The organism is Acidovorax sp. LjRoot118, from assembly GCF_964253575.1.
In the GTDB taxonomy this organism is placed as follows: domain Bacteria; phylum Pseudomonadota; class Gammaproteobacteria; order Burkholderiales; family Burkholderiaceae_C; genus Acidovorax.
The window spans coordinates 2,311,464-2,364,135 of the sequence record NZ_CAXURB020000001.1 but is presented as its reverse complement, the minus strand read 5'-3'; the positions used below and the strand labels follow the sequence as shown (position 1 = coordinate 2,364,135).

The 52,672-nt window shown below is 66.4% G+C and carries 61 protein-coding genes and 2 tRNA genes (2 of these 63 only partly in view); 27 read left to right on the top strand and 36 right to left on the bottom strand.

Annotated features, from left to right (window positions below; all coding sequences use genetic code 11):
- Positions 1-495 carry the 3' portion of an MBL fold metallo-hydrolase gene (locus ACSQ9E_RS11180; protein ID WP_436217794.1) on the top strand. Its footprint begins 477 nt before the window's first position, so only the last 495 of its 972 coding nucleotides appear in the window; its start codon lies off the left edge, out of view; the stop codon is at positions 493-495.
- A gap of 49 nt (positions 496-544) precedes the next feature.
- On the opposite strand, the gene ACSQ9E_RS11175 is transcribed toward ACSQ9E_RS11180, so the two are convergent.
- The 11 genes from ACSQ9E_RS11175 to uvrB all read right to left on the bottom strand — a co-directional run bounded on the left by ACSQ9E_RS11175 (position 545) and on the right by uvrB (position 9,448).
- Positions 545-619 (bottom strand) — tRNA-Val (locus ACSQ9E_RS11175).
- 54 nt (positions 620-673) lie between these two features.
- Positions 674-748, bottom strand: a tRNA-Val gene (locus ACSQ9E_RS11170).
- A gap of 39 nt (positions 749-787) precedes the next feature.
- Positions 788-1,501, bottom strand: coding sequence for a DNA polymerase III subunit epsilon (gene dnaQ, locus ACSQ9E_RS11165; protein ID WP_436217793.1), 714 nt, complete (start codon positions 1,499-1,501; stop codon positions 788-790).
- Between the two features lies 1 nt (position 1,502).
- A complete protein-coding gene (gene fdx, locus ACSQ9E_RS11160; protein WP_057203111.1) occupies positions 1,503-1,841 on the bottom strand; it encodes an ISC system 2Fe-2S type ferredoxin in 339 nt (112 codons plus the stop codon).
- Positions 1,842-1,880: 39 nt separating this feature from the next.
- On the bottom strand, positions 1,881-3,749 hold the full coding sequence (gene hscA, locus ACSQ9E_RS11155; protein WP_436217792.1) for a Fe-S protein assembly chaperone HscA: 1,869 nt from the start codon (positions 3,747-3,749) through the stop codon (positions 1,881-1,883).
- Between the two features lie 83 nt (positions 3,750-3,832).
- Positions 3,833-4,351: a Fe-S protein assembly co-chaperone HscB gene (hscB, locus tag ACSQ9E_RS11150; protein WP_436178555.1), complete on the bottom strand. Its 519-nt coding sequence runs from the start codon at positions 4,349-4,351 to the stop codon at positions 3,833-3,835.
- A 92-nt stretch (positions 4,352-4,443) separates the two neighbouring features.
- Complete coding sequence (gene iscA, locus ACSQ9E_RS11145; protein ID WP_057203114.1) at positions 4,444-4,767, bottom strand: iron-sulfur cluster assembly protein IscA; 324 nt, start codon at positions 4,765-4,767, stop codon at positions 4,444-4,446.
- 6 nt (positions 4,768-4,773) lie between these two features.
- Positions 4,774-5,172 (bottom strand): Fe-S cluster assembly scaffold IscU, encoded by a 399-nt coding sequence (gene iscU / locus ACSQ9E_RS11140; RefSeq protein WP_057203115.1) that lies wholly within the window; start codon positions 5,170-5,172, stop codon positions 4,774-4,776.
- A gap of 37 nt (positions 5,173-5,209) precedes the next feature.
- The gene (locus ACSQ9E_RS11135; RefSeq protein WP_057267691.1) at positions 5,210-6,424 is read right to left on the bottom strand and encodes an IscS subfamily cysteine desulfurase; all 1,215 of its coding nucleotides are present in this window, start codon (positions 6,422-6,424) and stop codon (positions 5,210-5,212) included.
- Between the two features lie 108 nt (positions 6,425-6,532).
- A complete protein-coding gene (gene iscR, locus ACSQ9E_RS11130) occupies positions 6,533-7,069 on the bottom strand; it encodes a Fe-S cluster assembly transcriptional regulator IscR (RefSeq protein ID WP_057203117.1) in 537 nt (178 codons plus the stop codon).
- A gap of 288 nt (positions 7,070-7,357) precedes the next feature.
- Positions 7,358-9,448: an excinuclease ABC subunit UvrB gene (uvrB, locus tag ACSQ9E_RS11125; RefSeq protein WP_436178556.1), complete on the bottom strand. Its 2,091-nt coding sequence runs from the start codon at positions 9,446-9,448 to the stop codon at positions 7,358-7,360.
- A 105-nt stretch (positions 9,449-9,553) separates the two neighbouring features.
- On the opposite strand from uvrB, the gene ACSQ9E_RS11120 reads away from it, so the two are divergent.
- Both ACSQ9E_RS11120 and ACSQ9E_RS11115 read left to right on the top strand, forming a co-directional pair.
- Entirely contained in the window at positions 9,554-10,750 is a 1,197-nt protein-coding gene (locus ACSQ9E_RS11120; RefSeq protein ID WP_057203119.1) for an amino acid aminotransferase, read from the top strand.
- 1 nt (position 10,751) lies between these two features.
- Positions 10,752-11,360: a nucleotidyltransferase family protein gene (locus ACSQ9E_RS11115; RefSeq protein ID WP_369819468.1), complete on the top strand. Its 609-nt coding sequence runs from the start codon at positions 10,752-10,754 to the stop codon at positions 11,358-11,360.
- On the opposite strand, the gene ygiD is transcribed toward ACSQ9E_RS11115, so the two are convergent.
- Positions 11,329-12,231 (bottom strand): 4,5-DOPA dioxygenase extradiol, encoded by a 903-nt coding sequence (gene ygiD, locus ACSQ9E_RS11110; RefSeq protein WP_436220209.1) that lies wholly within the window; start codon positions 12,229-12,231, stop codon positions 11,329-11,331. The genes ACSQ9E_RS11115 and ygiD overlap by 32 nt on opposite strands.
- Positions 12,232-12,363: 132 nt before the next feature.
- Between ygiD and ACSQ9E_RS11105 the strand changes: the two genes are divergently transcribed.
- The 4 genes from ACSQ9E_RS11105 to ACSQ9E_RS11090 all read left to right on the top strand — a co-directional run bounded on the left by ACSQ9E_RS11105 (position 12,364) and on the right by ACSQ9E_RS11090 (position 17,248).
- Complete coding sequence (locus ACSQ9E_RS11105) at positions 12,364-13,257, top strand: CoA transferase (RefSeq protein ID WP_436217791.1); 894 nt, start codon at positions 12,364-12,366, stop codon at positions 13,255-13,257.
- A gap of 12 nt (positions 13,258-13,269) precedes the next feature.
- Positions 13,270-13,962, top strand: a complete 693-nt coding sequence (locus ACSQ9E_RS11100) for a DUF1294 domain-containing protein (RefSeq protein ID WP_057203122.1) — start codon at positions 13,270-13,272, stop codon at positions 13,960-13,962.
- 110 nt (positions 13,963-14,072) lie between these two features.
- Positions 14,073-14,537 carry a hypothetical protein gene (locus ACSQ9E_RS11095; RefSeq protein ID WP_057203123.1) on the top strand — a complete coding sequence of 155 codons (465 nt, stop codon included), beginning with the start codon at positions 14,073-14,075 and terminating at the stop codon, positions 14,535-14,537.
- Positions 14,538-14,830: 293 nt separating this feature from the next.
- Positions 14,831-17,248 carry an EAL domain-containing protein gene (locus ACSQ9E_RS11090; protein WP_436217790.1) on the top strand — a complete coding sequence of 806 codons (2,418 nt, stop codon included), beginning with the start codon at positions 14,831-14,833 and terminating at the stop codon, positions 17,246-17,248.
- Here the strand turns inward: ACSQ9E_RS11090 and ACSQ9E_RS11085 are convergent.
- The 3 genes from ACSQ9E_RS11085 to ACSQ9E_RS11075 are packed head-to-tail and all read right to left on the bottom strand — an operon-like array spanning position 17,197 to position 21,384.
- Entirely contained in the window at positions 17,197-18,156 is a 960-nt protein-coding gene (locus ACSQ9E_RS11085) for a DMT family transporter (RefSeq protein WP_436217789.1), read from the bottom strand. The genes ACSQ9E_RS11090 and ACSQ9E_RS11085 overlap by 52 nt on opposite strands.
- A 56-nt stretch (positions 18,157-18,212) precedes the next feature.
- Positions 18,213-18,983 (bottom strand): helix-turn-helix transcriptional regulator, encoded by a 771-nt coding sequence (locus tag ACSQ9E_RS11080; protein WP_436217788.1) that lies wholly within the window; start codon positions 18,981-18,983, stop codon positions 18,213-18,215.
- A 13-nt stretch (positions 18,984-18,996) separates the two neighbouring features.
- Complete coding sequence (locus tag ACSQ9E_RS11075) at positions 18,997-21,384, bottom strand: YgiQ family radical SAM protein (RefSeq protein ID WP_057267708.1); 2,388 nt, start codon at positions 21,382-21,384, stop codon at positions 18,997-18,999.
- Between the two features lie 171 nt (positions 21,385-21,555).
- Between ACSQ9E_RS11075 and ACSQ9E_RS11070 the strand changes: the two genes are divergently transcribed.
- Complete coding sequence (locus tag ACSQ9E_RS11070) at positions 21,556-22,500, top strand: bifunctional helix-turn-helix transcriptional regulator/GNAT family N-acetyltransferase (RefSeq protein ID WP_436217787.1); 945 nt, start codon at positions 21,556-21,558, stop codon at positions 22,498-22,500.
- The gene (locus ACSQ9E_RS11065) at positions 22,497-23,027 is read left to right on the top strand and encodes a GNAT family N-acetyltransferase (RefSeq protein ID WP_436217786.1); all 531 of its coding nucleotides are present in this window, start codon (positions 22,497-22,499) and stop codon (positions 23,025-23,027) included. Before ACSQ9E_RS11070 ends, ACSQ9E_RS11065 begins: the two co-directional genes overlap by 4 nt.
- A 29-nt stretch (positions 23,028-23,056) precedes the next feature.
- Here ACSQ9E_RS11065 and ACSQ9E_RS11060 read toward each other — a convergent pair whose 3' ends face one another.
- Positions 23,057-23,263, bottom strand: a complete 207-nt coding sequence (locus tag ACSQ9E_RS11060; protein ID WP_057203129.1) for a hypothetical protein — start codon at positions 23,261-23,263, stop codon at positions 23,057-23,059.
- A 296-nt stretch (positions 23,264-23,559) separates the two neighbouring features.
- Here ACSQ9E_RS11060 and ACSQ9E_RS11055 point away from each other — a divergent pair, with 296 nt between their 5' ends.
- The 4 genes from ACSQ9E_RS11055 (at position 23,560) to ACSQ9E_RS11040 (ending at position 27,051) form a co-directional block, all read left to right on the top strand.
- Positions 23,560-24,153 (top strand): IMPACT family protein, encoded by a 594-nt coding sequence (locus ACSQ9E_RS11055; RefSeq protein WP_057203130.1) that lies wholly within the window; start codon positions 23,560-23,562, stop codon positions 24,151-24,153.
- Between the two features lie 83 nt (positions 24,154-24,236).
- A complete protein-coding gene (locus ACSQ9E_RS11050; RefSeq protein ID WP_057267717.1) occupies positions 24,237-25,652 on the top strand; it encodes a dihydrolipoyl dehydrogenase in 1,416 nt (471 codons plus the stop codon).
- Positions 25,653-25,748: 96 nt separating this feature from the next.
- A complete protein-coding gene (locus ACSQ9E_RS11045; RefSeq protein WP_057203132.1) occupies positions 25,749-25,952 on the top strand; it encodes a YjfB family protein in 204 nt (67 codons plus the stop codon).
- Between the two features lie 340 nt (positions 25,953-26,292).
- Complete coding sequence (locus ACSQ9E_RS11040; RefSeq protein ID WP_200961127.1) at positions 26,293-27,051, top strand: DUF2628 domain-containing protein; 759 nt, start codon at positions 26,293-26,295, stop codon at positions 27,049-27,051.
- Between the two features lie 28 nt (positions 27,052-27,079).
- Here ACSQ9E_RS11040 and ACSQ9E_RS11035 read toward each other — a convergent pair whose 3' ends face one another.
- Entirely contained in the window at positions 27,080-28,096 is a 1,017-nt protein-coding gene (locus tag ACSQ9E_RS11035) for a GlxA family transcriptional regulator (protein WP_057267718.1), read from the bottom strand.
- 105 nt (positions 28,097-28,201) lie between these two features.
- Between ACSQ9E_RS11035 and ACSQ9E_RS11030 the strand changes: the two genes are divergently transcribed.
- The 5 genes from ACSQ9E_RS11030 (at position 28,202) to ACSQ9E_RS11010 (ending at position 32,198) form a co-directional block, all read left to right on the top strand.
- On the top strand, positions 28,202-28,882 hold the full coding sequence (locus ACSQ9E_RS11030) for a DJ-1/PfpI family protein (protein ID WP_436217785.1): 681 nt from the start codon (positions 28,202-28,204) through the stop codon (positions 28,880-28,882).
- Between the two features lie 25 nt (positions 28,883-28,907).
- Positions 28,908-29,900 carry a tripartite tricarboxylate transporter substrate-binding protein gene (locus ACSQ9E_RS11025; RefSeq protein ID WP_436217784.1) on the top strand — a complete coding sequence of 331 codons (993 nt, stop codon included), beginning with the start codon at positions 28,908-28,910 and terminating at the stop codon, positions 29,898-29,900.
- Between the two features lie 93 nt (positions 29,901-29,993).
- Positions 29,994-31,034 (top strand): phytanoyl-CoA dioxygenase family protein, encoded by a 1,041-nt coding sequence (locus tag ACSQ9E_RS11020; protein WP_082604225.1) that lies wholly within the window; start codon positions 29,994-29,996, stop codon positions 31,032-31,034.
- A gap of 17 nt (positions 31,035-31,051) precedes the next feature.
- Positions 31,052-31,459, top strand: a complete 408-nt coding sequence (locus ACSQ9E_RS11015; protein ID WP_436217783.1) for a cupin domain-containing protein — start codon at positions 31,052-31,054, stop codon at positions 31,457-31,459.
- Positions 31,460-31,556: 97 nt separating this feature from the next.
- Positions 31,557-32,198 carry a hypothetical protein gene (locus ACSQ9E_RS11010; RefSeq protein ID WP_436217782.1) on the top strand — a complete coding sequence of 214 codons (642 nt, stop codon included), beginning with the start codon at positions 31,557-31,559 and terminating at the stop codon, positions 32,196-32,198.
- Between the two features lie 8 nt (positions 32,199-32,206).
- Here ACSQ9E_RS11010 and ACSQ9E_RS11005 read toward each other — a convergent pair whose 3' ends face one another.
- The gene (locus tag ACSQ9E_RS11005; RefSeq protein WP_436217781.1) at positions 32,207-33,574 is read right to left on the bottom strand and encodes a PQQ-dependent sugar dehydrogenase; all 1,368 of its coding nucleotides are present in this window, start codon (positions 33,572-33,574) and stop codon (positions 32,207-32,209) included.
- A gap of 154 nt (positions 33,575-33,728) precedes the next feature.
- Between ACSQ9E_RS11005 and ACSQ9E_RS11000 the strand changes: the two genes are divergently transcribed.
- The gene (locus ACSQ9E_RS11000; RefSeq protein WP_436217780.1) at positions 33,729-34,346 is read left to right on the top strand and encodes a hypothetical protein; all 618 of its coding nucleotides are present in this window, start codon (positions 33,729-33,731) and stop codon (positions 34,344-34,346) included.
- 174 nt (positions 34,347-34,520) lie between these two features.
- Entirely contained in the window at positions 34,521-34,805 is a 285-nt protein-coding gene (locus ACSQ9E_RS10995; RefSeq protein ID WP_057203270.1) for a DUF6150 family protein, read from the top strand.
- A gap of 90 nt (positions 34,806-34,895) precedes the next feature.
- Here ACSQ9E_RS10995 and ACSQ9E_RS10990 read toward each other — a convergent pair whose 3' ends face one another.
- From ACSQ9E_RS10990 to ACSQ9E_RS10975, 4 genes are all read right to left on the bottom strand, one after another.
- Positions 34,896-35,828 carry a M48 family metalloprotease gene (locus ACSQ9E_RS10990; RefSeq protein WP_436217779.1) on the bottom strand — a complete coding sequence of 311 codons (933 nt, stop codon included), beginning with the start codon at positions 35,826-35,828 and terminating at the stop codon, positions 34,896-34,898.
- Entirely contained in the window at positions 35,825-36,319 is a 495-nt protein-coding gene (locus tag ACSQ9E_RS10985) for an SH3 domain-containing protein (RefSeq protein ID WP_235516152.1), read from the bottom strand. Before ACSQ9E_RS10985 ends, ACSQ9E_RS10990 begins: the two co-directional genes overlap by 4 nt.
- Positions 36,320-36,359: 40 nt before the next feature.
- Entirely contained in the window at positions 36,360-38,246 is a 1,887-nt protein-coding gene (locus tag ACSQ9E_RS10980) for a CHASE2 domain-containing protein (protein WP_436217778.1), read from the bottom strand.
- Positions 38,247-38,362: 116 nt separating this feature from the next.
- Entirely contained in the window at positions 38,363-39,208 is an 846-nt protein-coding gene (locus ACSQ9E_RS10975) for a fumarylacetoacetate hydrolase family protein (protein ID WP_436217777.1), read from the bottom strand.
- Positions 39,209-39,337: 129 nt separating this feature from the next.
- On the opposite strand from ACSQ9E_RS10975, the gene ACSQ9E_RS10970 reads away from it, so the two are divergent.
- Positions 39,338-39,940, top strand: coding sequence for a chromate transporter (locus tag ACSQ9E_RS10970; protein WP_057203143.1), 603 nt, complete (start codon positions 39,338-39,340; stop codon positions 39,938-39,940).
- Complete coding sequence (locus ACSQ9E_RS10965) at positions 39,937-40,536, top strand: chromate transporter (protein ID WP_057203144.1); 600 nt, start codon at positions 39,937-39,939, stop codon at positions 40,534-40,536. Before ACSQ9E_RS10970 ends, ACSQ9E_RS10965 begins: the two co-directional genes overlap by 4 nt.
- Here ACSQ9E_RS10965 and ACSQ9E_RS10960 read toward each other — a convergent pair.
- Positions 40,524-41,540 (bottom strand): hypothetical protein, encoded by a 1,017-nt coding sequence (locus ACSQ9E_RS10960; protein ID WP_157412540.1) that lies wholly within the window; start codon positions 41,538-41,540, stop codon positions 40,524-40,526. The two genes, ACSQ9E_RS10965 and ACSQ9E_RS10960, sit on opposite strands and share 13 nt — an antisense overlap.
- A gap of 307 nt (positions 41,541-41,847) precedes the next feature.
- Here ACSQ9E_RS10960 and ACSQ9E_RS10955 point away from each other — a divergent pair, with 307 nt between their 5' ends.
- Both ACSQ9E_RS10955 and ACSQ9E_RS10950 read left to right on the top strand, forming a co-directional pair.
- Positions 41,848-42,801 (top strand): aldo/keto reductase, encoded by a 954-nt coding sequence (locus ACSQ9E_RS10955; RefSeq protein WP_436217776.1) that lies wholly within the window; start codon positions 41,848-41,850, stop codon positions 42,799-42,801.
- 321 nt (positions 42,802-43,122) lie between these two features.
- Positions 43,123-43,371: a hypothetical protein gene (locus ACSQ9E_RS10950; RefSeq protein WP_436217775.1), complete on the top strand. Its 249-nt coding sequence runs from the start codon at positions 43,123-43,125 to the stop codon at positions 43,369-43,371.
- A gap of 17 nt (positions 43,372-43,388) precedes the next feature.
- Here ACSQ9E_RS10950 and ACSQ9E_RS10945 read toward each other — a convergent pair whose 3' ends face one another.
- Complete coding sequence (locus tag ACSQ9E_RS10945; RefSeq protein WP_436217774.1) at positions 43,389-44,087, bottom strand: SOS response-associated peptidase; 699 nt, start codon at positions 44,085-44,087, stop codon at positions 43,389-43,391.
- 40 nt (positions 44,088-44,127) lie between these two features.
- On the opposite strand from ACSQ9E_RS10945, the gene ACSQ9E_RS10940 reads away from it, so the two are divergent.
- The 3 genes from ACSQ9E_RS10940 (at position 44,128) to ACSQ9E_RS10930 (ending at position 46,638) form a co-directional block, all read left to right on the top strand.
- Positions 44,128-44,580: a LexA family protein gene (locus tag ACSQ9E_RS10940; RefSeq protein ID WP_436217773.1), complete on the top strand. Its 453-nt coding sequence runs from the start codon at positions 44,128-44,130 to the stop codon at positions 44,578-44,580.
- 22 nt (positions 44,581-44,602) lie between these two features.
- Positions 44,603-45,901 (top strand): Y-family DNA polymerase, encoded by a 1,299-nt coding sequence (locus ACSQ9E_RS10935; RefSeq protein WP_436217772.1) that lies wholly within the window; start codon positions 44,603-44,605, stop codon positions 45,899-45,901.
- 488 nt (positions 45,902-46,389) lie between these two features.
- Positions 46,390-46,638 carry a hypothetical protein gene (locus tag ACSQ9E_RS10930; protein WP_436217771.1) on the top strand — a complete coding sequence of 83 codons (249 nt, stop codon included), beginning with the start codon at positions 46,390-46,392 and terminating at the stop codon, positions 46,636-46,638.
- A gap of 47 nt (positions 46,639-46,685) precedes the next feature.
- Here ACSQ9E_RS10930 and ACSQ9E_RS10925 read toward each other — a convergent pair whose 3' ends face one another.
- The 12 genes in view from ACSQ9E_RS10925 to ACSQ9E_RS10870 are tightly spaced (at most 33 nt apart) and all read right to left on the bottom strand, a layout consistent with a single transcriptional unit that may run on beyond the window.
- Complete coding sequence (locus ACSQ9E_RS10925; protein ID WP_436217770.1) at positions 46,686-46,820, bottom strand: hypothetical protein; 135 nt, start codon at positions 46,818-46,820, stop codon at positions 46,686-46,688.
- Positions 46,817-47,167, bottom strand: coding sequence for a DUF6527 family protein (locus tag ACSQ9E_RS10920; protein ID WP_436217769.1), 351 nt, complete (start codon positions 47,165-47,167; stop codon positions 46,817-46,819). Before ACSQ9E_RS10920 ends, ACSQ9E_RS10925 begins: the two co-directional genes overlap by 4 nt.
- Entirely contained in the window at positions 47,164-47,598 is a 435-nt protein-coding gene (locus ACSQ9E_RS10915) for a DUF1353 domain-containing protein (RefSeq protein WP_436217768.1), read from the bottom strand. Before ACSQ9E_RS10915 ends, ACSQ9E_RS10920 begins: the two co-directional genes overlap by 4 nt.
- A complete protein-coding gene (locus ACSQ9E_RS10910) occupies positions 47,598-48,080 on the bottom strand; it encodes a glycoside hydrolase family 108 protein (RefSeq protein WP_436217767.1) in 483 nt (160 codons plus the stop codon). Before ACSQ9E_RS10910 ends, ACSQ9E_RS10915 begins: the two co-directional genes overlap by 1 nt.
- A gap of 1 nt (position 48,081) precedes the next feature.
- Positions 48,082-48,363: a hypothetical protein gene (locus ACSQ9E_RS10905; RefSeq protein ID WP_436217766.1), complete on the bottom strand. Its 282-nt coding sequence runs from the start codon at positions 48,361-48,363 to the stop codon at positions 48,082-48,084.
- On the bottom strand, positions 48,360-48,785 hold the full coding sequence (locus ACSQ9E_RS10900) for a hypothetical protein (protein ID WP_436217765.1): 426 nt from the start codon (positions 48,783-48,785) through the stop codon (positions 48,360-48,362). Before ACSQ9E_RS10900 ends, ACSQ9E_RS10905 begins: the two co-directional genes overlap by 4 nt.
- A 12-nt stretch (positions 48,786-48,797) precedes the next feature.
- The gene (locus ACSQ9E_RS10895) at positions 48,798-49,118 is read right to left on the bottom strand and encodes a hypothetical protein (RefSeq protein ID WP_436217764.1); all 321 of its coding nucleotides are present in this window, start codon (positions 49,116-49,118) and stop codon (positions 48,798-48,800) included.
- A 33-nt stretch (positions 49,119-49,151) separates the two neighbouring features.
- Complete coding sequence (locus tag ACSQ9E_RS10890) at positions 49,152-49,376, bottom strand: hypothetical protein (RefSeq protein ID WP_436217763.1); 225 nt, start codon at positions 49,374-49,376, stop codon at positions 49,152-49,154.
- A gap of 15 nt (positions 49,377-49,391) precedes the next feature.
- Complete coding sequence (locus ACSQ9E_RS10885; protein WP_436217762.1) at positions 49,392-51,062, bottom strand: hypothetical protein; 1,671 nt, start codon at positions 51,060-51,062, stop codon at positions 49,392-49,394.
- Positions 51,059-51,727 carry a hypothetical protein gene (locus ACSQ9E_RS10880; protein WP_436217761.1) on the bottom strand — a complete coding sequence of 223 codons (669 nt, stop codon included), beginning with the start codon at positions 51,725-51,727 and terminating at the stop codon, positions 51,059-51,061. Before ACSQ9E_RS10880 ends, ACSQ9E_RS10885 begins: the two co-directional genes overlap by 4 nt.
- Complete coding sequence (locus ACSQ9E_RS10875) at positions 51,724-52,488, bottom strand: hypothetical protein (protein WP_436217760.1); 765 nt, start codon at positions 52,486-52,488, stop codon at positions 51,724-51,726. Before ACSQ9E_RS10875 ends, ACSQ9E_RS10880 begins: the two co-directional genes overlap by 4 nt.
- Position 52,489: 1 nt before the next feature.
- Positions 52,490-52,672 carry the final stretch of a hypothetical protein gene (locus ACSQ9E_RS10870; RefSeq protein ID WP_436217759.1) on the bottom strand. The gene runs 228 nt beyond the window's last position, so only the last 183 of its 411 coding nucleotides appear in the window; its start codon lies beyond the right edge, outside the window; it ends in the stop codon at positions 52,490-52,492.

Genomic DNA, 52,672 nt, shown 5'->3' with positions numbered 1-52,672 from the left:
GGCGTGCGCATCGCCACGGTGACGGCAATGCACAGCAACGGCGTGGACCCGGACTACATCGGCGGCCAGTTGGGCGATGCGATGAAGGCGGCGGGCATTGCCGGTGACGTCGGCCTTGCAACCGGCTATGTGCTGACCTTCAGCAACGGGCTGGTGGCCTACCTGTCGGGCGACACGGGCATCACCGCCGATCAGGAGCGCGTGGTGCGCGATTACTACAAAGCGAAGCTGGCGGTGATGAACATCGGCGACGGCTTCAGCACCGGCCCTGCCGAGGCCGCCTACGTGATCAATGAGCTGGTCAAGCCAGCGTCCGTGATCGCCTCCCACGTCAACGAGGTCGGCACGGTGGATGGCATGGTGCGGCCGGGCAGCAAGACCGAGGCCTTCATCAAGGCCTCGCGCGTCCCGGTCATCGTGCCGCTGTCTGGCCGAACCATGGAGTTCACGGCGGCCGGCAACTGCGCGACGGGCTGCGGCAAGACGAGTAACTGAACCGAAACGAAAAAACCCTTGCAGACCGCAATCTGCAAGGGTTTCGAATTGGTGGGAGATGCAAGTTTCGAACTTGCGACCCCTGCAGTGTGAATGCAGTGCTCTACCCCTGAGCTAATCTCCCGCAGCGCCATCCTTCGTGCTAAGGATTTTGCCGTGGCCTGTCTGCGAGCGTGGGTGGTGGGAGATGCAAGTTTCGAACTTGCGACCCCTGCAGTGTGAATGCAGTGCTCTACCCCTGAGCTAATCTCCCTTTGTCGCTGCGACAAGCCTTCGATTATAGCCCAACTTTTCAGGCCGTCTGGAATTTTCGCCAGATTGTCTTGCCGCTGCTGGCCTTGTCGATCTGCGTTAGCACCTCGGCGTGCGATACCACCTCCTGCTCGCTGGCGGGCAGCACGGGCAGCACCAGGGCGCTCAAGTCGATGGCAGCCACGCTGATGCCGCCAGCACTGTCGTCCGTGTCGTCGATGACCAGCAGCGCATCCTGCCCGCGCGTCATGTTGATATACACGTCGGCCAGCAGCTCGGCATCGAGCAAGGCGCCGTGCAGCGTGCGGCCCGAGTTGTCCACCTCCAGCCGGTCGCACAGCGCGTCCAGCGAGTTGCGCTTGCCGGGGAACATCTCCTTGGCCATGGCCAGGGTGTCTGTCACGCTGCCGACATAGGTCTTGAGCGGCGGGCGGCCCGTGAGCTCAAGCTCCTTGTTCAAAAAGCCCACGTCGAAGGCCGCGTTGTGGATGATGACCTCGGCGTCCTTCAGGTACTCGAGGATGTCGGGCGCCAGCTCGGCGAACTTGGGCTTGTCGCGCAGGAACTCGTTGCTGATGCCGTGGACCTTGAGCGCGTCCTCGTGGCTTTCGCGCCCCGGGTTGAAGTAGAAATGCAGGTTGTTGCCGGTGAGCTTGCGGTTGAACAGCTCCACGCAACCGAGTTCGATGATGCGGTCGCCACCTTCGGCCGAGAGGCCGGTGGTTTCGGTATCGAGAACGATCTGCCGTGTCATGTCAGTGATTCTCTTTAGCGTGGTTGATCGTGTACTTGGGGATTTCCACGGTCACATCGGTTTGCGCCAGGATGGCCTGGCAGGACAGGCGCGATTGGGGTTCCAGGCCCCAGGCGCGGTCCAGCAGGTCTTCCTCTTCTTCTTCGGCATCGTTGAGCGAGGACAGGCCCTGGCGCACGATGACGTGGCAGGTGGTGCAGGCGCAGCTCATGTCGCAGGCGTGCTCGATGTCGATGTGGTTGTCCAGCATGGCCTCGCAGATCGAGGTGCCGGCGGGCGCCGTGATTTCGGCGCCGGCAGGACAGTATTCCGGGTGGGGCAGGATTCGGATGACGGGCATGGCGGGCGTCTTGTTCTTGTAAGGGATAGAAAGGGGCGGTCAGAAGGACTGCACGTTGCGGCCGGCCAGCGCCTGCTGGATGCCGCGGTTCATGCGCTGCGCGGCAAAGGCTTCCGTGCCCTTGGCCAGGGCCTCGGTGGCGGCTTCGATCACGGCGGCATCCTCCGATTCGCGCTGCTGGCGCAGGGCCTGCATCAGGGCGTCGATACCGGTGCGCTCTGCTGCCGAGAGCACGTCGCCGTCGGCGTCGAGTGCGCTCTGGGTGGCCAGCAGCATGCGGTCGGCGTCCACGCGGGCCTCGACCACCGCGCGGGCGCGCATGTCCTGCGCGGCGGTGGCAAAGCCATCCTGCAACATGCGGGCGATCTCGTCGTCCGAGAGGCCGTAGGAGGGCTTCACGTCGATGCGTGCTTCCACCCCGCTGCCCTGCTCCTTGGCGCTCACGCTCAAGAGGCCGTCGGCATCGACGGTGAAGGTCACGCGGATGCGCGCCGCGCCGGCCGCCATGGGCGGAATGCCGCGCAACTCGAAGCGCGCGAGGCTCCGGCAGTCCTGCACCAGGTCACGCTCGCCTTGCAGCACGTGGATGGCCAGGGCGGTCTGGCCGTCCTTGTAGGTGGTGAAGTCCTGCGCCTTGGCGGTGGGAATGGTCTCGTTGCGCGCCACGATGCGCTCCACCAGGCCACCCATGGTCTCGATGCCCAGCGACAGCGGGATCACATCCAGCAGCAGCAGGTCGCCCGCCGTGTTGTTGCCGGCCAGCTGGTTGGCCTGGATCGAGGCGCCCAGGGCCACCACCTCGTCGGGGTTGAGGTTGGTCAGCGGTGTGGTGCCGAAGAAGTCGGCCACGGCCTGCTGCACCTGCGGCATGCGGGTGGAGCCACCGACCATGACCACGCCCTGCACTTCCTCGCGGGTGAGGTGTGCATCGCGCAGCGCACGGCGCACTGCCACCATGGAGCGCGCCGTGAGCGGCGCCGTGGCGGCCTCGAAGTCCGCGCGCGCCACTGCGTGCTGCACGCCCTCGCCTGCCAGCTGTGCGGTGAAGGTGGCGCTGTCGGCGGCGCTCAGCGCCTCCTTGCAGGCCCGGGCCGCCATGCGGGCCGCGACCTTGTCGCAGGGCGACTCGACCGTGCGGCCCAACTGCTGCAGCACCCAATCCGCCAGGGCGGCATCGTAGTCGTCGCCGCCCAGGGCCGAATCGCCGCCCGTGGCGATGACCTCGAACACCCCCTGCGTGAGGCGCAGGATGGAGATATCGAAGGTGCCGCCACCGAGGTCGTACACGGCGTAGACGCCCTCGCTGCCATTGTCCAGCCCGTAGGCGATGGCTGCGGCCGTGGGCTCGTTGATCAGGCGCAGCAGGTGGATGCCGGCCAGTTGGGCCGCGTCCTTGGTGGCCTGGCGCTGGGCGTCGTCGAAGTACGCGGGCACGGTGATCACCGCGCCGTACAGGTCGTCGTTGAAGGTGTCTTCGGCGCGGTAGCGCAGCGTGGCCAGGATCTCGGCGCTCACCTCCACGGGCGACTTCACGCCGCCCACGGTGGCCAGACTCACCATGCCCAGGGCGCTGTCGGCCGGGGGCACGAAGTCGTAGGGCAGCTTGCCGGCATCGGCCACGTCTGCCAGGCCCCGGCCCATGAAACGCTTGACCGAGGCAATGGTGTTGCGCGGGTCCTCCACCTGCGCGGCCACGGCGTCGTGCCCGATCTGGCGGCCGCCCTCCTCCAGGTAGCGCACCACCGAGGGCAGCAGCACCCGGCCCTGGTCGTCGGGCAGGCATTCGGCCACGCCGTTGCGCACGGCCGCCACCAGGGAATGCGTGGTCCCGAGGTCGATGCCCACGGCAAAGCGCCGCTGGTGCGGGTCGGGGGACTGGCCGGGTTCGGATATCTGCAAAAGCGCCATGGAGTGATTCTTGTCGTCGTGTTCTGCGTTGTCTGCGAGCACGCCGGGCGGCCCGCAGGAAAGGGGGCAAGCCCCGCTAACCTCTATTGTCCCAGTTGATCCCGGCGGCGTTCGATGTCGTCGGCAAATCGCGCAATGAACATGAGGGCTCTGACCTCGCGCGCCGCGCCTGCGGCATCGCCCTCGTCGTCCAGCAACTGGCCGCAGCGGGCCAGCGCTGCGCGCCGCGCCTGCTGCACCTCGTCGTCCAGCGCCTCCAGAGCGGCCTCGTCCTCTGCGTCTTCGAGCGCTTCGCGCCATTCCATCTGCTGCATCAGAAAGGCCGCCGGCATGGCCGTGTTGTCCTCGGCGCGGATCGGCGCATCGCGCAGCTCACACAGGTAGGCGGCACGGCGCAGCGGGTCTTTGAGGCGCTGGTAGGCCTCGTTGATGCGCACCGACCACTGCATGGCCACGCGCTGGGCCGCAGCACCCTGGGCGGCGAACTTGTCGGGGTGGGCTTCGCGCTGCAGCTCCTTCCAGCGCGCATCAATGGCGCTGCGCTCCTGCGCAAAGCGCTGCGCCAGGCCGAACAGCTCGAAATCGTCGGATTGCAGGTTCATGGAGGGGAAAGGGTCAAGAAAAAACCGCCAGCACGGGGGTGCGATGGCGGTTTGGCTGGGCGCTCAACACAGGCACAGGGGCCCGCAAATGATCAGACGCGGAAGCTCTCACCGCAACCGCAGCGGTCGCGCTCGTTGGGGTTGTTGAACTTGAAGCCTTCGTTCAGGCCCTCGCGCACGAAGTCGAGTTCGGTGCCGTCGATGTAGGCCAGGCTCTTGGGGTCGATCAGCAACTTCACGCCGTGGTTTTCGAACACCACGTCTTCAGGCGCGCTGTCGTCCACGTACTCGAGCTGGTAGGCCAGGCCCGAGCAGCCCGTGGTCTTGACGCCCAGGCGCACGCCCAGCCCCTTGCCCCGGCGGGACAGGTAGCGGGTCACGTGCCGCGCAGCGGCTTCGGTCAGCGTGATGGCCATGGTCGATCAGGCAGCCACTGCGGCAGCGTGCTTGGTCTTGTAGTCGAGCACTGCGGCCTTGATGGCGTCTTCCGCGAGGATGGAGCAGTGGATCTTGACGGGCGGCAGGGCCAGCTCTTCGGCGATCACGCTGTTCTTCAATGCAGCCGCTTCGTCCAGCGTCTTGCCCTTGACCCATTCGGTCACGAGCGAGGACGAGGCGATGGCCGAGCCGCAGCCATAGGTCTTGAAGCGTGCGTCTTCGATCACGCCGGTTTCGGGGTTCACCTTGATCTGCAGCTTCATCACGTCGCCGCAGGCGGGCGCGCCCACCATGCCGGTGCCCACCGAATCGTCACCCTTGTCGAACGAGCCCACGTTGCGGGGGTTCTCGTAATGGTCAACCACTTTGTCTGAATAAGCCATGATGTGTACCTCTTCAATTCTTCAAAATGCAATTCGGTCAGTGCGCAGCCCACTGGATGGTGCTGATGTCGATGCCGTCCTGGTACATCTCCCACAGCGGGCTCAGCTCGCGCAGGCGGGCGACGTTCTCGCGGATGGTGCCAATGGCGTAGTCGATCTCTTCCTCGGTCGTGAAACGGCCGATGGTCATGCGCAGGCTGCTGTGGGCCAGCTCGTCGCTGCGGCCCAGGGCTCGCAGCACGTAGCTGGGCTCCAGGCTGGCAGAGGTGCAGGCAGAGCCCGACGACACGGCCAGGCCCTTGATGCCCATGATGAGCGATTCGCCTTCGACGAAGTTGAAGCTCATGTTCAGGTTCTGTGGCACGCGGCGTTCCATGCTGCCGTTGATGAACACCTGTTCGATGTCCTTCAGGCCATTGAGCAGGCGCTGCTGCAGAGCAAGCGCCTTGGCATTGGACTCGGCCATTTCTTCCTTGGCGATGCGGAAGGCCTCGCCCATGCCCACGATCTGGTGCGTGGGCAAGGTGCCCGAACGCATGCCGCGCTCATGGCCGCCACCGTGCATCTGCGCTTCCAGGCGCACGCGGGGCTTGCGGCGCACGTACAGGGCGCCCACGCCCTTGGGGCCGTAGGTCTTGTGCGCGGTCATGCTCATCAGGTCGATGGGCAGGGTATTCATGTCGATCTCGACGCGGCCGGTGGCCTGCGCGGCATCCACATGCAGCAGCACGCCCTTTTCACGGCACAGTGCGCCGATGGCCGGGATGTCCTGGATCACGCCGATCTCGTTGTTCACGAACAGGATGCTCACGAGCACCGTGTCGGGGCGGATGGCGGCCTTCAGGGCCTCCAGGTCCACCAGGCCGTCTTCCTTGACGTCGAGGTAGGTGGCTTCAAAGCCCTGGCGTTCGAGCTCGCGCACGGTGTCCAGCACGGCCTTGTGCTCGGTCTTGAGCGTGATCAGGTGCTTGCCCTTGCCCTTATAGAACTGGGCCGCGCCCTTCAGGGCCAGGTTGATCGATTCCGTGGCGCCGCTGGTCCAGACGATCTCGCGCGGGTCGGCGTTGATCAACTCGGCCACCTGCACACGCGCCTTTTCCACGGCCTCTTCCGCTTCCCAGCCCCAGGCATGGCTGCGCGATGCCGGGTTGCCGAAGTGCTCGCGCAACCAGGGGATCATGGCGTCCACCACGCGGGGGTCCACCGGCGTGGTCGCGCCGTAGTCGAGATAGATGGGAAAGTGTGGAGTCATGGCGTGGCTGGCTCAGGAAGGTTGCTGGCTTGCAAACAACAAGGGGCAGTACAGTAAAAAACGTTCAGGGCGGTGCCGACCCCAGGGCCGGCATGATCGACCTGGAGGTCAGGACTTGGCGAACACGTTGCCGAGTGCGAACACCGAATTCGGTGCATTCACACGGATCGGCTTGACCACCGGGGTGGTCGAGATGGCGCGGCGCACGATCGGCTTGTCTTCGATCTGCACACCCTTGGCCAGTTGCTCTTCCACCAGCTTTTGCAGCGTGACGGAGTCGAGGAACTCGACCATGCGCTGGTTCAGCGAGGCCCACAGCTCGTGCGTCATGCAACGGCCGGCTTCGCCCAGGCAGTTTTCCTTGCCGCCGCACTGGGTGGCGTCAATGGGTTCGTCCACGGATACGATGATGTCGGCCACCGTGATGTCGCCCGCCTTGCGGGCCAGGGTGTAGCCGCCGCCGGGGCCACGGGTGGATTCCACCAGTTCATGGCGGCGCAACTTGCCGAACAGCTGTTCCAGGTAGGACAGCGAAATCTGCTGGCGCTGGCTGATGGCAGCCAGGGTGACGGGTCCGTTGTTCTGGCGCAGGGCCAGGTCAATCATGGCGGTGACCGCAAAACGGCCTTTGGTAGTGAGACGCATCGCAAGCTCCTTGTGCTAAGGCTTGTTCGTTGTAGAAACTGCCGACTGCTGACTGTTGGCCAGCAACGACACCGTCTCCGCCCCTTACTCCGCACCGTTGTCCGCTGCGGAGCCCTTCATCGCTGGGCTTTGTTCTTGAGTAGTTTGTAGGAGTATAGCACAAATCCCTATCGAATCAGTCGGGATAAGAAACCAGCGGGTCACTATTTCCCCATACGCGTTTTTACGGACCGCCCAATTCGCCAGGAATGCACTTCCCCGTCTTCATGTCGGGGTGCAAACTCGCTTTCACAAGGCCACGGAATCATTGCCATGCGCACCGAAGGCCTGGTCCTTGAGGCGCGTGAGCTGGTCCCGCACACGGGCCGCCTGCTCGAACTCGAGGTTGCGCGCATGGTCGAGCATGGCCTTCTCCAGCCGCTTGATCTCGCGCGCCACATCCTTCTCGGACATGTCCTCCACCTTGGCGCGCTGCATCGTTTCCTGCTCCAGGCGCTCGGCATCCTTGCCCGCTTTCTCGCTATAGACGCCGTCAATCAGGTCTCTTACCCTCTTGACAATGCTGCGCGGCGTGATTCCGTGGGCCTCATTGTGTGCGATCTGTTTGATGCGCCGGCGTTCCGTCTCTCCCATGGCTTTTTTCATGGAGTCGGTGATGCGGTCGGCATACAGGATGGCGTGGCCATTCAGGTTGCGCGCCGCACGGCCTATGGTCTGGATCAGGCTGCGCTCGGCCCGCAGGAAGCCCTCCTTGTCGGCGTCCAGAATGGCCACCAGCGACACCTCGGGGATATCGAGCCCTTCGCGCAGCAGGTTGATGCCCACCAGCACATCGAAGGCGCCCAGGCGCAGGTCGCGGATGATCTCCACGCGCTCCACCGTGTCCACGTCGCTGTGCAGGTAGCGCACCTTGACGCCGTTGTCCGTGAGGTAGTCAGTGAGCTGCTCGGCCATGCGCTTGGTCAGCGTGGTGATGAGCACGCGCTCGCGCTTCTCGGCGCGGATGCGGATCTCCTGCAGCACATCATCCACCTGGTGGGTGGCGGGGCGCACCTCCACAATAGGGTCCACCAGGCCCGTGGGGCGCACCACCTGGTCCACCACCTGGCCGGCATGGGTTTTTTCGTAGTCGGCCGGCGTGGCCGAGACGAACACCACCTGGCGCATGCGCTGCTCGAACTCCTCGAACTTCAGCGGCCGGTTGTCCAGCGCCGACGGCAGGCGAAAGCCATACTCGACCAGCGTGGTCTTGCGCGAGCGGTCGCCGCTGTACATGGCGTTGAGCTGGCCGATCATCTGGTGGCTCTCGTCCAGGAACATCAGCGCGTTCTTGGGCATGTAGTCGGTCAGCGTGCTCGGCGGGTCGCCCGGCGCGGCACCCGAAAGGTGGCGCGTGTAGTTCTCGATGCCCTTGCAGTGCCCTACTTCGCTGAGCATCTCCAGATCGAAGCGGGTGCGCTGCTCCAGGCGCTGGGCCTCCACCAGCTTGCCGTCGTCCAGCAACTGTTTCAGGCGCTCGGCCAGCTCGATCTTGATGGTCTCCACAGCCGCCAGCACCTTGTCGCGCGGCGTCACATAGTGGCTGCTGGGGTAGACCGTGAAGCGCGGGATCTTCTGCTTGACGCGGCCGGTGAGCGGGTCGAACAGCTGCAGGCTCTCGATCTCGTCGTCGAACAGCTCGATACGGATGGCCAGCTCCGAGTGCTCGGCCGGGAAGACGTCGATGGTGTCGCCGCGCACGCGGAACTTGCCGCGCGAGAAATCGGCCTCGTTGCGCTGGTACTGCATGCGGATGAGTTGGGCGATCACGTCGCGCTGGCCCAGCTTGTCGCCGGTGCGCAAGGTCATCACCATGCGGTGGTAGCTCTCGGGCTCGCCAATGCCGTAGATGGCCGACACGGTGGCGACGATGACCACGTCGGTGCGCTCCATCAGGCTCTTGGTGCATGACAGGCGCATCTGCTCGATGTGCTCGTTGATCGCGCTGTCCTTCTCGATGAACAGGTCGCGCTGGGGCACATAGGCCTCGGGCTGGTAGTAGTCGTAATAGCTCACGAAGTACTCCACGGCGTTCTTCGGAAAGAACTCGCGGAACTCGCTGTACAGCTGCGCCGCCAGGGTCTTGTTGGGCGCGAACACGATGGCCGGACGACCCATGCGGGCGATCACGTTGGCCATGGTGAAGGTCTTGCCCGAGCCGGTCACCCCGAGCAGGGTCTGGAAGGCTTCGCCGTCGTTCAGCCCCTCGACGAGCTTTTGGATGGCCTCGGGCTGGTCGCCCGCAGGAGGGTACGGTTGGAACAGCTCGAACGGCGAATCGGGGAAGCGCACGAACTCGCCGTCTTGCTGATCCGGTATGACTTCTGATATTTCCAGCATGGGGTAGGTCAACGGTTGGTGGGGGCTAGCCGTTAAAATCGGCGGAACCTGGCACGTTACACCACGCCCGGATTCTTCGCTACTGACAACCTTTCAAGGATTTTCATGTCTCTGTTCACCGCCGTCGAAATGGCACCCCGCGACCCCATCCTGGGCCTCAACGAGCAATTTGCTGCCGACACCAACCCCAACAAGGTCAATCTGGGTGTGGGCGTGTATTTCGACGACAACGGCAAGCTGCCCCTGCTGCAATGCGTGCAGGCCGCTGAAAAGACCATGATGTCGACCCCCACGGCCCGCGGCTACCTGCCCATCGACGGCATCGTGGCCTACGACAATGCCGTCAAGGGCCTGGTCTTCGGCGCCGACAGCGAGCCCGTGACCTCCGGCCGCGTGGCCACCGTGCAGGCCATCGGCGGCACCGGCGGCCTGAAGATCGGCGCTGACTTCCTCAAGAAGGTGAGCCCGAACGCCAAGGTGCTGATCTCCGACCCGAGCTGGGAAAACCACCGCGCGCTGTTCACCAACGCGGGCTTCGAAGTCGACAGCTACGCCTACTACGACGCCGAAAAGCGCGGCGTGAACTTCGAAGGCTTCCTGGCCAGCCTGAACGCGGCCGTGGCCGGCACCATCGTCGTGCTGCACGCCTGCTGCCACAACCCCACCGGCTACGACATCACCGCCGACCAATGGGACCAGGTGATCGCCGCCGTCAAGGCGAAGAACCTCACCCCCTTCCTGGACATGGCCTACCAGGGCTTTGGCCATGGCATCGCCGAAGACGGCGCCGTGATCGGCAAGTTCGTGGCCGCCGGCCTGAATTTCTTCGTCTCCACCTCGTTCAGCAAGAGCTTCAGCCTGTACGGCGAGCGCGTGGGCGGCCTGTCGGTGCTGTGCGCCAACAAGGAAGAAGCCAGCCGCGTGCTGAGCCAGCTCAAGATCGTGATCCGCACGAACTACTCCAACCCACCCATCCACGGCGGCGCCGTGGTGGCCGCCGTGCTGGGCAACCCCGAGCTGCGCGCCCTGTGGGAGAAGGAACTGGCCGAAATGCGCGTGCGCATCAAGGCCATGCGCCAGAAGCTGGTCGACGGCCTGAAGGCCGCCGGCGTGAAGCAGGACATGTCCTTCATCACCACCCAGATCGGCATGTTCAGCTACTCCGGCCTCTCCAAGGACCAGATGGTGCGCCTGCGCACCGAGTTCGGCGTGTACGGCACCGACACCGGCCGCATGTGCGTCGCCGCCCTGAACAGCAAGAACATCGACTACGTCTGCCAATCCATCGCAAAGGTTGTCTGAGTTGAATGATGAAGCGGCGCTGCGGCGCCGCTTCGTGAGCCAGGCGCTCCAGAACCCGCACAACGCGGCCATTCTGGGGCGTTTGCCGCTGCTGGGCCTGCCCGATGCCTGGCTGGTCGCGGGCTGCCTGTTCCAGACGGTGTGGAACCTGCACGCTGGCCACACGCCCGAGGCGCGCATCAAGGACTACGACCTGTTCTACTTCGACGCGGGCGACCTGTCGGCCGCCGCCGAAGAGGCCGTGCAGGCGCGTGCTGCAGCCCTGTTCGCCGACCTGCCCATCACCGTGGAAGCCAAGAACCAGGCGCGCGTGCACCTGTGGTACGAGGGCTGGTTCGGCTACCCCTACACCGCCCTCACCTCGGCGCGCGAGGGCATTGGCCGCTTTCTGGTGCCCTGCACCTGCGTGGGATTGCAACCGACGCCTTCAGGCCCGGTACTGCATGCGCCTTACGGACTCGATGAGCTGTACGCGGGCATCCTGCGGCCCAACCCTGCCTGCCTGCACCTGCCACTGTTCGACGCCAAGGCCGCGAGCTATCAGCAGCGCTGGCCTTGGTTGCAGATCGTGCGGGAATTCACCCCCACAGCACCGAGCGCATCGATATAGACGCCGACTGGAAGCCGGTGTTGAAGAAACGCGGCATTTCGGTCGATTGCACCGCTCCGGCTGCATACAGCAGCGGCAGGTAGTGCTCGTGGGTGGGGTGCGCCTGCTTCGCCACGGGGCCCAGCTTCAGAAAGTCCGCCAGCGCACCGAGTTGGCCCTTCTTGATCTGGTCCTGCACCACGACATCGAACTCCTGCGCCCAGTCGTAGGCCTCGTTGGCCGCCGTGCCCCGGCGCGTCACGCGCAGGTTGTGTACCACGTTGCCGCTGCCCACGATGAGCACGCCGCGCTCGCGCAGCGCCGCCAGCTGCCGGCCGAGCGCATAGTGTTCGGCCGGGGCACGGCTGTAGTCCATGCTCAGCTGCAGCAAGGGGATCTGCGCCTTGGGGAACATGGGCTTGAGCACCGACCAGGTGCCATGGTCCAGGCCCCAGTCGCCCTCGTCCACCCCCAGCGCCGCGCCGGTGGCCGGTGATTTCAGCTCTCGGGCCAGGCTGCGCGCCACGGCCGGTGCGCCCGGCGCGGGGTACTGCTGGTCGAACAGCGCCTGCGGAAAGCCGCCGAAGTCGTGGATGGTCTTGGGGCTGGCCATGCCCGTGAGCTGCCAGCCACCCTGCGTAAGCCAGTGGGCGGAGATGCACAGGATGAGCTGGGGTTGCACCGCGCGCGCCATCAGCTCCGTGCCCAGCGCCTCCCAGGCACGGCGCCAGGCGTTGTCCTCGATGGCGTTCATCGGGCTGCCATGGCCCACGAACAGCACCGGCATGCGCGGCGACGGCTTGAGGGATTGCAACGCGGGCAAGGCGGCGGCACTGCTGAGCGAGGTCACGGTAACTCCCGGAAAAGCAGCCAACCCTGCGAGGGCGGCCAAAGAGGTTCGGCGGTGCATGAATGGGAGAAGGTAACAAATTTTGTATAACGCAGGGAGTGAGCGCTCGGCCTGGCCAAAGTTCCGGCCATCGGGTGCCTGCGCATCGCCGCCCTTCCATTCCCATAAAGAGACATGACCACCACCACCCTGCCCCAGCCCCTGCGCAACACCCGCGTCCTGAGCCTTGCCCTGAACCTGCCCGGCCCCGCCGCGCTGATGCGCTGCGCACGCATGGGGGCCGAATGCACCAAGCTCGAACCGCCACCGGTGGCCGGCTACCCAAGCGCCGACCCGATGGGCATCTACAGCCCGGCGGCCTATGCCACGCTGCACCAGGGCGTGCGGGTGCTGCACGCGCACCTCAAGACCGCCGAGGGCCAGGCCACGCTGCACGAGGAACTGGCGCGCACCGACGTGCTGATCACCTCGTTTCGCCCCTCGGCCCTGGCCAAGCTGGGCCTGGGCTGGGAGGCGCTGCAGGCCAAATACCCGCGCCTGTCACTGGTGCGCATCGTCGGCACCGCCGCCGAGCGGGCCGAGGAGCCCGGCCACGACCTCACCTACCTGGCCGATGCCGGCCTGGTCACCGGCACCGAGATGCCGCCCACCCTGTACGCCGACATGGGCGGATCGCTGATGGCCAGCGAGGCCGTGCTGCAGGCCCTGCTGGAGCGCGCCCACACCGGCGCCGGCGTGTGCATCGAAGTCGCGCTGGCCGACGCCGCCGCGTGGCTGGCCCAGCCGCGCGACTGGGGCCTGACCACGCCCGGCGGCGACGTGGGCGGCAACCACGCCGGCTACCGCATCTACCCCTGCGCCGACGGCCGCGTGGCCGTGGCCGCGCTGGAACCGCACTTTGCCGCCAGCCTGTGCGCAGCCGCCGGCCTGCCCGCCACGGGTGATGCCCAGATGCTGCGTGCCCCCGCCACCCACGAGGCCGTGGCCGGTTTCCTGAGTACGCAGACCCGTGCGCAGCTTGATGCGCTGGCGCAGGCGCAGGACATCCCACTGCACACCTTGGCCTGACGGAGTCATCCAATGCAAAAGCAGGGAACGGTGGCGCGCTGGAACGCCGAGCGCGCCTTTGGCTTCATCCGCAGCCCGGACACCGATGCGGATGTGTTCTTCCACGTGCGCGACTTCCGCGGCGGCGGCGCACCGCGCGAAGGCCAGGCCGTGGTGTACGAAGAGATCCACGTCGGCGGCAAAGGCCCCCGGGCCATGGCGGTGCAGCCCGTGGGCACGCAGGCGGCGGCCGGCACCACGGCACGCGGCAAGGGCACCGCGCCGAAGGCACCGCAGGCACGCCAGCCGAGCAAGGCACCAGCGCCCGCACCCCGCCGTCCGCAGCGTATGCGCACAAACCACGCGGGCAGCGCGGCATCCACCGGGCCTGCGCTGCTCCTGATGGTGCTGTGGGTCGCCCTGCTTGCTTGGGGCGTCTGGAGCGCACGGCTGCCCCTGTGGCTGCTGGGCGCTGCCGCCGCAGTCAATCTGCTGACCTATGTCGTCTACGCCATGGACAAGGGCGCCGCGCAAAGAGGCCAGTGGCGCGTGCCAGAGAAGAACCTGCACCTGCTGGCACTGGCGGGCGGATGGCCCGGCGCCTGGGTGGCGCAGCAGACACTGCGACACAAGTCGAGCAAGGCCGAGTTCCGGGTCGTTTACTGGGCAACGGTGGTGCTGCACTGCGCAGGCCTTGCGGCCTGGGTGATGCGCTGGATCGGCTGAAGGAACAGCCCCAATGTGTGATGACAGGTAAATTGTCCCTGGGACTACACACGGCGACATTGCCAACGGCTCCAATGGAAGAAGTATCCACCCCTCCAAAGGAGACGGCCATGAAGCCAATGATTCTTGACTCCACCATGACCAATATGGGCGGCGTGTTCTATCCCACAGGGCATGTGTTCGCCCTGTTCCCCGACGAGGACTGCGTGCGCCAGGCGGCGACGGCACTCGAAGCTGCCGGCCACAAGGGCGAACTGGCCTATGCCAGCCCCGAGGCCATCATGGCCGACATCGTGCGCACACTGGGCACTGCCGATGCGCCCCTGCCCTCCGTAGGCGCCGAAGGCGACATGGTGCGCCGCATTGCCGACCTGGCAGGCACCGGCCACCACGGCCTGCTGATCCAGATGGACAGCAAGGACGAACCCGATACGGTGGTCGCGGCCATCGCTCCCGAAGGCGCTGCCACGGCCTTCTACTACCGCACCTTCATCATCGAAGACCTGGTCACGCCGCCGGTGCCGGACGAGAAGACCCAGTCTGTGGTGGTAGGGACGCACGCAGCGACGAGCTGATCCCTCCCCCGGCCACCCCACCCCGAACCCGCGCTCCGCAAGGCACGCGGGTTTTTCCACATCTGCGGCCGCAGTGCCTGCAGCCAAGGATTTGGTGCCAAGCCGACCGGTTGCCGATATAGTGGTCTTGCGCGGCCAAGGCTCGCACGCTCGCTCACCCACCGGCTCGGTGGCCTGGGGAGCAGATGTAGCCCACCGCATGGGAGGAACCGGTATGGGATTGTCCAGCCACACAAGCCTGCTCCAGGCGCACCGGGCCGCAGGGCCCTGAAGCGCAACAGCAGCCGCCGTGCATGACCAACGCGCGCGAGCCACCAGGCCAGGGACCGCTGCGTTCGACGCTGCGGATCACCTGGCCTTTCCTGCTGATGGTGCTTTTGCTTGCCGCTTGCGCCTCGGGTAGCCTGTATGTGCTGTCCGCCGTGCGGGCCTTCGTGGCCGGCGAGAGCCTCTGGACCAAGGGGCAAAAGGACGCCATCTACTACCTGGACCGCTACGCCGCTACCGGCTCCCCAGACGCCTACGCGCAGTACCGCAAGGCCGTCGAGGCCCCCCTGGGCGACAAGGCGGCCCGGCTGGCCCTGCTGGAATCACACCCCATCGACCTGAACGCCGCACGCGAGGGATTCGCCCGCGGCGAGAACCACCCCGATGACATCGACAGCCTGATCTGGCTGCTGCGCTGGTTCCACCACTTCGAGATCATGCAGCAGCCGCTGGCCCACTGGCTGGTCGGAGACCAGCACATTGCCAGCCTGCAGCTGCTGGCCGAAGAGATTCGGCAGGGCCATGCCGCAGGGCTGGTGGACGCTGCCACGCGCCGCGGCTGGCAGGCCAGCATCCGTGCCATCAATGCGGGCGCCACGCCGGCCGCCCGCGCTTTCAGTACATCACTGGGAGACAGCTCCCGGCGCATCGTGCAATGGCTGCTCTGGGCCAACATGGGCATGGCCGCCGTGCTGATTCTGCTGACCACCTGGCACACCAGGGCGCTGCTGGCCCAGCGACAGCGTGCGGAGCTGGCACTCGACGCGGAGCGCGAGCAGGCGCATGTCACGCTGGCAGCCATTGGCGATGCCGTAGTGACCACCGATCTGCATGGCAGGGTGCTGTACCTCAATCCCGCCGCCGAGGCCCTGGTGGGCATGGCGGCGCAGGAGGCCACCGGTCGCCCCCTGGCCCAGGTGCTGCAGCTCAATGACGGCACGGGCCCGCTGGGCGCCGACCAGTTGGTGGAGCGGGTGCTGCGCGGCGGACCCACGCACCGCGATGGCTTCACGCCGACCGTGGTGCGGCCCGACCAAAGCCTGGTGCCCATCAAACTGGTGGGCTCGCCCATCCACCACCAGGCCCAGCCTCGCGGGGTGGTGCTGGTGCTGCACGACGTGACGCGCGAACAGCACTATGTGGAGCAGCTGTCCTGGCAGGCCAGCCACGATGCACTCACGGGCCTGGTGAACCGGCGCGAGTTCGAGCGCCGGCTGGAGGCCCTGCTCGCCCAGCCGCGTGCCATGGGGCGCGAAGGCGCCCTGCTCTACGTGGACCTGGACCAGTTCAAGCTCATCAACGACACCTGCGGCCACCAGGCTGGCGACGAGATGCTGCGCGGGGTCTGCCGCATGCTGCAAAGCCACCTGCGCGAGGGCGACACGTTGGCGCGGCTGGGCGGGGACGAGTTCGGCATCCTGCTCAAGGACTGCCCGCCCCGCCCGTCGGCACGCATTGCAGAGCAACTGCGCCAGGCCGGGCACGAACTGCGCGTGCCGTGGGAGGGGCGGCAGTTGAGCACCGGCCTGAGCATCGGCATGGTGCAGCTGATCCCCGCGCTCAGCACCATCCAGGAGGCCATGCGCGTGGCCGACATGGCCTGCTACCGCGCCAAGGAGGGCGGGCGCAACCAGGTCTTCATCTACCAGACGGAAGACATCGAGATGAGCCGCCGTGAAGGCGACATGGACTGGGTGCGGCGCCTGCGCCTGGCGCTGGAGCACGACCGCTTTCGGCTGTATGCGCAGACCATCACGGCCCTACAGGGTGCCAGCACGGGCCTGCACCTGGAGGTGCTGCTGCGCCTTGCCGAAAACCATGAAGAGCTCGTATCTCCAGGCTGCTTCATCCCCGCAGCAGAGCACTACGGCATGATGCCCGCCATCGACCGCTGGGTGGTAAGGCACACGCTCGCCCTGCTGGCGCAGCACCAGGCCACGGGTGGCCCCCAGGTGCACACCTGCGCCATCAACCTCTCGGGTACCAGCCTGGGCGACGAGAGCCTGCTCAAGTACATCCACACCGAAATCGAGCAGTCGGGGGTGGATGCGCACCGGCTGTGCTTCGAGATCACCGAGACCAGCGCCATTTCCCACCTGCCCAGCGCGGTGCGGCTGATGAAGGACCTGCAGCAACTGGGCTGCCGCTTTGCGCTCGATGATTTCGGCGTGGGCATGTCCTCCTTCACCTACCTCAAGCACCTGCCGGTGGACTACCTCAAGATCGACGGCAGCTTCGTGCGCGACCTGCTGGACGACCCGACCAACCGGGCCATGGTGGAGATGATCAACCACATCGGCCATGTCATGGGCAAAGAGACCATCGCCGAGTTTGCCGAGTCGATGGACATCGTCGACGCGCTTCGCGCCATCGGCGTGGACCATGCGCAGGGCTATGCGCTCTCGCGGCCCGTCCCGCTGGCCGACTGCCTGCGCAAGGGTTGAGCCAGAGCCCCGCTACCCAGGGCCACGCCAGGCACCACCAGCAGCACGGCAGCCAGCAAGGCACCCGAGACCGGCTCGCCCAGCAGGCAGGCGCCACCCGCGGCCGTGAGCAGCGGCACCAGCGCCGCCGACAGGGCAGCCCGCGCCGGGCCCAGCCGTGCAATCGCCACGCTGTAGACCACCAGGCCCAGCAGCCCGGCCGCCACGCCCTGCCCCAGCGCCTGCCAGGCCACATCGCTCCAGGGTGCCGAGAGCAGGCGCGGGGCGCCCGCTACCAGCAGCACGGGCAGCAACAGCAGGGCCGAGCCCAGATTCACGACGGCCGCGCCCTGCCATGGCGTGAGGCCGCTGCTGCGGAACGCCAGCGTGTACACCGCCCACAGCAGCGCCGCCAGCAGGAACAACAGGTCGCCGCGCCAGGCACCCTCCACCGTGCGCCAGCCGGCGGCCCCGAAGGCCGCCATGCCCGCCACGATCAGCGCCAAGCCCAGTAGGCGCGAAGGCGCCGGCCGCTCCCCGGACACCAGCCAGCCACCCAGCGCAGTGAACACCGGCAGGCTGCCCGCCACGAAGATGCCCATGTGCGCCGCAGGCGCCCACTGCGCGCCGGCCAGCACCACCAGCCCGAACGGCAGGCCGCCGCACAACACCAGCAGCGCACAGCGCCTGTACGACAGGCCTGCCGGCCACCCGCTGCGCCGCAGCCACAGCGGCGCCAGGACCAGCGCAGGAATGGCATAGCGCAGCACGGCCAGCTCGACAGGCCCCAGCGTGGTGGTGACGCCGTGGCGCGAGGCAAGCTGCCAGCCACTGCCGACGAGCGCGGCAGCCAGAGCCGCCAGCCAGCCGACCCAGGGCGACGGAATCGAGGAACACAAGCGGCGAAACGAGAAGGCGAAGACTGGCATGCCCGCAGTCTGGGCGCAGCACCCCCGCTGCGGATATCAGAATCCTGCGGAGATCATCAGCCCTGCAGTGCCTGCCGGGCCTGCGCCGGCGTCACGCCGACTGCGCGGCGGAACGCAGTGCCCAAGTGGCTCTGGCTGCTGTAGCCCAGATCGTGCGCCAGGGCCGCGAGGTCGCCCTCCCCCTCGTCCAGGCGCTGCAGCGCCGCGGCCAGCCGCAACTGCTCGCGGTAGGTATGCAGGCCCAGGCCGGTGTGGGCGCGGAACAGGCGAGCGAGATGGAAGTAAGAGCAGCAAGCCGCATCGGCCACGTCGTGCAGCGACCAGCCCAGGCCGTCTGCCGCCGCCGTGCGCGTGGCCATGAAGCGCCGTGCGCGCGCCACCGCCGCATGGGCCATGCCGCTGTCGCACAACATCCCTTGCCCAAACACGGGCCCGGTGGCCTGCTCTCGCCCCTGCGCCAGCGCACGCCAATGCAGGCGCAGCTGCCACAGGGCCCGGGGTGGCAGCGTCCATGCAAGTGCACTCTCTGGACTGCCGGCCGATGCGCAGCCCGGCTGCATGCTGACCACCATGTGGCTGCGCGGCGCGGCCTGCCATTCGCGGATCTGGTACGGCAGCCCGGTGGGCAGGGCCACCACGGTCAGCCCGTCAAGCAGCACCTGCCACCCCTGCATGTGGAACTCGGACACGCCACACACCGGGAAGACCCAACGTGGCGTAGCCACCTGGTAGACGGGGTTGCCGGCATGGGCCGCGCCCGCCGGCTTGACCACCCGCTCCACCCGCCACGCAGCGGTGTCGGCGTAGAGGATGCGCTCTTGCGGCATGGGAGGGCCGTGGCTAGCGGCCCTTGCGGCCGGCCGAGGGCTTGGCCGAGCCGGTCACGCGCGGTGGCAGGCCGGTGTGCTGGGTGAGCATGCGGCCCTTTTGCGGCTGCGTGGACTTGAGCGCCACGCCCTGCGACGGCTTGGATGCCACGCCAGGCGTGGCGGCCTTGGCTCCACCCGGGGTGGAGTTCTTGCGCCGTGCGCTCTGGTAGCCCCCATCGGTCAGCGGCTGGAAGGTCGGGATCAGGTGGTGCTTGCCGTTGCCGATCAGGTCGGCGCGGCCCATGGCCTTGAGCGCGTCGCGCAACAGCGGCCAGTTGTTCGGGTCGTGGTAGCGCAAAAAGGCCTTGTGCAGGCGGCGGCGCTTGTCACCGCGCACGATGTCCACACCCTCACTGTCGCGCGTGATCTTGCGCAGCGGGTTCTTGTTGCTGTGGTACATGGCCGTGGCCGTGGCCATCGGACTCGGGTAGAAGGTCTGCACCTGGTCCGCGCGAAACCCGTTCTTCTTGAGCCAGATGGCGAGGTTCATCATGTCCTCGTCGCTGGTGCCCGGGTGCGCAGCGATGAAGTACGGGATCAGGAACTGCTTCTTGCCCGCCTCTTCGCTGAACTTCTCGAACATCTGCTTGAACTTGTCATAGCTGCCGATGCCCGGCTTCATCATCTTGGTGAGCGGGCCCTGCTCGGTGTGCTCGGGCGCGATCTTGAGGTAGCCGCCCACGTGGTGCTGCACCAGCTCCTTGACGTACTCGGGGCTCTTCACGGCCAGGTCGTAGCGCAGGCCCGAGCCGATCAGGATCTTCTTGATGCCCTTGAGCGCACGGCCGCGGCGGTAGATCTTGATCAGCGGGTCGTGGTTGGTGCCCAGGTTGGAGCAGATGCCCGGGTACACGCAGCTGGGCTTGCGGCAGGCGGCCTCGATCTCGGGGCTCTTGCAGCCCAGGCGGTACATGTTGGCCGTGGGGCCACCCAGGTCCGAAATGGTGCCGGTGAAGCCGCTCACCTTGTCGCGGATGTCCTCGATCTCCTGGATGATGGAGTCCTCGGAACGGCTCTGGATGATGCGGCCCTCGTGCTCGGTGATCGAGCAGAAGGTGCAGCCGCCGAAGCAGCCGCGCATGATGTTGACCGAAAAGCGGATCATCTCCCACGCCGGGATCTTGGTCGTGCCTTCGTGGCTGCCGTTCTCGTCGGCGTAGCTCGGGTGCGGGCCGCGCGCGTAGGTCAGGTCGAACACGTAGTCCATCTCGGCCGTGGTCAGCGGGATGGGCGGCGGGTTGATCCACACGTCGCGGGCGGTTACGCCCTCACCGTGCGCCTGTACCAGGGCCCGCGCATTGCCGGGATTGGTCTCCAGATGCAGCACGCGGTTGGCATGGGCATACAGCACCGGGTCGCTCTTGACCTGCTCGAAGCTGGGCAGGCGGATCACGCTGCGGTCGCGCGGCGGCACCTTGAGCTTGGCCTTGAGCGCCGGGTTGGCCACGAACAGCATGGGCCGGATGGCGGGATTGGGCTCGGCCGCAGCGGCTGCGCCGGCCTCGGCATCCAGCGTGCCATCTTCCTTGCTGCAGGTGCTGCCCTGGGCGGCGGCCTGCTCGCTGGTCGTCATGTAGGGGTTGATGTGCGCCTCGACCCGGCCCGGCTCGTCCACGCTGGTGGAGTCGATCTCGAACCAGCCCTTGCCGGTCTCGTCGTCAGGCCGGCGCACGAAGGCCGTGCCGCGCACGTCGGTGATCTGCTCCACGGGCTCGCGCGCGGCCAGGCGGTGCGCCACCTCGACCAGGGCGCGTTCGGCATTGCCGTACAGCAGCAGGTCGCACTTGGCATCGACCACGACCGAGCGGCGCACCTTGTCGCTCCAGTAGTCATAGTGGGCAATGCGGCGCAGGCTGCCTTCGATGCCGCCCAAGATGATGGGCACGTCCTTGTAGGCTTCGCGGCAGCGCTGGCTGTAGACGATGGCCGCACGGTCGGGGCGCTTGCCGCCGATGTCGCCCGGGGTGTAGGCGTCATCGCTGCGGATCTTGCGGTCCGCCGTGTAGCGGTTGATCATGGAATCCATGTTCCCCGCCGTCACGCCCCAGAACAGGTTGGGCTTGCCCAGTGCCTTGAACGGGTCGGCGCTCTGCCAGTCGGGCTGGGCGATGATGCCCACGCGAAAGCCCTGGGCCTCCAGCGTGCGGCCGATCACGGCCATGCCGAAGCTCGGGTGGTCCACATAGGCGTCACCCGTCACCAGGATGATGTCGCAGCTGTCCCAGCCCAGTTGCTCCATCTCGGCGCGGCTCATCGGCAGGAACTTGGCCGTGCCGAAGCGCTTCGCCCAATAGGGGCGATAGCTGGTCAGCGGCTTGGCTGCGCGCGCGAAAAAGGAGACGTCGACAGGGGCGTTCATGTGGGGGGTGCGAGACCTCGAATGGGCGAGGCCGCTATGGATAACCCGCGATTTTACGTTGGCGGGCCCTTTTTGTCGCCTTGCATCGCTTTGTCCTACCCCTCGTCCGGCCATGCATGCAACGGATATACTTGCCAAAGTCAATCAATTGAATGACAGAGGCAATCAACCATGAGAAACAGCCCCCCCGAAGTCCCCGCTGACGCAGTCAAGGCCGTCCGGCGTTTCAACCGTTTCTTCACGCGTCGCATTGGCGTACTCGACCCCTACCTGGGCAGCGAGCTATCGCTGACCGACGTGCGCGTGCTCTATGAACTGGCCCACCGCGACGCCCTGGTGGCCAGCGACCTGGCCCGCGAACTGGGGCTGGACGGCGGCTACCTGAGCCGCATCCTGCGGCGCTTCGAGGGTGCGGGCTGGATCAGCCGCACGCCGAGCGCCAAGGATGCGCGCCAGAGCGAACTCACCCTGACGCCGGCCGGGCACGCCGCCTTTGCCCCGCTCCAGCAGCGCTCGCGCGACGAGGCGGCCGCCCTGCTGTCCCCCCTGCCTGCCCCCCGCCAGGCGGAACTGGTGCAGGCCATGGAGCGCATCGAGGCATTGCTGGAGCCCGCCGCAGCCACCGGGGGCCCTGCAAAGGTGGCCGTGCTGCGCGACCTGGCGCCGGGCGACATTGGCTGGGTGGTGCAGCAGCACGGCGAAATCTACGCCCGCGAATACGGCTGGGACATGCGCTTCGAGGCCCTGGTGGCCGACATCGCGGCGCAGTTCGTGCGCAAGTTTCAGCCCGGGTGGGAAAAATGCTGGATCGCCGAGCTCGACGGCGAGCGCGTGGGCGCCATCTTTTTGGTGCGCAAGTCGGCCACCACGGCCAAGCTGCGCATGCTGATCCTCTCGCCCAAGGCCCGCGGCCTGGGCCTGGGCGCTCGTTTGACGGACGAATGCATCGCCTTTGCGCGTGCCAAGGGTTACAAAAAAATGGTGCTGTGGACCAATAGTTGTCTCATTACCGCACGTTCGATCTATGCCAAACGGGGTTTCACCCTCGACAAGTCGGAGCCGTACGAGGACTTCGGGCAACAATTGGTGGGAGAAACCTGGTCGCTCAAGCTATGACCCGCCCCTCTTCAACACCCACCCTGCGCCTGCTCACCCCGCACGACGACCTGGAGCGGCTGACGGCGCTCATCCACTCGGCCTACGCACCGCATGCCGCCAAGGGCCTGCGCTACTGGGCCACCCACCAGACAGTGGAGGACACGGCCAAGCGCCTGGCCTCGGGCCTGGCACTGGTCATGGAAATCGAAGGGGACTATGCGGCCACGGCCGCGCTGCGAGCGCCGCAGCCGGAGTCGAAGGTGGCGCTGTACCGCGACAGCACTGTCTGGTCCATCACGCAGTTCTGCGTGGCGCCCCGCTTCAAGGGCCACGGCCTGGGGAAGTTGCTGCACGCGGAGCTGGTGCAGAGGGCGCGCAATGCCGGGGCCGCCACCCTGGCACTGGACACCGCCCAACCGGCCCATGCATTGATTGCGATGTACGAATCCTGGGGCTACCGAGTGGTCGGCGAATGCGACTGGAGGCCGCTCACCAACTACACCAGCGTGCTCATGTCACGCCCGGTCGACAGCACGGCCGCATAAGCAGCCGCCGCCCCATGCGCCGATAGTTCTTACCACTCACCCACTTCACGCACGCGCTGGGCCAGGTCGAACTCTTCCTCGTCCTCGAAATCGGTCGCCGCATCGGCCCGCAGGGCGCTGGCGGCAGCGGCAGGAGACTGCACGGCCATGCGTGGCGTGGAAGATGCAGCGAAGCGGCCGAACACGTGGCTGGCCAGGGTGCTGGGGAGGGAGGCGGTCAATGGCAGTGCGAACATGGCGGGTCCTTGGGTACGTTTGCTTGCTTGTTGTTTGCCGAGAATAGTTATCGGCTATGGGGTCAAGTGTAGGAACGCACCGCGTCTGCGCTTGTGACAGAACGCACACTTACAGGCCCGAGCCCGACCAGCGGGCGCGCGGCTGTGACAGGCGTCACATAACTGCCACCTCCAGCGCCGCAGGTGAGGCATTTGCACCACACCCATCTGGGGGATGCCGGTGTACAGACCCTGCCGCCGAGTGGCGTGGGCAACGCACAAAAACGCAATCCGCTGTGCCTTATGCTCTGCGCCCCATGCCACAGACCCTTGCAGCCCCCGCCCACAGTGAGCTCATCATCAAGAAGAGCCGCTTCATCGGCTGCGTGCAGCCTATGGCCGACCGCGCCAGTGCGCAGGCCGCCGTGGACGCGCTGTGGAAGCAACACCCGGGCGCCGCACATGTCTGCTGGGCGCTGCTCGCGGGCGGGCAGTCGGCCGCCGTGGACGATGGCGAGCCCGGCGGCACGGCCGGCCGGCCCATGCTGGACGTGCTGCGCCACCAGGACCTGGAGGGCGTGCAGGCCACCGTGGTGCGCTATTTCGGCGGGGTGAAACTGGGCGCGGGCGGGCTGGTGCGGGCCTACACCGACACCATCGCCCAGGCCTTGCTCACGGCGCCCAAAATCATTTTGCAGCGCATGGCCACGCTGCAGTGCATGGTGCCCTATGCGCTGGAAGGCCTGCTGCGCCGGGAGGTGGAGGCCGCCGGTGCCGAGCTGATCGACGTGCAGCACGGCTCGCTGGTCACCCTGCAGATGCGGTTGCCGCAAGCGCAGGCCGACGCCTTCGTGCTGCGCGTCAATGACCAAGGCCAGGGCCGGGTGGGCTGGACCGATACCGCCGCCTGAACACATTGGGCAACCCGCCTACAAGCCCAGGGTGCCACGCCCTTCAAACTACCGGCTCCAATGCACCTCGGGAGACGCGATCCATGGGCCAGCCGCTCGACACCATCATCATCGGCGCAGGCACGGCCGGCCTGGCCGCCCTGCGCGAGGTGCGCAAGCGCACCGAGCGCTACCTGATCGTCAATGACGGGCCCTGGGGCACCACCTGCGCCCGCGTGGGCTGCATGCCGTCCAAGACCCTGATCGAGGCGGCCAACGCCTTCCACCGGCGCCACGCCTTCGGCGAATTCGGCATCCGGGGCGCAGATGGCCTTACGGCCGACCTCCCCGCCGTGCTGCAGCGCGTGCGGGCGCTGCGCGACGATTTCGTGGCCGGCGCGATGCAGGCCACCGACGACCTGGGCGGCGCCAGCCTCTCGGGCCGCGCCGTGTTGCTGGATGCGCACACGGTGGACGTAGGCGGCGTGCGCTACCACGCCGACAGCATCATCATCGCCACCGGCTCAAGGCCCGTGGTGCCCGAGGAGTGGCTGGCCCTTGGCGACCGCATCCTGACCACCGACACCCTGTTCGAGCAGCAGACCCTGGGCCCGCGCGTGGCGGTAATCGGCATGGGCGCCATCGGCGTGGAGCTGTCGCAGGCCCTGGCGCGCCTGGGCCTGGAGGTAGCGGCCTTCACCAGCGGCCACACGCTGGGCGGCCTGAGCGACCCGACCCTGAATGCCGAACTGGCGGCACTGCTGAAAAAGGAAATGGTGCTGCACACCCATGCCAAGGCCGAGCTGCGCGAGGTGCCCGGTGGCATCGAGGTCAGCAGCGGCGCCAACCGCGTGGTGGTCGACCACGTCATCGCAGCCATGGGCCGCACGCCCAACATCGAGCACCTGGGGCTTGAGACCCTGGGCGAACCGCTGGATGAAAAAGGCATGCCCCACGTTGATCGACAGACCCAGCAGATCGGCAAGCTGCGCGTGTTCCTGGCGGGCGATGCCAACGACGATGCCGCACTGCTGCACGAGGGCGCCGACGAAGGCCATATCGCCGGCATGAATGCCCTGGCGGCCGAGCCCACGCGCTTCGTGCGCCGTGTGCCCTTGGCCATCGTGTTCTGCGACCCCAATGTGGCGGTGGTCGGCGTGCCCTTTTCCCAACTGGATCCGGCACACACCGTGGTGGGCGCCGTGGACTTCGACAGCCAGGGCCGGGCCCGCGCCGCCCTGCGCAACCAGGGGCGCTTGTGCGTGTATGCGGACAAGGGCAGCGCCCGGCTGCTGGGCGCCGAGATGTGCGCCCCCGGCGGCGAGCACCTGGCCCACCTGCTGGCGCTGGCCGTGCAGCAAAAGCTTACGGTGCACCAGTTGCTGGGCATGCCCATCTACCACCCGGTGCTGGAAGAAGGCCTGCGCACGGCCCTGCGCAATGCCGCCCGCCATCTGCCCGACGCCAGTGCATCGGACCTGGCGGCCTGCACGCCCATCGGGGTTGCCGCGCTGGAATGAAGGGGCCGCACGGCGCCCCAGGATGTAACAGTGCGCAACCGCCCTTCATTTCAGGCGCAGAATGCCGATAAGACAGACAAGTTTCGGAGAACCCGCATGGATGTCGCACTCACCAACAGCATCGTCAACACCGCCACGGCCCTGGCCAGCCGCGAGACTTCGGACGCCATCAACATCACCGTGCTGAAGAAGGCGCTGGACATCCAGGCCACTTCGGCCGCCACGCTGCTGCAGGCCCTGCCCCAGCCACCGCTGGCCACCTCGGGCTCGCTGGGCACCCAGGTCAACACCTTTGCCTGACCACTGGACCGGAATCTTCCCTTTTTCTCCAAGGTAAGCCCCTCCCAAGCCGCCCCTAGAGGCGGCATTTTTTTGTGCCTTTGCCTGGCCCTGCGGGTGGCGGCCTCCCTGCCATGGCGGCACAGAAGCCCCTCGTGCGCAACGGCCACCGGCATCGTTACAAGATGTAGGTAGACTGGTGAATGAAGAGTAGCCCTGCCTGTCACTGCAATGCGCATTCCATGTACCGCACGGTGGCAAGGCAGTTGGCGGGAGGTGCCGCACTGGCCACCAACGGCTGTGCGCGATGCAGTGCATTCCATATCCACTTGAAAGGCGAAAAATGGCTGAGGCAGTCAAGATGATCAACAACTCCACCGGAATCACCAAGACGGGATTCCATGGGTTTTCATGGACCACTTTTTTCTTCGGTCCGTTCCCCGCCTTGTTTCGAGCGGACTACCTCACGTTCATCGGATATTTCGCCGTTGCCGTCATCTTCGCCGCCATGACGGCAGGCTTGAGCTGGCTCCCGATGTGCATCATCTGGGCCTTCATCTACAACGGCTTCTACACCAAGAAGCTGCTGGAAAAAGGCTACACCTTCAATGACATGCCAGAACGCGTGAACGCAGCCATTGCAGAGCTAAAGCTGGATTCGTCCAGGTACCAGCCTGATGTGCCCGCAGCGTCCCCCAGCCAGGCAACCAATCGATTCATGGGCGAGATGTCCGTGGACAACGACGCCTACAAGCTGTTCCTGGTCAAGAAATACAACATCGAGAAGAACACCACGCTCGATAAATTCGTCGCCAACGAAAAGCTCTTTGGCACCGTGGAGGATGCCATTGCCTACGTCGATGGCATCGAAAAAGGAATCGCGGCCGAACACAGCCAGCGCGCGGCACAACAACAGAATGAAGCCCGGCAGCAGGAGGAAGCTGCCCGCCAGTCCGCCCTGCTGAGCGAGACGGTCGTCGAAGAGGGCAAACTCGCAGGCACACAGTGGACGTACCGCCTGCACCAGGACGGCTCCGTCGTGGTCAAGGATGAGCACGGTGCTGAAACCCGCTACAAGTCCATGGCAGCCGCCAAGGCGGTCATCACCTGGTGGGAGTGACACCCGGCAGCGGCCCGGGTTGCGCCCGTCAGGCGCCAGCCGCCGCAAACCGCTCGCGGTAGCCCTTGGGTGACACGTTCAGGTGGCGCATGAATGCGCGCCGCATCACCTCTTCCGAATTGAAGCCGCACTGCACCGCAACCGCCTTGTTGCTGTGCCGGTGCGCCTCGATCAGGCGGCAGGCCTTCTCCAGGCGGATGCGCTCGACCGCATGGGCGGGCGTGGTGCCGGTGTGGGTCGTATAGAAGCGCGCAAAGGTGCGCAGGGTCATGCCCATCTGGTCGGCCATGCGCGCCACATTGATGTCAGAGCGCAGGTGCTCGGCAATCCAGGCGTGCAGCCGGGTGATGCGCTGGTCGCCGGCCGTCTGCTCCAGCAGTGCACTGCTGAACTGCGACTGCCCGCCGGGCCGCTTGTAGAACACCACCAGCTTCTTGGCAACGGCCATCACGATGTCGCGGCCCAGGTCGGCCTCGACCATGCCCAGCGCCATGTCGATGCCGGCCGTGACCCCGGCCGAAGTCCACACCCGCCCCTGGCGGAAGTAGATCGCATCGGGCTGCACCGCAATTGCCGGAAAGCGGGACGACAGCTGCTCGCAGGCGGCCCAGTGGGTCACCGCCCCCGCCCCATCGAGCACGCCGGCGTGCGCCAGCACGAAAGCGCCGGTGCACACCGATGCCAGCCGCTCGATGCGCGGTGACGCCTGCTGGATCCACCGCGCCAGGGCTGCCGCCGCAGGCGTGTCTGCCGCTTTGCATGATGGGGTCGCCGGCAGGAACACCCCGGGCCCTCCAGGCACCACCAGGGTCTGCACGGTTCTGGCCAGCCGCTCGGGCAAGGGCCGCGCGAGCACTTCGACCCCGCTGGAGCTGCAGGTCGCGCCACCTTCGAGGCCATAGACAGCGGTCTCGTAGACCGCAGGCCGCCCCGCCAGCCGAAGCTCGTCGTTGGCCGTGGCAAACACCTGCAGCGGCCCGCTCACGTCGAGCAGCTGGAACTGATCGAACACAAGAAACCAGACCTGGTGCGCGGGGTGGGCCATTGGGGGCAAAGCGAGTTGGCAGAAATCGTGGTTGTTGTGTCCTGACGGACAAACAGCCCGATCCTACAGTGGAGCCATCCCTCCCACCCACGAAAGCCAACCCCCATGAACATCGGCATGCTTGTATTTCCGGAAATCACGGCCATCGACTACGTCGCACCCGCCGACCTTCTGGTGCGCATACCCGCCGCACAATTGCACCTGGTGTGGAAGCACACCGACCCGGTCCGCACGGAACTGGGCTGGGAATTCCGCCCCACGGCGTCCTTCGATACCTGTGGCCAGTTGGACATGCTGGTCGTCCCCGGCGGGCCGGGCATCGAGGCGCTGCTGAGCGATGGGGAGACCCTGGCATTCCTCGCACGCCAGGCCCAGGGAGCGCAATGGATCGTGGGCATCTGCACCGGCCCGCTGGTGCTGGGCGCGGCCGGCCTGCTGCAAGGCTACCGGGCCACCTGCCACTGGGGATCGCACGAACTGCTCTCGCTGGTGGGCGCCACGCCGGTCGACAAACGGGTGGTGGTGGACCGCAACCGCATCACCGGTGCCGGCATGACCTCGGGCATCGACTGCGCGCTGCAGGCGATTGCGCTGGCCAGCAGCACCGAAGTGGCCCAGGGCATCCAGCTGTTTGCCGAGTACGACCCAGAGCCGCCCTTTGACACCGGCTCGCCGCACAAGGCGCCGGCCTCCCTGGTGCAGGCCGCGCGGGCCCGGCTGCATCCCATCGTCGAGCGGCGCCGTGCGCTGCTCACGGCCCGACACGCAGCGACCACTGCGGCCTGAATCCCCACCCCGAACGGAGGACACCATGAACCACCCACGCCCCTTCTCCGCCACCCGTCGCTGCCTGCAAGCCGCACTGCTGGCGCTCCCACTGCTGGCCGTCACCACCGGCGCCTCTGCGCAAACCTACAGCGGCCCCATCCGCATGCTCGTCGGCTACCCGCCGGGCGGCCCGGCGGATACCACGGCACGCATCGTGGCCGAAAAGCTCGCCGTGCAACTGGGCCAGCCCGTGCTGGTGGACAACAAGCCCGGCGCGGGCGGGCAGATTGCCGCCCAGGCCCTGAAGGCCGCGCCCGCAGACGGCTCCGTCATCTTCATGAGCAACACCCACACCGTGGCCATGGTGCCGCTGACCATGAAGGCACCGGGCTTTGCGCCCGCCACCGACTTCCGGCCCCTGGGCGCCGTGGCCAACTTCGAGCTGGCGCTGGCCATGCACCCCAAGACAGGGGCTGCGAACCTGGCGGAACTGGGTACCTGGTTCGCCGCCCACCGCAACGAGGCCAGCATCGGCGTGCCCGCCCCGGCCAGCGCACCGGAGTTCATTGCCGGCGAAGTGGCGCGCCAGCTCAAGGCCGACATCGTGCCCGTGGCCTACCGGGGCGCCACCCCCATGGTGACGGACCTGCTGGCCGGGCAGATCGCGGCCGGCGTGTCGGGCATCTCGGATTTTCTGCAGTACCAGAAGGCGAGTCGGCTGCGCATCGTGGCGGTCAGCCGCACAACGCCCTTGCTGCCGGGTGTACCCTCGTTCGCGCAGGCGGGCCTGCCCAGCCTGGACGCAACCAGCGACTTCCTGGGCCTGTACGCCCCTGCCGGGCTGAACGAAGCGACCGTGGCCCGCTACAACACAGCGCTGAACCAGGTGGTGGCCCTGCCCGAGGTAGTGGCCAAGCTGCAGGCCAACGCCATGGCGCCGGCGGCAGGCACGCCCGGCGAGCAAGCACTGCGGCTGGCACAGGTATCCAGGGCGCTGGCAGCGCTGGTCGCGCAAAGCGGGTTCGTACCCCAGTAAGCGGGTCCGGATTCATTGCTTGGCCGGACATGCCCAGGCTGTTACAAAGGAGTGCCCGCACAACCCCAGCACCCACAGCTATTTGCCTCCTGCATGTCCTCCGCACCGCACTCCGCCGACACCCTCTGCTCTCCCCATGACCGCGGCGCGCTGCAGGTGCCCTACCTCAAGCGCTGCTGGTCCAGCTGGATGGCCGCGCGCCAGGGCCAGGCGGGCTCGGGCATGCAGGAAGCACATCGCACCCAGATCGTGCTGGCCGCACTGGGTGTGGGGCTGGAGCAGACCATGCAACACGTGCTGCGCGAAGCACCGGACTTCGCCGACTTCGAAGACTGGATCGTGCGCACTGCGGGTGCACCCGACGCCGCCACCGTGGCACGCATCCAGGCCCTGGTCGACGGTGGCCCGCCGCCCGATGCGCTGCGGGAACTGCACGCCCGGATAGAGGCCATGCCGCCCGTGCTCGACGCGGCCGATCTGGCGCACTGGGACACCCATGGCTACGTGGTCGTGCGGCAGGCCGTGCCCGCAGCCGACAGCGCCGCCGCCGCGCAGGTGGTGTGGGACGCGGTGAACGCCACGCCGGACGACCCGGAGTCCTGGTACCCCCATGCACCGCGCAACATCATGCTGCAGTTGTTCCAGCACCCGGCCTTCGAGAAGAACCGCCGCTCCCTGCGCATCCACAAGGCCTTTGCCCAGCTGTGGGGCACGGCCGACCTGTGGCGCAGCACCGACCGCTGCGGCTTCAACGTGCCCGAGCGCCCGGGCCATGCCTACGGTGCACAAGGGCTGCACTGGGACGTGAGCCTGGCCCAGCCCATCCCGTTCTGCACCCAGGGCATCCTGTACCTCACCGACACACCGCCCGAGCAGGGGGCACTCACCGTGGTGCCCGGCTTTCACCGCACGGTGGGCGACTGGCTGGCCCGCCTGCCACCCGGCGCCGATCCGCGCCGCCAGGACTTCCAGGCCCTGGGTGCCACGCCCGTCGGCGCAGGCGCAGGCGATCTCGTGATCTGGCACCAGGCCCTGCCCCACGGTGCCAGCCCCAACCGGGGAACCCGGCCGCGCCTGGTGCAGTACATCAACATGTTCCCCGCCGAGGTGGCGACCCACGACACCTGGCTTTGACAAGGAGACACCCCGCCATGGACACCACCCCAGCCAATCCAGCCTCCACCTTCGTGGCCACGCACGCCACCAACGCCACCTTCACGCGCGGCCTGCGCTCGTTCTTCGAGTACCGCGACCTGGGCATCAAGGACGCCACCGACGGCCGCGTGGTGGCCCACGTGATCCGCGCTGCGGGCGGTGCCGAATTTTCGAGCCAGCCGCACCTGCACCGCACCACTTTCCAGCTCGTCTACATCCTCAAGGGCTGGATCGAGTTCGAATACGAGGGCCAGGGCGTGGTGCGGCTCGAGGCCGGCTCCTGCGTGTACCAGCCGCCCGGCATACGGCACCGAGAGCTGGGGCACAGCGAGGACGTGGAGATGCTGGAGGTGGTGATGCCGGGCGAGTTCCCCACCGAGCTGGTCGATTCGGTGGGCGCCTGACAACGCCAGGGCGCCAGCGCGCGCCGGTAGACTTCATGCACCAGGAACAAAGCGAGGGAGTGCAATGGGCGTCGGCAGATTTTTTTCGTGGGTCATCGTGGTGATCCTTGCGCTGGTGCCGGTCAACTGGCTCCGGCTGTGGCTGCAGGGGGAGATTCCCCCCAGTGCCACGCTTTTGCAGGCCGTGATCGGCGTGGCCCTTTGCTGGGGTATCGCGGGCGCCCTGGGTTTCTTTCTGGTGGTGAGTGCGCGCGGCATCAGAATCCGCAAAGCCCGCGAACAGCAAGCCCTCGTGCGCTTGCAGGAGCAGCCCCTGACCCCGATGGTTCCGCGCCAGGCCTTGGTGCGGCCCGGAGAAGTCGCCTATGCAGCGGTCGAGGCGGGCCTGCGAGAGGTCCACACCGTGGGCTACGAGACCGAGACAGCGGGAACCAGCCACCCGCAACTGTTTGGCGTGGGCACCAACCACCACAGCAATGCCACCAGCATGGCGGTGAATGAGGCCCTCATCGTCGCTACCGGGGAGCTGGTAGTGACCGACGAGCGCGTCATCTTCGCGGGCGACCACAAGTCCTTTGCCCTGCCGCTCGACGCTCTCGTGAATATCAGCGCGTACACCAACGGCTTCACGCTGAGCGACGGCCGGGCCACCCACACGGTGGTCATTGCAGACCCCTACCAGCACACGGTCTTCCGGATCACGCTCCAGAAGGCACTGCAAGCGGTCGGAATGCGCTGAATTCCGGGCTACCTGGGTACTGCTGCACCCACGCGCCAGACGGCGTTGCCCACGTCATCGGCCACCAGCAAGCCACCGCGCGCATCCACGGCCACCCCCACCGGGCGGCCATAGGCATCGCCATCCGGGCTCACGAAGCCTGCCAGTACGTCGATGGGCAGGCCCGAAGGCTGTCCATCGACAAACGGCACGAACACCACCTTGTAGCCGCTGCGCGGCTTGCGGTTCCACGAGCCATGCTCGCCCACGAAGGCACCGCTGGCCAGCTGTGGCGCCAGGGCCGGCCCTTGCGAAAACGCCATGCCCAGCGGCGCCACATGCGAGCCCAGGGCATAGTCAGGCGACACGGCCTTGGCCACCAGGTCGGGCCGGGGCGGCTGCACGCGCTCATCCACATGCTGGCCGTAGTAGCTGTAGGGCCAACCGTAGAAGGTGCCATCCTTGACCGAGGTGAGGTAGTCGGGCACCAGGTCGCTGCCGATCTCGTCGCGCTCGTTGACCACCGTCCACAGCGCGCCCGTACCGGGCGCCCAGCCCAGGCCGTTGGGGTTGCGCAGGCCGCTGGCGAAGATGCGGTGGGAGCCGCTGGCGCGGTCCACCTCCCAGATGGCGGCACGGCCCTCTTCGGCCTGCATGCCGTTCTCACCCACGTTGCTGTTGGAGCCCACGGTCACGTAGAGCTTGCTGCCGTCGGCGCTGGCGATCAGGTTCTTGGTCCAGTGGTGGTTGATGGGGCCGCCGGGCAGGTCCACCAGCTTGGTGCCCGGGGCGGTGATGCTCGTTTGCCCCGCCTCATAGGGAAAGCGCACAACCGCATCGGCATTGGCCACGTAGAGTTCGTTGCCCACCAGGGCCATGCCGAACGGCGAGTTCAGGTTCTGCAGAAAAACGCTCTGTGTTTCGGCCCTGCCATCGCCATCGGCGTCGCGCAGCAGCGTGATGCGGTTGGCCGAGGGGCGTTTGCCCGAGCCGGCCTTGCCCATCACCGTTTTCATGACCCAGCCCTTGATGGCGCCGAGCACACCACCCGATGGCGCGCCCTCGCCCTTGGGCGGGGCCTGGCTTTCGGCCACCAGCACGTCGCCATTGGGCAGCACCAGCACCCAGCGCGGGTGGTCTAGCCCGGTGGCCAGCGGCGTGACCGACAGGCCCGGCAGGCTGGTGGTGGGCATGGCTCCCTCGGGCCAGCCTGTGGCAGGGGCGATGTGCAGTGTGGGTATCAGCGATTGGTTCGGCGTCGGCAAGGTGGGCGACTTGCCCATGCCCTGCTCGGGCGAGAGGATGGCAGTGTCGCCGCATGCGGCAAGGCTGGCGGCCAGCACCGTGCCTGTGAGCAGCGGCCAGAGGCGCGATGTCAGCGAAAAGGAAAATAGCATGGCGAGGGACCTTTGAGGCGGCCTTTGTGGCTGGAGGTGGGTGCAGTGTGGATGGCCAGGCACGCGCGCCCTGTCAGCCGACTGCGCAAAATGCGCAGCCCCGAGTTACATTTATTTCCACAACCCTACCGCATTGGCCGCCGCAAGAACTTCCATGAGATTCAAGACCGTTGTCCTGCTGGCGATCATTTTGCTCATCGGCTTTTTCGCCGTCGAGAAGCTGCGCGTAGGCCGGGTGGACAAGCGGCTGCAGGGCCAGTCGACCACGCAGCAGGTGTTTGCCGAGGTACCGCAGCAGACCTCCACCAGCGCTGCCCCCTTTGCGCTGAAGGAGTACCAGGTCAAACCACTGGCCCAGTTCGCCATACGCGCCAGGGTGCTGGGGCGCGAGGAATACTCCTTTGGCCGCGAAGCCGATCTGTCCCCCGTGGACCTTGCCTTGGGCTGGCGGCGCATGGCCGAGCCGGCGGTGTACGAGCCCTTGAACATCACCCAGGGCGGGCGCTGGTACCGCTATTCGTGGTCGAGCCAGCCACCGATCCCCCTGCAGGAGATCATCGAGTCATCGGCCAACATGCACATGATCCCGGCCAACGCGGCCGTGGAGCGGGTGCTCAAAAAGGCGCGCACGGGGCAATTCATCCGCATCACCGGCCAGTTGGTGGAGGTAACGCACCCCGGCGGCTGGCGCTGGACCAGCTCACTCACCCGCTCGGATTCGGGCGCCAACTCCTGCGAGCTGATCTTCGTGGAGACGGCGCAAGTGGAGTAGCCACTTCGGTGCGCTGAAAAAGACAAAATTTCACCGACAAGGTGTCCAGATGTGACGCCTGTCGGTTCCGTGGAATTTTTCACGGTTTTTTGGATAACCTTGCACTGGCGACACAAGGCAATGCCGCCGGCGCGACTTTTGGCCCCGTCTCCAGTGCACGAAGAGGAACTCCCCATGGCGAAGATTCTGGTCACCAAGTACGAACACCAGGCCGATGCAACCGTCTGCGAAGTGGCCCATGAAAGCCAGGCCGACCTGTGCTGGTACGAGGCCGCCTACGAGCCCCAGGCGCGCGGGGACACCACCTGGTACTTTGTTGACTACGCAACCCAGGCCAGCTTCAAGATCTTCAAGGTGAAGTTCGAGAGCCAGGCCGACATCAAGGCCTTCCAGGTCAAGACGCCCGAGCAGGCGGGCTGGCGCGATGCGGGTAACAGGTTCAAGGGCAAGATGGGCTGAGCCGCTGCCCGCCAGAAATGAAAAACCCCTGCCTTGCAATGCACGGCAGGGGTTTTTGCCATGGGCGGCATCGCCGCCGCCCTGCAGGCATCAACGCAGCTGGCGCTTGATGGCGTCGTAGCGGGCTTCGTTGCTCACGTTCGCGGCCGAGCCAAACTTGCTGGACATGAACGGCTGTAGTTTCTCCAGGCGGTCCTTGGGGGCCGGATGGGTCGAGAACAGCACTTCATACGCCTGATTGGAGCCTGAACCGGTGGCTGCATACATGTTCAGCACCGTGGGCAGACCAATGGGTGCGTAGCCGGCCCGGGCGGCGTAGAGCACGCCCTGGCGGTCGGCATCGAACTCGTCCGACTGGTCCAGACCCTTGGTGTACAGATTGCGCACCAGGCCCACCATGGCAGAGCTCACCATGGCATTGCCCGAGCGTGCCTGCACCACGCCGCCGGCAGCCTGGGCAAAGCCACCCTTCTTGATGGCGGCCAGGTAGTGGCCGCGCGTCACGTGGGCGATTTCGTGGCCCAGCACGCCGGCCAGTTCCGATTCGGACTTGAGCTGGCGCAACAGGCCGACGGTGACGAACACGAAGCCGCCGGGTGTGGCGTAGGCGTTCACGGCGTCGGAGTCGATCACGCCAAAGCGCCAGGCAAACTGGATGTCCTTGCCGTCCTTGTCCTTGGGCTTTTCAGCCTGCGCGGCCACCCACCAGCCGACCTGGCTCACATAGCGCTGCACAGCTTCGTTGCGCAGCAGCGGGCGGGCACCCAGCAGCACGGACGCGAAGTCATTGCCCATGGCGCGCTGCTCTTCGGCCGAATAGTCCTTGAATGCAGCGGATGCACCCTGGATCACGTCCATGACGCCGCCAGCACGCGAGCCGCCGCCGGAACCGCCACCCAATACGGAGGAGATGGCCCCCAGCCCGCCGGGTGCGCCGCCAGCAGCAGGCATGGTTTCACAACCGGTCAGCAATACGACGGCAGCCAGCACCAGCGCGGCGACCTTCAAGCGTTGGAGTTTCATTTTTCTGCTCCGGTGTAAGCGTCAATCTTCTGCGCCACGACCTTGCCGCTGCGCGCAAACTGCTCGGCCTGGCCCATGTTGATGGCGTACTTCTCAAGCTGTGCCATTTCAGCCGGATTCGGCTGGGCGTTGGCGATCTGTTCCTTGGTGAGTCCCTTGGTGCCGGTGGACGCAGTAGGCGCATTGCTGCGTGGGGAGAACAAGCCTGCCAGGTTGGTACCAGAATTGGACGGAGCAGCGGCTGGCGCGGCAGCTTGCATGGTTTTCACGAAGTTCAAGCGTACCCAGCCTTCCAGTTCACCGAACTTCACCTTGATCCAGCCGACCTGCGCTTCGATCTGTTCGAGCTTGCTGCCCTTGACCAGCCTCGTTACCACCTTGCCATTTGTGGCCGGCATGGCGCGCAGCTCGGTGGGGGTGGTGACTTCCAGCTGTTGGGCGTGCGCACCGAGGCCCAGCCCCAGCAGCAGCGCAATCAGCAGGCCCTTCAAAAAGCCTACGAATGATGTGTTCACTTTCCTTCTCCTCTCTCTATGTCAAAACCGGGGTTGCGGCGGGTGCCGATTCCCCCATTGGCGAGCGGCGCTGCGGCTCAAAAAGCCGCACCGCCTGGTCACGGCCCTTTACTTCGAAATCGCCGCGGTCAATGAAAACAAATGTTTCCCCACATTGTGCCCTTGTCGACTCGGAAACCAAAACCCGGGCTATGCCTTTTGTGCAACCTTCGATGCGGCTGCACAGGTTGACGGCATCGCCGATTGCGGTGTAATCCAGCCGGCGCGATGTGCCCAGAAATCCGACGACGGCCGACCCCGTGTGCACGCCGATACCGATGTCGAATTTGGCGGTGGGGTCTTCGCGTGCCATGTCGTCGGCAAAGCGCTGCAGTGCATCGGCCATGCCCAGTGCCGCCTCCACCGCCAGCACGGCGTGGTTGGGCTGGGCGATGGGCGCCCCCCAGAAGGCCATGATGGCGTCGCCGATGAATTTGTCCAGCGTGCCCTGGTAGCGGAAGATCACCTCCACCTGCATTTCGAAATAACGGTTGAGGATGTTCACGATCTCCTCGGGCTTGCGGTGCTCCGACAGGCTGGTGAAGCCCCGGATGTCCGAGAACAATAGCGTGATCTCGCGGCTGGCGGAAACCTCGGCCTGGGCAACCGTTTCAGACAAATCCTGCACGATGCGTGGATCCACGAAGCGCGAGAACATGGCCTGCACATGGCGCCGTTGCCCCATCTCCAGCCGCGAAGACAGCAGCCCAAAGGCCAGCAACGCCACCGCCCCCAGCACCAGCGTGGACACCGGCATCCAGTACACATGGCTCTGCTGCAACACCAGCAGACTGACCCCAATGGCCGCAGCCACCAGCGCGGCATAGCCCGTGATCACCCAGATGGGTGACATGCGAACAACGAAGGCCACCGCAAGAGTGCAGATCAATACCAGCACCAGGGCCGGATTTGCCCAAACCGGGGCCTCACGCAACCAGTCATTGTTCTGCAGGTTGGCTATTCCAGTTGCCAAAACAAAGGGGCCGGGGGTCGTGGCATCGAACGGCGTGGGAACGAAGTCGAAAATTCCGCTGGCCGTGGCACCGATCACGATGATCTTGCCATGGGCGTCGAAAGGCAGTTTGCCGCCCTCCATCTGGGTCGCCAGATAGGCCTTCGCGTAGGGAATGCGTGTGAACTCCGTGCCGTACCAGTTCAACCGGAAACCCGGCTGCTTGGGTTTGGGCAGTTGCAGTGCATCGGCCACCCGCCCGATCATGTGCGGTATCCACCAACCATCGACCTCGCGGCCCAATTCGGTATGGCGGCCCATGCCATCGCGGTCCTTGATGAAGTTGATGTACCCCGTGCGCCAGGCGTCGGGGGGCAGGGCCAACGGCGCCTCGATGCCGTAGCTGGCCTTCGGGTCGGCATGCTCCAGCGCCCGTATGCCCATCACCGGCGGCGCCATGGACAGTGGCGCCTTCTGCTCCGCCCCATCCATGAGGAGCATGGGAACAAAGGCGCGCTCGAAAGCCAGCGCCTTCGCCAGTTCTGCGTCGTTTTCGGGGCGAAAGCGGTCGGGTTGCGAAAGGAACAGATCAAGCACGATGGCGCGCGGCTGCTGTGCCACCAGCGCATTGATCAGCTCGGCGTGGATCACGCGCGGCCAGACCCACTTGCCCGCGATGTCGAACATCTGCGGGTCCATCAGCGATGGCTGGTCAATGTCGATCAGCACCACGTCGTCCGGCGGCTTGCGGCTGTCCGCATGCCAGCGCAGGAGCGCATCCCCGACACGGTTGTCGAGGGCATCGAGCTTGTGCCACGTGGTCACCTCGAACAGCGCCAGCGCGCAGAGCATGAGGCACAGCACGGCATACAGCGCACGACGGCCAAAGCGCTGGCGCAGCCGGGTGAGCACGGTCGATGAATGGTGGGAAGGGGCAGACGACACAGGCCAGAGTATCCACGCCCGGCTTTGCCTGCGGCAAGCGCATCTACCCTGCGCGTTGTGCGCCCCCTACTCCCCCAAGCCCATCAGCCGCCCGCGCAGACCTGCCGCTGCTCGCCCAGCCCCGTCGCGCCCAGGCGAACCACGTCGCCCGGCTTGAGGAACCAGGGCGCGGGCTTCTGGCCCAGGCCCACGCCGGCGGGCGTGCCGGTGAGCACGATGTCGCCGGGCTCCAGCGTCATGAACTGGCTGATGTACGCAATCACCTGGGGCAGGCCGAAGATGAAGTTGCGCGTGTTGCCGTTCTGCACGCGCTGGCCATTGACTTCGAGCCACAGGTCCAGTGCATGCGGGTCGGCCACCTCGTCGGCGGTCACCAGCCAGGGGCCGATGGGGGCAAAGGTGTCATAGCTTTTGCCCTTGACCCACTGGCCGCCGCGCTCGATCTGGTACGAGCGCTCGGACACATCGTTGGCCAGCACATAGCCCGCCACGTGCTGCAGCGCGGCTGCCTCGTTCACATGGCTGGCGCGGGTGCCGATGACCATGCCCAGCTCCACCTCCCAGTCGGTCTTGAGCGAGCCGGGCGGAATGCGCACCTCGTCGTTCGGCCCGCTCAGCGAGGTGATCGCCTTCATGAACAGCACGGGCTCGGCCGGCGCCTGCATGCCGGCCTCGGCCGCATGGTCGGCGTAGTTCAGGCCCACGCAGACGATCTTGCCCACGCCACCCACGGGGCAGCCCAGGCGGGGCGTGCCCTCCACGGCCGGCAGGCGCGTGGCGTCGATGGCGGCCAGGGCGGCCAGCGTGCGCGGGTTGAGCTGGGCCGGGCCCAGCTCGGGCAGCAGCATGGAGAGGTCGCGCAGCACGCCCTCGCTGTCGAGCAGGCCGGGGCGCTCGGCGCCAGGTTGTCCGTAACGGATGAGTTTCATGTCGGGATTGGTTCAGGATGCGGGAAGGCGCCAGCATACCCATCTGTGGCCGCCAGCAGGTACCGAGCCGTTTAACATCGCAGGGTTGCGCCGCAACGGTGCCCAGAACCTGATCCCGCTCTGCTCCCCATGGCCCCTGCCGTCCCGCCCTCTCCCATCCAGCCCGTACCGGCAGAGCCGCGCCCCGCCCCGCGCAACTGCACCGACCTGTTCTGGTCCTTCACCTGGCTGGCGCTGCAGGGTTTTGGCGGCGTGCTGGCCGTGGTGCAGCGCGAACTGGTGGAACGCAAGCGCTGGATGACGAACGAGGAATTCGTCGAGGAATGGGCCGTGGCGCAGATCATGCCGGGCCCCAATGTGGTCAACCTGTCCATCACCATCGGCGACCGCTACTTCGGCTGGCGCGGCGCGCTGGCCGCGCTGGCCGGCATGCTGCTGTTTCCACTCATGCTGGTGCTGTCGCTGGCCGTGGTGTATGCCCAGTTTGCCAGCCACCCGGCCGTGGCCGGCGCCCTGCGTGGCATGGGCGCGGTGGCGGCCGGGCTGATCGCGGGCACGGGCCTCAAGCTCTCGGCCACACTGCGCACCCACCCGCTTGGGCCGGCGGTGTGCTCCGTGCTCACGGTGCTGACCGTGGTGGCCATGGCCGTGCTGCGCTGGCCGCTGATGTGGACGCTGCCGATCCTGGGCGGCGCGGCCTGCCTGCTCACCTGGCGAAAGCTCGCACCATGACCGGCGCCACCATCAGCCTGGGCTGGGCCGACTGGCTGCAGCTGTTCCTGTACTACATGTCGCTGTCGCTGCTGGCCGTGGGCGGCGCCATCGCCACCGCGCCCGACATGCACCGCTTTCTCGTGGAAAAGCAGACTTGGCTGACCGACCCGCAGTTCAACGCCTCCATCGCCATCGCCCAGGCCGCCCCCGGGCCGAACGTGCTCTTCATCGCCCTGCTGGGCTGGAACGTGGGCCTGAACGCTGGCGGCGCCGGCCCGCTGGGCTGGGCGCTGGGCGCCCTGGGCATGGCCGTGTGCATGGTGGGCGTGATGCTGCCCAGCAGCCTCTTGACCTGGCTGGCCACGCGCTGGGGCCACCGCAACCGCGAGCGGCGCGGGGTGCGCGCCTTCAAGCAGGGCATGGTGCCGGTGGTCATCGGCCTGCTGCTGGCCACCACCTGGGTGCTGGCCCAGGCGCACGGCGGTCTGGCCACCGCCTGGCCGCTGTGGCTGGCCACCGTGGTGACCATGCTGCTGGTGTGGAAGACGCGCCTGCACCTGCTGTGGATGCTGGGTGCCGGCGCGCTGCTCGGTGCCCTGGGTTATATGGGCTGACCGTTGATGTGCGAGCTGGACTTGATGTACAGCGTGATCGGGTTGCCTGCACCATCGTCGCCGGTGATCACCAGGGGCAGGCCGGTGCCCTTGGCCGTCCACCCTGCCGACACGCGCGCGCCATTGGTCCATTCGAACTTGCAGGCCGTATAGGTGCCGGCCGGCACGGTGATGCTTTCCTGGCCTCGGTAGGTAAAGGTCTGCGCTTCGCGGACGGTGCTTGTCTGGGTTGGCAATCCCGGTATTTCCATGGTGGTCTGCCGCACCTCGTTCAAGGTGTAGCTCTCGTTCACGGCCAGCGAAAAATCGCGGATCCGGTTCACCGGGGTGTTCACGATCGTGGTTCGGGTACCTGCCAAGGGCACGTCCATGAGCACGATGCTTCCGTAGCGCAGCAGTACGGGCCCCTGCGGCGTGTTCTCCACGCTTTCGTACTCCCGCACGCGGGATGTGAATGGGGGCGCCCCGGCCCGGCCCACCGACACGGTGCGCTCGGTTTCGATCACGCCCGTCTGCCCCGCAAAACTGGCCGGGCCATTGATGCGCCCCTCGGTGCTGAACTGCACGGCGCCGTCACTGGACTGCCAATCCCAACGGTAGGTCGTTCCCTGCTGCAACAGCACCGGGTTGAAGCAATCCGACGCGGCGCCGGTGCCCGTGCCGGGGGGAGGCACGGACGTGGTCTCGCACAGCGCAGCATTGAGCTGGCACAGGGCCGCCGTCAGGTCCACGATCTGCCCCGCGGTCTGGGTCTGGCTGGCCACGAGAAACTTGCCATCGCTGAAGGCAAAGGCATTGCCCACCGAAGGGTAGAACCGGTAGGCATAGGGCCCGGCCATTCCGTCCTGCCCGGCACCGGGCGGAAAAAGGGCGGGGAACGAGCTTTCAAGCCATTGCCGCGCCGCGTCGCGGCTGGAGGGGCGTACCGACAGCTGCGCCTGGGCGGTGGCGACAACCGATACGCCGAGTGCCAGCGCTGCAAAGCGCCTGATTGATGATCGCATCATGGTTTCTCCGGTGAAGGCGTAGACCAGGAGCTCTGCATACCCCGGCTTGCCAGATATCCCCGCGTGAACAGACCCTGTCACCTGCAAGGCACGGGTTCCCTGCAGGCTGGGCGAAGTGTCCTCTTTGCAGGGCACTGAAGTCCATAGGCCCACTGGCTGGCAGGCGCCCCCGCCGTGAACAACATCACGCACAGGCCTGCCCCTATCGCACGCACGAAGGGCGCTGTCCTCAGCAGGACTCAAAAAAAGCAGCAACAATGCTTCCGAACAGTCCCCCGCATCCCCATCCAAGGAACCCCACTCCATGAACCTCCGTCCCCTGGGCCGCTCGGGCCTGCAAGTTTCCCCTCTGTGCTTTGGCGGCAACGTCTTCGGCTGGACGGCCGATGAGGCCACCTCGTTCCGGCTGCTCGACGCCTGGGTGGACGCCGGCTTCAACTTCGTCGACACGGCCGACGTGTACTCGCGCTGGGCGCCGGGCCACACGGGCGGCGAGTCAGAGGCGGTGATCGGCCGCTGGCTCAAGCAGAACGGCAAACGCAACCGCATCGTGCTGGCCACCAAGGTCGGCAAGGACATGGGCGACGGCAAGGTGGGCCTGCGCCCCGAGTACATCCGCCAGGCGGTGGACGCCTCGCTCACGCGCCTGCAGACCGACCACATCGACCTCTACCAGTCGCATGACGACGATGCCGCAGTGCCGCTGGCCGACACGCTGGGCGCCTACAGCGACCTGATCAAGGCCGGCAAGGTGCGCGCCATCGGCGCCTCCAACTTCACGGCGGCACGCCTGGCAGAATCCCTGCAGACCAGCGAAAGCCTGGGGCTGGCCCGCTACGAGAGCCTGCAGCCCCTGTTCAACCTGTACGACCGCGCCGTCTTCGAAAAGGAACTGCAGCCGCTGTGCGTGGAGCAAGGCGTGGGCGTGATCAACTTCTATGCGCTGGCCGCCGGCTTTCTGACCGGCAAGTACCGCACCGAGGCCGATGCCGCCAAGAGCGCCCGCGGCAAGAACACCACGGCAAAGTACCTCAACGAGCGCGGCCTGCGCATCCTGGGCGCGCTGGATACCGTGGCGGCCCGCATTGGCGCCACCCCCGGCCAGGTGGCCGTGGCCTGGCAGATCATGCAGCCGGGCATCACCGCACCGATTGCCAGCGCCACCTCGCTGGCGCAGCTGCAGGACCTGGTGAAGGCCAGCCAGCTCACGCTGGATGCCGAGGCCTTGGCCACGCTGGGCGCCGCCAGCGCGGAGTGAAAGGGTCAAAACCCACGGAAGCATTACACACCGTGGAATCGATGCGAGCCTGGCATGCATAAAAAAGCCCGTCACCACAGTGACGGGCTGGCTTCCAGGGTCCTCAAGAACCCAGGTCAATCACGATCACATGTGGTCGATCATCACCGATAAGAAATAAGAATTTCATTTGGAAAACTTGTATTTTCCCCACCACGATAACCACCATGGAACAGTTCATGGAACACTTTCCCTTGGCAGCTTGATCGGCGTCTCGGCCTGCATCGTTCTTATCCCACTCAGGCCAGAATGGGCCCATCATTGATCAAGCCGGAGCCACAGATGCCATCTCATTGCCTACAGATCATTGCCGATCCAGATCATGAGGAGACCTATCGCTGGGTTGTTCTGGAACAAGAACCGCACGATGCCCATATCTTCAAACCGCATTCAACGTCAGAGTGCGACTTTGACAGTTGGGCGGCCGCACTCGACGCAGGCACACTGGCCCTGGCCGCGGCTGATGGCCAACCCTACGAAAACGAAGCGGCTGACCCAGTAGGTGATGCGGATTGCTCCAGCCTCGATTGAGGGCGGGGGGCCTCCTGTCATTCCGTCGTGACGGGCAGATCCACCTGCTGCGCCGGATCCTTGGCCCGGTGCTTGAACGCCTCCACGGGCGGCAGCTTGATCAGCGCCTCAGCCTCTTCGACGGTGCCGCGCAGCCAGGCGTCCCAGTCGCCGCGCTCGATGGGCACCACGGCGCGCTTGTCTTGCTTGTCCGGCGGGCGCTTGGGGTCGGGGCGGTGCATGAGGCGCATCAGGGGGTGATCGTCCGCGTTCTGGGTGATCATGGTGTAGCTGGTCCATAGCTCACCCGTGGCCGGGTCGGTCCACACGTCCCACAGGCCGGCCAGCGCCCAGGGCGTCCCGTCGGGCCGCTCGAACTGCCATGCGATGTGCTTGCCTGTGCCCCAGTAGGGTTCCACGAACAGCTGCGCGGGGATGAGGCAGCGCTGCCCCTTGCGCCAAGCGCCGCCGTAGGTCCAGGACTTGGCCATGCCCTCGCGCCGGGCGTTCACGGTGTTCAGGCGCTTGCCGTCCTTACCCTTGGGGATGTTGGTTTCGGAGCGGGGCGGGATCATGCCCCACTGGCCGGTTATCAGCTCGGTGCCGGCCGCCCGAGGGCGCAGCACAACGCCCCGGTAGAGCGGGCTAATGTGGTCGCGCCAGTTCTCATCCTGGGGCAGATCGCCGAAGTAGAGGCCGAGCTGGGCAGGGCCGCCGGTTTCGTAGTACGTGCACATGGCAGTCTCCTGACAGTTAAGAGCTACAATTACTGTATATATGCACAGTATTGATGTTTTCGACTCGCCCTGGCCCGTCCCGTATGACGTGGCCGTGAAGGCGCTGGCGCTGCCAGTGTCGCGGGTTTCTGTGCAGGCGGGGTTTCCAAGCCCGGCGGATGACTTCATGGTCGAGCGGCTGGACATCATGAAGCTGCTGGTGAAGCACCCCCAGGCCACCTACTTCTGGCGCGTACGGGGCGACTCCATGGTGGGGGCCAACATCCATGACGGCAGCATCCTGGCCATCGACAGGGCGATCAAGCCCAAGCACATGCACGTGGTGGTGGCCGTGGTGGACGGGGAATGCACCTGCAAGTACCTGCACCAGCGTGCCGGCCGGGTGAAGCTGCAGGCGGCCAACCCGACTTACCCGGACATCGTGCCCAAGGACAGCCAGACCATCGAGGTCTGGGGCGTGGCACGCGGGTGCATCACCCTCTTCCCGACCTGAGCAGCATGCAGCGAGGCCCGGCATGTACGCACTGGTGGACGGGAACAATTTCTATGTGAGCTGCGAGCGGGTGTTCCGCCCCAGCCTGAACGGCCGCCCGGTGGTGGTGCTGAGCAACAACGATGGGTGCGCCATCGCGCGCAGCAACGAGGCCAAGGCCCTGGGTATTGCCATGGGGGCACCCTGGTTTGAGATCAAGCACATGGAGTTCGGGGACGGCCTGGTGGGCCTGTCGGCCAACTTCGTGCTGTACGGGGACATGAGCGACCGCATGCACAGCCTGGCGGCCGGCCTGGGCCCCACGCAGGAGATCTACTCCATTGACGAATCATTCATTGGACTGCACGGCGTTCGCGGCGACCTGACGAAGCGGGCCCGCGCGGTGCGCGACCGCATCAACCAGTGGACCGGCATCCCCTGCGGCATCGGAATTGCCCGGACCAAGACCCTCGCGAAGCTGGCCAACCACATCGCCAAGACAGCAGAGCGCAAGCCCGGCAGCTACCCCGCCGACCTGGCCACCGTGTGCAACCTGGCCGCCCTGCCCGCCTCGGACCTCGACGCGGTGCTGGGCACCACCCTGGTGGAAGAGGTGTGGGGCGTGGGCCGCAAGATCGCGGCACAGTTGCACGAGGGCGACATCCACACCGTGCTGGACCTGGTGCGCATGGACCCGGCCACCGTGCGCCGGCGCTGGAGCGTGGTGCTGGAGCGAACCGTGCGCGAGCTTCAGGGCATGCCGTGCATCGAGCTGGACGATGCGCCCAGCCCGAAGAAAGAGATTGCCTGCACCCGGTCGTTCGGCAAGCCCATCACCGACCTGGGCCCGCTGCTACAGGCCGTGAGCGAGTTCGCCAGCCGCGCGGGCGAGAAGCTGCGCAAGCAGGGCAGCCTGGCCAGTGAGGTGCTGGTGTTCGCCCACACCAGCCCGTTCCGGCCAGGGCCGCGCTTCAACAAGTCGGTGGTGGTGCCGCTGCGCCGGCCCACGGCCGACACCGGCGACCTGGTGCTGGCCGCTACCCATGGCATCCGCCGCATCTACGCCGAGGGCTACGACCTGATCAAGGCCGGGGTAATGCTGTTGGACCTGGTGCCCGGCAGCGTGTTGCAGCACGAGCTGGATCTGGAGGATGACGACTGCGCCGACCGTAGCAAGCTGATGACGGCCATGGACGCGATCAACGGGCGGTATGGCAAGGGGACGGTCCACGTGGCCAGCACCGGGGCGACGGAGAAGGTGCGCGAGTGGGGGATGCGGCAGGAGCGGCGGACACCGCAGTACACGACGCGGTGGGAGGATGTGCCAGTGGCTAGGGCTTGACGACAAGTGCTAGGACAAGGTGTCCGACGCCTACAGACGGCATTTTTTTAAATATTTGTTGCTGCAGTCGCACAAAAGACGAAAACCAGAACACATGCGGGACGCAGAGCTTTTTTGTCTGCAGAAGGCCGCCCATTAACGATTTCACTAAGAAATCCTTATGAATGCTCGCTCCGACTAACTGTACAAAATTTCAGCTTGCTCAATTACGATACATGTTGTAAAGGAGTTGAGGCGGTACACTACCGGTAGCGTCTTGGAGGCATGGGTGACACCAGATATAGTGTCGACACGCCCAACAAAAAAGCCGCAGTGGGGACTGCGGCGTTCTTGCCCAACCTGTCACCAAGCCGGGATGGGGAGATCAAAGCGATCACCTCCTCACAGATGCGATCTTGCCACGATTTCTTTGGGATGTGCTTGGCTCATGTGTCAGCAATCGTCCAAAAAGGACAAAAGGAATCGCGATGGTAATTAATAAACTGCAATTGACATTCAAGGATTACAGCTGGAACGCAATCCCGCCGGATGATCCTCGAGTCACCGGCAAGGCCGACACGATTTTCGTGAACCGCCATGAGGGATACGAGATGCTCGACTTCCTCAACCGCCACTGCGCAAATCTCATCAGCGCCAAGAAGGCCGAACGGATGATGCGCAATGCACTGCCGTCTACAGTGCGGTCCAGGGAAAATATCCTCAAGTGGCTGAACGACAACTGGTCGAAGCACCTCTAATACCCCTTCGCAAGTGAGCCGCCCAGCAGCAATGCCGGGCGGCTTTTTTACTTGGCCGGGGCAACTGTCGCGGCCGTACATTGGCCGCTCACCCCATGCGGGATATAGCAGCCGGCGCCCATCTTGAAGCTGGAGCATCCAGCCAGGACGATGGCGGCGATGGTGATGACGATGGTTTTCATGGGTCTTGCCTTTCGGTGGGTTGGTCAACAGGGAGAAGCGGCACGGTCTGCCCGCGAAATTCGTGCGAGCAGTCGTCGAGGTACTGGGCCTGGCCATCGGTAATCCAGGTGTGGCAGCGGTGGGCGTGGCCGGTGTTGAGCACGCTGGGGCGCAGGGTCGGCGCAGTGGTGCTGCCGTTCCAGGTCCAGTTGCCTGTGCCTTCGCGCGTGCCCTTGAGCATCACGGGCAGGGTCAGGATGCCCACGGGGCCGGGGATGCGCAGCGTGACGTGCGTGGCTTCCTCGACCGCGCACGGCAGATAGCCGACGCCATATTCCAGACGCACGGGCTTGGCCAGGACGGTCATGGCGCTTCCCTGCTGGTTTCGGGGTGGACAGATGTCTCACCGTCCTTGCGGTAGTAGGCGCCGCCGCCAACGCGCACGGCAGCCCACATGAGGTAGGCGTCCACGTCGCTGACCTCATCGACCAGCGCAGCATGGAATACCGCGTCGCACCAGTCGCGCGGCCAGCCCATGGTGTAGAGCTTGTCGTGGATGATCGCGGGCAGCTCGCCCTTGTCGGCGAAGTAGAGGTGGATGACGGGCAGCTTGGGCACGCTGGGCCCGTCGGTCTCGTCGCCTGGCTCGAAGGGGACAATGACCGGGGCATCCTCGCCATTCACATCCTCGACCATGGCGGCGGCGTGTTTGGTGTGGCGGCGTTTGCCGTTGCCCAGCGGCTCCAGGCTGGGCTTGACCAGCCAGGACACGCGGACGGGGAATGGCCACGGGATCATCAGTTGTCCTGCGCGGCGTACCGCAGATTGCCAGCAGTGCGATTGACCCAGCCCCGGCCGTACACGTCGAATTTCCCCAACATGGCGTAGAACTCCAGCCGCTCAGCATTGAAGAGCAGCACCAGGTCGGCCGGCTCGGAACGGCCCACGGCCGCCAAGGTCATCGGGCCGATGTACCCGTCATCTGCCACACCGGCCGCGCGCTGCATCCAGCGCACCGCGTTGCCGATACCGTGGTTGACCGCCGCATCCAGGGCCTGAAAAACGAAGGGCCGGGGCAGCTTGTCGCCTTGCACGCGCTGCCAGAAGTCGCGTTCGTAGATGGCGATGGCCTGCGGGCGCGTCAGAGCCTTGATGTCCACCGCTGGGTAGCTGCGCTTGGAGATGCCGAACTTCGTCTCGCCGCCCGGGTCGCGCGGGTCGTTGACGTAGCCGCCCTCGTGGGATAGCACTCGGTCGATGAGGTCTAGAAACATGGTCATGTCAACCTTCTTTCACACGGGTTCGGACGATCAGCACCGCGAAACCCAGCACGATGCAAACGTCCTGCGGGCTGGGGGCGGCATTGGGTAGCAGCGGGCTGGCCAGCGCGCCGGCGCCGCCCACCGCGAGCAGCATCCAGGCGATGGCCTTGAGCCACTCGGTGGTGCGCACGCGCCAGGCCAAGCCACGGCGGCATGGGGCGGTGCGCTCCAGCTTGTTCAAGGCCTCGGCCAGCACGATGAAGCCGGCGGCCCAGTAGATGAGGTGCAAGGCGAATGTCATTGCGCGCCCCCGTTGTCGATGCCTGGCCTGGGCTCTGGCTTGTCGGGCCCGAGCACGCGATCGCGAACCCGCATCAGCGCGCGCTGCGCGAAGGCGCCGACAACGAACGCCGTGCACAGCTGCAGCGGCTCGGGCACCGACATGATCAGCATGGCCAGGGGGGTGATGTACCCGGCGGTGATGCTGCTGGCGCAGGCAACCCACATGCGCCGCACGGTGGTGCGCCGCAGCTCGCGCCAGGTGTCGCCGGTGCTGGGCACGGTGTTCATGACAACGATGGCGACCAGCCCGCCGAACAGGCCGGCCACCAGCAGATCCGCGCGCAGCCCCAGGGGGATGCCGAAGATGCTGACGGCGGTGGTAGACGCGGCGGCCATCGCAATGGTGGCGATGCCGGCGGCGGCAGAGGTAGGTTCAGGCATTGGGGCCCCGGTTCAGTTGCCACTGGGCATGCACACCGGCACGCCGCCGTAAAAGCGAAAGCAATCCACCACCGGCACCCCATCGCGGCGAATGGTCACCTCCAGGCTGGCCAGCGCCTCGACGTCTATCTCGCCCTGCAGCAGCTGCACCGGCACGCCCGCCGCCACGTAGCAGCCCCAGAAGCATTCAGACGTGGACACCCAGGTGCCGCGCGCAGGGGCGAAAGTGAGCGAGCCCGCCACCTGCGGGCTGGTGGCCGTGTACTGCACGGGCATGGCGCTGGGCGGGGCCAGCAGGTGCAGCGCGAGCGCGGTTGTAAAAATCAGCTCCATCGGGGTCACCCCTTCCCTTTTGTGTGTGTTGGGTCAAACGTCTATCGAAACCACCGTCAGCGCGGGCGCGTCGCCCTCGATCACGCCGTTGCGCACGAACACCCGGGAATCGACCGCCGTGGTGCCACGAACCTGCAGCACGCCGCCGCCGGGCAGCTCGACCGTTGCGGTGTCGCCATCGACCGCGATGACGGTGGCCACCTGCAGGGGCGGGTCGGGAAAGATCTCTTTGAAGGCGCGGAAAGGGTTGCGGGCCATGGCTGGTGCACCTTGTCAGTCGGGGTGGGTTTCGAGGGTGATGGTCTGGCGCAGGCTGGGGCGCGACCATTCGAGCGAGGTGCTGCGCACCAGGCCAAGGCGGGTGGTGGCGCCGTCCACGTAGCGCACCATGGCGCCGGGCTTGATGACGCCGGCCTCTTCGCCCACCTGCAGGCGCAGGGTGACGTGGGCGATGCGGCCGGTGTCGGCCAGCACCGACAGGCCGCGCTGGCGCGCTGCGTCCACATGGGTGATGAGGGGGTGGGTGACCATGGGCGCCACCAGCACGCCAGCGCCGCCGGTGCGGTTGACCTCGGCCAGCACGCCGGCCGTGGTACCGCTCACGTGCACGCGGTCATAGGCGGGCTTGCGCTCCCATTCGATTTCCTCCATAGCGGTGGCGCTGGCGGGCAGCTCGACCTCGGCCATGTCGGGCGTCCAGTCCCACGGGGCCACGGGGTAGCGGGCGCGCACCAACAGGGTGGGGTCGGTGTCGTGCGGCTGCAGGTAGGCGCCCGCCGCGTCGGCGATATCGCGCAGCGCGCTCATGTAGGCGCCCTGATGGGTCCACACGTTGCCGGGCACCAGCCAGTCGGTGATGCCCCAGTCCACATCCCAGCCGATGGGCACGGCGTTGAGCGTGAGCACGTCGCCCATGAGCTGCTGCGCGGTGCGCGCGCTGGTGTTGCCGTGGTTGAGCACCGGGGCATAGGGCTCATCGAGCATGGCCGCCCTGCCCCGGCCCGAGACGTTGACGCGGTGGTTGGCAAACTCGCGCGGCGAGGCCACGCGCTCGGCCGCCAGGCGAAACGGCACGCCGTTAACGGTGGCCAGCACGTCGATGGGGTCGCCATCGGGCCCGGGCTGCACCAGCGCGAGGGCGCTGGCGGGCACGGTGGCCGACCAGGACCAGGTCCAGCTGTCCGCATCCAGCCCCATCTGGAAGGCATAGGCCGGGATGGCCAGGCCGCCATCCACGCGCATCAGGGTGATTTCATTCTTGACCACATAGACCTTTCGCACGGGCACGATGACCGTGCCGTTTTCGTCCACAGGCGGCTCGCCGCCGGGCACGACCACGCCCCAGCCCGGATTGAGCTGGCGCGAAAACTTTGTCCAGGGGAGCCATTGCTCCAGATCCACCCGGCGCACGCGCACCCATGGGGCCTGCAGGGCGCGGGCTGGCCGGGCTGCGTACTGACCCCAGGGGGCATGGCGCTGCAGGTCAATAAACAGGGGCACACCCCAGGGCATGCGCGGCTGCAGCGCGGGGCGAGCGGCATAGCTGCCCCATGGGGCGCGGCTCCGCTCATCGACCACCCGGGCGATCACCCACGGGGCGCGCACCTGGTGGGCGGGCCTGGCGGCGTAGCGGCCCCATGGGGCGCGGCGTTGCTCATCGACCTTGCGCAGCAGCAGCCAGGGCGCGCGGTGCTCAGATTGCACAGCGCGGCCATGGCCCCAGCGGGCGCGGCTGGCCACATCGACCGCTTCGGTCGTCTGGTATGGCACGCGCAGGCCGGTGGATACAGCATGGCCTTGGGCCCACGGGGCATGAAGGCCCGCCACCACGCGGCGGCGGCCAGGCTCTGCGCCGCCGTACACCAGCTCCAGCGCATCGCCGGCCTGCTGGGCGCCCTGCGGCCCATACTCCAGCACCAAGGCATCGCCGGGCTGCGCGCTCATGCATCCACCGCCAGGGTCGAGGTAACCCGGTTTGCAGCGGGCGGCAGCCAGTCGGTGGCGCCGGGCGACAGGTCGATGGGGGTAACGGTGTATTCGTCTGCCTCAAACCCCGTATGGATGCGAAAAGCGCCGGCCACGGTGTCGGCCTGGCCGACCAGCTCGCCCGAACTGCGCAGATGCGCACGGACCCGGCGGTTGACCAGAATGCCGCCGAGCTTGACCACACCGGCCACCTCATAGCGTGGGTGCAACGCCACGCCCGCGCCCGTGATGGGGATGACGCCCGCACCGGCACCACTGGCACCAGCTGCACCCACACCCCCACCCACCACCGACACGACGCCCGCACCGGCACCCACCGCCCCAGCAAAGCCCACGGCTGCGCCAGTGATGGACACCACACCTTCGCCCACCCCGGCCACAACCTCGCCGAAGTACCCAGCCCCCGCGCCCGTGATGGGCACAACCCCAGCACCCTCGGCCCGAAAAACGAGACCACCCACCGCTGCACCAGTGATGAGCACGACACCATCGCCCACACCGGTGACTGCGTCGACCGGGGGCACCCAGGTGAAGTTGACGGCGGTGTAGACCGGCGGCGTATAGGCGGGCACCCCCACCCAGGTAAAGTTGACCGCGTTGTAAGCGGGGGGCGTGTAGCTCATCCCGGCACCACCCGGTCGAAGATCAACGATGGCTCGCTGGTGCTGACAGGGAATGCCTCCACACTGTGCTCAGCCGTCGAGTTTGGGAACGGGATCAGCAGGAAGTTGCCCGTGCTGGCATCGCTCACCGTGGAGCAGGTGAGCACCCCCGTCGCCCGGTTGTGCCCCCTGATAGTGCGTGCGGCATTGGCGTTGCTCGCATCCTTGACGTTGCCGGCCATGCCGTACGCAGTGCGCAGGGCAAACCCAGGCGTGAAGCCCGATGGCACGGAATAGGTGAACGCACTGGCCCCGGCGTTGAGGGTCAAGTTGCCCCCCAGCGATGCACTGTCCGATCCTGCAGCGAGATAGATGTCGCCCGCAAAGGGGATGGCTCTTGATGTGGTGGTGCCTGTTGCGTTGAAAATGCGCAGGGTGCGCGCATCTGCGTCGATGGCCATGCCAAATACACCAGTCGCCGACAACGCTCCCACAGCCTCCACCGTCGAGCCGTTGTAATAGAGCGACCCCGCGAACAACCCCATGGATTGATTGTTTGCGCCCGGATACTGGCTCAGAGTGGCAGATGAGCTGGCAATCCCCAACATCCAACTTCCCACGGTGCGATTGAATTCAACGTACCACTTGCCCGAAGAAACCTTGGTGAGCGAGCGCGCGATGCCAGCCGCCGTGCCTGCCGTAACGGTCAGGTCGCCGTTGGACAGCAGGACGCCCGCCCCCTTGTCGGACGCGTTCAGAATGGTGGGCACATTGAAGGTCATCTCACCCGCCCACAGTCAAGGCGAAGGATGTGAGCTGGATCAGCCCGTTTGCGACGATGGTCACGGTGTTGAGCTTGATCACCCCGTCGCCCGCGCCGTTGCTCACGTCCACATCCACCACCGCCGTGCCGTCGCCATCCAAAATGCGCGCCCAGGTCGCGGTGCCACCGGCATCGGCGGATAC

What these genes read in the sequence shown, in the direction of transcription:
- dnaQ (WP_436217793.1), bottom strand. Translation starts at nt 1,501, where the DNA reads ATGACACGGCAGATCGTTCTCGATACCGAAACCACCGGCCTCTCGGCC.
- fdx (WP_057203111.1), bottom strand. Translation starts at nt 1,841, where the DNA reads ATGCCCGTCATCCGAATCCTGCCCCACCCGGAATACTGTCCTGCCGGC.
- hscA (WP_436217792.1), bottom strand. Translation starts at nt 3,749, where the DNA reads ATGGCGCTTTTGCAGATATCCGAACCCGGCCAGTCCCCCGACCCGCAC.
- hscB (WP_436178555.1), bottom strand. Translation starts at nt 4,351, where the DNA reads ATGAACCTGCAATCCGACGATTTCGAGCTGTTCGGCCTGGCGCAGCGC.
- iscA (WP_057203114.1), bottom strand. Translation starts at nt 4,767, where the DNA reads ATGGCCATCACGCTGACCGAAGCCGCTGCGCGGCACGTGACCCGCTAC.
- iscU (WP_057203115.1), bottom strand. Translation starts at nt 5,172, where the DNA reads ATGGCTTATTCAGACAAAGTGGTTGACCATTACGAGAACCCCCGCAAC.
- ACSQ9E_RS11135 (WP_057267691.1), bottom strand. Translation starts at nt 6,424, where the DNA reads ATGACTCCACACTTTCCCATCTATCTCGACTACGGCGCGACCACGCCG.
- iscR (WP_057203117.1), bottom strand. Translation starts at nt 7,069, where the DNA reads ATGCGTCTCACTACCAAAGGCCGTTTTGCGGTCACCGCCATGATTGAC.
- uvrB (WP_436178556.1), bottom strand. Translation starts at nt 9,448, where the DNA reads ATGCTGGAAATATCAGAAGTCATACCGGATCAGCAAGACGGCGAGTTC.
- ACSQ9E_RS11120 (WP_057203119.1), top strand. Translation starts at nt 9,554, where the DNA reads ATGTCTCTGTTCACCGCCGTCGAAATGGCACCCCGCGACCCCATCCTG.
- ACSQ9E_RS11105 (WP_436217791.1), top strand. Translation starts at nt 12,364, where the DNA reads ATGACCACCACCACCCTGCCCCAGCCCCTGCGCAACACCCGCGTCCTG.
- ACSQ9E_RS11100 (WP_057203122.1), top strand. Translation starts at nt 13,270, where the DNA reads ATGCAAAAGCAGGGAACGGTGGCGCGCTGGAACGCCGAGCGCGCCTTT.
- ACSQ9E_RS11095 (WP_057203123.1), top strand. Translation starts at nt 14,073, where the DNA reads ATGAAGCCAATGATTCTTGACTCCACCATGACCAATATGGGCGGCGTG.
- ACSQ9E_RS11090 (WP_436217790.1), top strand. Translation starts at nt 14,831, where the DNA reads ATGACCAACGCGCGCGAGCCACCAGGCCAGGGACCGCTGCGTTCGACG.
- ACSQ9E_RS11085 (WP_436217789.1), bottom strand. Translation starts at nt 18,156, where the DNA reads ATGCCAGTCTTCGCCTTCTCGTTTCGCCGCTTGTGTTCCTCGATTCCG.
- ACSQ9E_RS11080 (WP_436217788.1), bottom strand. Translation starts at nt 18,983, where the DNA reads ATGCCGCAAGAGCGCATCCTCTACGCCGACACCGCTGCGTGGCGGGTG.
- ACSQ9E_RS11075 (WP_057267708.1), bottom strand. Translation starts at nt 21,384, where the DNA reads ATGAACGCCCCTGTCGACGTCTCCTTTTTCGCGCGCGCAGCCAAGCCG.
- ACSQ9E_RS11070 (WP_436217787.1), top strand. Translation starts at nt 21,556, where the DNA reads ATGAGAAACAGCCCCCCCGAAGTCCCCGCTGACGCAGTCAAGGCCGTC.
- ACSQ9E_RS11065 (WP_436217786.1), top strand. Translation starts at nt 22,497, where the DNA reads ATGACCCGCCCCTCTTCAACACCCACCCTGCGCCTGCTCACCCCGCAC.
- ACSQ9E_RS11060 (WP_057203129.1), bottom strand. Translation starts at nt 23,263, where the DNA reads ATGTTCGCACTGCCATTGACCGCCTCCCTCCCCAGCACCCTGGCCAGC.
- ACSQ9E_RS11055 (WP_057203130.1), top strand. Translation starts at nt 23,560, where the DNA reads ATGCCACAGACCCTTGCAGCCCCCGCCCACAGTGAGCTCATCATCAAG.
- ACSQ9E_RS11050 (WP_057267717.1), top strand. Translation starts at nt 24,237, where the DNA reads ATGGGCCAGCCGCTCGACACCATCATCATCGGCGCAGGCACGGCCGGC.
- ACSQ9E_RS11045 (WP_057203132.1), top strand. Translation starts at nt 25,749, where the DNA reads ATGGATGTCGCACTCACCAACAGCATCGTCAACACCGCCACGGCCCTG.
- ACSQ9E_RS11040 (WP_200961127.1), top strand. Translation starts at nt 26,293, where the DNA reads ATGATCAACAACTCCACCGGAATCACCAAGACGGGATTCCATGGGTTT.
- ACSQ9E_RS11035 (WP_057267718.1), bottom strand. Translation starts at nt 28,096, where the DNA reads ATGGCCCACCCCGCGCACCAGGTCTGGTTTCTTGTGTTCGATCAGTTC.
- ACSQ9E_RS11030 (WP_436217785.1), top strand. Translation starts at nt 28,202, where the DNA reads ATGAACATCGGCATGCTTGTATTTCCGGAAATCACGGCCATCGACTAC.
- ACSQ9E_RS11025 (WP_436217784.1), top strand. Translation starts at nt 28,908, where the DNA reads ATGAACCACCCACGCCCCTTCTCCGCCACCCGTCGCTGCCTGCAAGCC.
- ACSQ9E_RS11020 (WP_082604225.1), top strand. Translation starts at nt 29,994, where the DNA reads ATGTCCTCCGCACCGCACTCCGCCGACACCCTCTGCTCTCCCCATGAC.
- ACSQ9E_RS11015 (WP_436217783.1), top strand. Translation starts at nt 31,052, where the DNA reads ATGGACACCACCCCAGCCAATCCAGCCTCCACCTTCGTGGCCACGCAC.
- ACSQ9E_RS11005 (WP_436217781.1), bottom strand. Translation starts at nt 33,574, where the DNA reads ATGCTATTTTCCTTTTCGCTGACATCGCGCCTCTGGCCGCTGCTCACA.
- ACSQ9E_RS11000 (WP_436217780.1), top strand. Translation starts at nt 33,729, where the DNA reads ATGAGATTCAAGACCGTTGTCCTGCTGGCGATCATTTTGCTCATCGGC.
- ACSQ9E_RS10995 (WP_057203270.1), top strand. Translation starts at nt 34,521, where the DNA reads ATGGCGAAGATTCTGGTCACCAAGTACGAACACCAGGCCGATGCAACC.
- ACSQ9E_RS10990 (WP_436217779.1), bottom strand. Translation starts at nt 35,828, where the DNA reads ATGAAACTCCAACGCTTGAAGGTCGCCGCGCTGGTGCTGGCTGCCGTC.
- ACSQ9E_RS10975 (WP_436217777.1), bottom strand. Translation starts at nt 39,208, where the DNA reads ATGAAACTCATCCGTTACGGACAACCTGGCGCCGAGCGCCCCGGCCTG.
- ACSQ9E_RS10970 (WP_057203143.1), top strand. Translation starts at nt 39,338, where the DNA reads ATGGCCCCTGCCGTCCCGCCCTCTCCCATCCAGCCCGTACCGGCAGAG.
- ACSQ9E_RS10965 (WP_057203144.1), top strand. Translation starts at nt 39,937, where the DNA reads ATGACCGGCGCCACCATCAGCCTGGGCTGGGCCGACTGGCTGCAGCTG.
- ACSQ9E_RS10960 (WP_157412540.1), bottom strand. Translation starts at nt 41,540, where the DNA reads ATGCGATCATCAATCAGGCGCTTTGCAGCGCTGGCACTCGGCGTATCG.
- ACSQ9E_RS10955 (WP_436217776.1), top strand. Translation starts at nt 41,848, where the DNA reads ATGAACCTCCGTCCCCTGGGCCGCTCGGGCCTGCAAGTTTCCCCTCTG.
- ACSQ9E_RS10950 (WP_436217775.1), top strand. Translation starts at nt 43,123, where the DNA reads ATGCCATCTCATTGCCTACAGATCATTGCCGATCCAGATCATGAGGAG.
- ACSQ9E_RS10945 (WP_436217774.1), bottom strand. Translation starts at nt 44,087, where the DNA reads ATGTGCACGTACTACGAAACCGGCGGCCCTGCCCAGCTCGGCCTCTAC.
- ACSQ9E_RS10940 (WP_436217773.1), top strand. Translation starts at nt 44,128, where the DNA reads ATGCACAGTATTGATGTTTTCGACTCGCCCTGGCCCGTCCCGTATGAC.
- ACSQ9E_RS10935 (WP_436217772.1), top strand. Translation starts at nt 44,603, where the DNA reads ATGTACGCACTGGTGGACGGGAACAATTTCTATGTGAGCTGCGAGCGG.
- ACSQ9E_RS10925 (WP_436217770.1), bottom strand. Translation starts at nt 46,820, where the DNA reads ATGAAAACCATCGTCATCACCATCGCCGCCATCGTCCTGGCTGGATGC.
- ACSQ9E_RS10920 (WP_436217769.1), bottom strand. Translation starts at nt 47,167, where the DNA reads ATGACCGTCCTGGCCAAGCCCGTGCGTCTGGAATATGGCGTCGGCTAT.
- ACSQ9E_RS10915 (WP_436217768.1), bottom strand. Translation starts at nt 47,598, where the DNA reads ATGATCCCGTGGCCATTCCCCGTCCGCGTGTCCTGGCTGGTCAAGCCC.
- ACSQ9E_RS10910 (WP_436217767.1), bottom strand. Translation starts at nt 48,080, where the DNA reads ATGACCATGTTTCTAGACCTCATCGACCGAGTGCTATCCCACGAGGGC.
- ACSQ9E_RS10905 (WP_436217766.1), bottom strand. Translation starts at nt 48,363, where the DNA reads ATGACATTCGCCTTGCACCTCATCTACTGGGCCGCCGGCTTCATCGTG.
- ACSQ9E_RS10900 (WP_436217765.1), bottom strand. Translation starts at nt 48,785, where the DNA reads ATGCCTGAACCTACCTCTGCCGCCGCCGGCATCGCCACCATTGCGATG.
- ACSQ9E_RS10895 (WP_436217764.1), bottom strand. Translation starts at nt 49,118, where the DNA reads ATGGAGCTGATTTTTACAACCGCGCTCGCGCTGCACCTGCTGGCCCCG.
- ACSQ9E_RS10890 (WP_436217763.1), bottom strand. Translation starts at nt 49,376, where the DNA reads ATGGCCCGCAACCCTTTCCGCGCCTTCAAAGAGATCTTTCCCGACCCG.
- ACSQ9E_RS10885 (WP_436217762.1), bottom strand. Translation starts at nt 51,062, where the DNA reads ATGAGCGCGCAGCCCGGCGATGCCTTGGTGCTGGAGTATGGGCCGCAG.
- ACSQ9E_RS10880 (WP_436217761.1), bottom strand. Translation starts at nt 51,727, where the DNA reads ATGAGCTACACGCCCCCCGCTTACAACGCGGTCAACTTTACCTGGGTG.
- ACSQ9E_RS10875 (WP_436217760.1), bottom strand. Translation starts at nt 52,488, where the DNA reads ATGACCTTCAATGTGCCCACCATTCTGAACGCGTCCGACAAGGGGGCG.